Genomic DNA, 51,493 nt, shown 5'->3' with positions numbered 1-51,493 from the left:
AGCACCACAGCGCCTGAGCACCCCGGGTGCTGCCCGGCAGGTGCCTCCGTGGCACCTGCCGGGCAGCACCCTTTCTGCCGGGGCCGGAAGCCGGCGCCCGGGCGTCATGTCCGAGGTGGGCAGGGCGGAAGTCCCCGCGCCGGCTCGACCAGATCTCGTGCACGGCCCTCCCCGTCAGGCCCTGGTGCCGGGGAACCCCGTTCCGCCCGCTTCCGCTGGAGAAGGACACCATGACCACTGCTCTCACGCCTGTGACCGTCAACCGCCGCGCCACGACCGAAGCCGCTCAGGCCGCTGAGGCCGCCCAGGCCGCCCAGGAGACCACCCGCCGCCTCGAGCAGCTGCGCGAAAGGGCCCGCAGCGCCGGTGCCGCCGAGGACGCAACTCCCTGGCTGCGCCACCGCGCCGGGCGACTGGAGGCGGCCACCGCCACGGCCCAGCAACTGGCCCAGGCCGCCACGGCGGCCTCGACGGCCGCCCAGCACGCCGACGGCCGGCACCTGGCCGAGATCGTGGACACCGCCCAGCGCGCCCGCCGCGACATCTACGCCATGTACCTGGCCATCACCGCGTAGCCGTACCCGGCACGGGGGATACCGGTCCCATGGAACCGGTGACCCGGCCCGCCCGGGACCCGGGCAGGTCGAGGACCACCCTTCACCGCCGCATCCGGAGGCTGCCCGTAGCGCTGGGGTGCTCTCCCAGTACACCCCTCACCAGGGACTCCCTCAGATCCTCCCGCCCTGGTGAAGTGGTGGTGCTGCCCCACCGTCGGCCACCTGCCGGCGCGCTGTGGCGGCGGCGCCCCGGAGACCCATCGTGGGCGCTCCGGAAGATCTCGACGGAGGACGTGAAGTGACGACATCCACAGCTGGGGCCCGTGCAGCGCAGCGCGTCGTGGGCCGGCCCCTGGCGGTGCTGCTGGCGCTGCTGACGATCTTCGGACCCCTTTCCATGGACCTCTACCTTCCGCTGCTGCCGGCGCTGACCCTGGAGCTGGAGACGGCCACGTCGATGGCCCAGCTCACCATCACGGCCTGCCTGATCGGCCTGGCCCTGGGACAGGTCGTCGCAGGACCGGCGTCGGACCGCTTCGGGCGCCGCACCCCGTTGCTGATCGGGGTGGTGGCCTACGTGGTCACCTCCGTCCTGTGCGCGATCAGCCCGACGGTGGAGCTGCTGATCCTCGCCCGCTTCGTCCAGGGCCTGGCCGGTGGCGTCGGGATCGTCATCTCCCAGGCCGCCGGGGGGACGTCTACTCGGGTGCGGCGCTCATCCGCTACTACGGCCGCCTCACGGTGCTCGCCGGGCTGGCCGCGATCCTGGGCCCGCTCGCCGGCGGGCAGCTGGCCCGGGTGACCGACTGGCGGGGGCTGTTCCTGTTCCTGGCCGGTGCCGGGGCGGTCCTGCTGCTCGCCGCGCTGGTCGTCCTCCGCGAGACCCTGCCCGTGCACCGGCGCACCGGCGGCGGTGTGCGCCAGACCGGCCGGGACTACCGGCGGCTGGTCGCCGACCCGCTCTTCCTCGGCGCGGTGCTGATCACAGGGTTCCTCAACGCCGCCCTCTTCGCCTACCTCAGCGGGGCCACCTATGTCCTGCAGGGCCACTACGGGCTCTCCCCGCAGGGCTACGCCCTGGCCTTCGGGCTGAACTCGCTGGGGTTCATGGTCTTCGGCCACGTGGCCGGCCGTCTCGCGGAACGGTGGTCCCAGCGGGGGACGCTGGTGATCGGGATCGCCATGTGCGCGGCCGGTGCGGCCGGACTGCTGGCCACCGGACTGCTCGACCTGCCCCTGATCGCCATCGTGGTGTCCTTGCTGTCGCTGGTCAGCGGCGTGGCCGTCACCACCCCGCCGACCACCTCCCTGGCTCTGCAGGACTATCCGCAGCTGGCCGGCACCGCCTCCTCCCTGCTGGGGCTGGCCCGGTTCGCCCTCGGCGGGCTGGCCGCTCCACTGGTGGGCGTCGCCGGCGCCGACGCGATCCTGCCGCTGGGGGTGGTCACCGCTGTGTCCGTGGCCCTGGCCGTGATCACGCACCGCACCCTGCTTCGGGGCCCGGCCACCGCGCCGCTGCCCCAGCCCGCCCGTGACCAGGCCCTGTCCCCGGAGGGCACCGTCGAGTCCGGGGTCGAGCGCCTCGCAGACGTGAAGGCCGGGCCCGTCGCCGTCGAGGTCCTCGACCGGCCCGGTCCGGAGCCGTCCCTCATACCGTCCGTCCAACCGATTCCCCACCCCCATCACACCAGGAGAACCCTTTGCGCACCGTCAACGCCTATGCCGCTCCGTCCTCGACCGCACCGCTGGAGCCGGTGACCATCACCCGCCGCGACGTCGGCCCCCACGACGTGCTGATCGAGATCGCCTACGCCGGCATCTGCCACTCCGACATCCACACCGTCAACGGCGACTGGGGGCCCCAGCCCTACCCGCTGGTGCCCGGCCACGAGATCGTGGGCACCGTCGCCGAGGTCGGGCCCGAGGTCACCGGCCACCGCGTCGGGGACCGGGTCGGGGTCGGGTGCATGGTCAACTCCTGCGGGCAGTGCACCAACTGCCGCAGCAATGATGAGCAGTACTGCCTCGAGGGCATGGTGCCCACCTACGGGGGCGGCGACCGCGACGGCACCATCACCCAGGGCGGCTACTCCACCCATGTGGTGGTCGACGCCGGCTTCGTCCTGCGCGTGCCCGAGTCCCTCGACGTCGCCGCGGCCGCGCCGCTGCTGTGCGCGGGCATCACCACCTACTCCCCGCTGCGCCGCTGGGGCGCGGGTCCGGGCCGGAAGGTCGCCGTCGTGGGCCTGGGCGGGCTGGGGCACATGGCGGTGAAGATCGCCCACGCCCTGGGCGCGGAGGTGACGGTGCTCTCCCAGTCGCTGAAGAAGCAGGAGGACGGGCTGCGGCTGGGCGCTGACCACTACTTCGCCACCGGCGACCCGGCCACCTTCGAGCAGCTGGCCGGCACCTTCGACCTGATCCTCAACACGGTCAGCGCGAGCATCGACGTCGACGCCTACCTGTCCCTGCTGGCGGTGGACGGCACGCTCGTCAACGTCGGTGCCCCGGCGGAGTCGCTGAGCCTCAACGTCTTCTCGCTCATCGGCGCCCGGCGCTCCTACGCCGGGTCGATGATCGGCGGCATCGCCGAGACCCAGGAGATGCTCGACTTCTGCGCCGAGCACGGCATCGTCCCCGCGACCGAGCTGATCGGCGCCGACCAGATCAACGACGCCTACCGGCGCGTGCTGGCCTCCGACGTCCGGTACCGCTTCGTCATCGACGCCGCCACCCTGGCCTGACCCCGGGCCTCCCACCGGGCCGAGCGCGGCCGGGGGCACGGCAACGACCGCTAGAACCCGCACTGCTGGTGGGCCGTTGCCGTGCCTGCGCCCCCGCGGCAGGCCTCGGGCCGGGAGCGGTCAGCGCCGGTCGAACCACACGTCCCCGGTGAACGTCTGCTCCGGGCCCTTCACGCTGGGCGGCAGGGGAGGACCTCCATCGTTCGTCCTCCTGCGTCGTCAGGGGGCGAGCAGGACCTTGATGGCGCGGCGTTCGTCCATTGCCCGGTAGCCCTCGGCGGCCTGCTCGAGCGGCAGGGTGAGGTCGAAGACCCTGCCGGGGTCGATCGTCCGGTCCCAGATCAGCTCGATCAGCTCCGGCAGGAACCGGCGCACCGGGGCGGGGCCGCCGTGCAGGTGCACCCCGGAGAAGAACAGCTCCTCGCCGGGCAGCGCGACGTCGTGGGCCACGCCGACGTAGCCGACGTGGCCGCCGGGTCGGGTGGAGCGGATGGCCTGCATCATCGACTCCTGGGTGCCCACGGCCTCGATGACCGAGTGCGCGCCGAGGCCTCCGGTGAGCTCCTTGACCCTCGCCACGCCCTCGTCGCCGCGCTCGGTGACGATGTCGGTGGCGCCGAACTCGCGGGCCAGGGCCTGCCGGTCCGCGTGGCGGGACATGGTGATGATCCGCTCGGCGCCCAGCTGCTTCGCGGCCAGGACGCCGAGCAGGCCGACCGCGCCGTCGCCGACGACCGCGACCGTCTTGCCCGGGCCGGCCTCGGCGGCGACGGCGGCGAACCAGCCGGTGCCGAGGACGTCGGAGGCGGCCAGCAGGGACGGGATCAGGTCGTCGTCGGGCATGCCGGGGGTGGCCACCAGGGTGCCGTCGGCCAGCGGCACCCGCACGTACTGGGACTGGGCGCCGGTCGCGGCACCGGGCTGCCGGTGGACGCAGTGGGTCTGGTACCCGGCCCGGCAGATCTCGCAGGTGTTGTCGGAGGCGAAGAAGGAGCCGAGGACGAAGTCGCCGACCTCGATGTTCTCCACGTCCTCGCCGACCTGCTCCACGACGCCGACGTACTCGTGGCCCATCGGGGCGGGGCCGTCTACGGCCTCGATGCCGCGGTAGGGCCACAGGTCGGACTTGCAGACACAGGCGGCGGCGACGCGCAGGATCGCGTCGGTCGTCTCGACGAGGGTCGGGGTCTCGCGGTCCTCGACCCGGACGTCGCCGGGGGCGTGCATGATGACTCCACGCATGGGGTGCTCCTTGTGGTGGTGAGGGAGTGGTGGTGCTGCACCGTCTGGTCCGGCGGCCGGTTCAGGGCCGAGGCCCGGGGGGACCGGACGGCGGAGGTGACAGGCTCCCCAGCCAACCCTCCTCGTCGGCGGTGAGGGAGTCCCTGTCGAGGGGTGTACCGGCAGGGCATCCCTCACGCACCGGCGGCGACCTATTCTGGCGGGATGGACAACCGCACCGAGGTCCGCGATTTCCTCATGTCGCGCCGGGCCAAGCTCACCCCGGAGGAGGCCGGCCTCCCTGCCGTCGGGAACCGGCGGGTGCCGGGGCTGCGGCGCACCGAGGTCGCGGCCCTGGCGGGGGTGAGCGTGGAGTACTACGCCAAGCTCGAGCGCGGGGCGATCGCCGGGGCACCAGACCGGCGACGGCGCGGCCGAGCCTGCAGTGGGCGCTCGAGTCGATCACCGGCGGGGTCGCCTTCGTGCGGGACCAGCACCAGGACCTGCTGGCCACCAACGCGCTCGGGCGCGCCTTCTACTCCCCGCTGATCGGCGACGGCGGGCGCACCCCCAACCTCGCCCGCTTCCAGTTCCTCGATCCCGCCTCACGGGACTTCTACCCCGACTGGGAGGCCTTCGCGGCGATGTGCGTGGCCATCATGCGCGCCGAGGCCGGCCGCGACCCGCACGACCGGGCCCTGCAGGACCTCGTCGGAGAGCTGTCCACCCGCAGCGAGACCTTCCGTGCCCTGTGGGGCGCCCACGACGTGCGCACCCACGGCAGCGGCACCAAGCGCTTCCACCACCCGCTGGTCGGGGAGCTGACCCTGGCCTACGAGGAGCTGGCGGTCACCGCCGAACCCGGACAGGTCTTCATGATCTACACCGCCGAACCCGGCTCGCCCTCGGCCGAGCGGCTCCGGCTGCTGGTCTCCTGGAGCGCCGACCAGCACCCCGCCGTCCCCCAGCGCTGAACCAGGGCGTCTCCTCCGGCGCAGCCACTGGGGAGGAAGGCACGGCATGACGGATGGCACGATCCACGACGCCGTTCCGGGGCCTCTGCCGCTCTCCACGACCCCCAGCGGGCCGGCGCGTCACCGACCGCGCGTCACATGAGTCGGAGCTCCGGTGAGGAGACCTCCGTTTGCCATAGCATTTACATGTTATTGGGGCTATCGTCCTGTCGGGACACCCCGGTAACGGACTCGACGGATCCATCGGTCCGGGTCCCTTTCTTCCGCCCCCTGCGTCTCGTTCTCCCTGTTCCTGCTACGGCCTGCTTGTCAGCGGTCGGTTCCCCCGCCCTCCGCACACCTCTGAGGCGTCCCCCCGCGCCTCGAGGGCGCCCCCCGCGCCCGAGGATCCCCGACCCCAAGGATTCATCCCCCCATGGAACGACGTGCCCTTCTCGGACTGGGCGCCGCCCTGGCCACCGTCCCCCTCGTCCGCCCGGCCGGCGCAGCCCATGCCGGCACCGTGCTGACCCCCACCAACACCACCCAGCTCCAGCGCGATGCCTCCGCCCGGGCCCTGTGGAGCACGTGGAAGAAGCTGCTCCGGCAGAACGCGGCCCGGGGCTGGTGGGCGGTGCGAGCCGACGCGCAGGACGGCGCCAACGCCTACGTCGCCGAGGGACAGGGCTACGGGCTGATGCTCTGCGCCCAGATGGCGCCGGCCGACCCCATGGCCCGCACCTACTTCGACGGGATCACCCGCTACGTCCTGGACCACCCCTCCCGGCTCGACCCCGGTCTGCACGCCGCGGAGCAGGACGGGAACATGGTCTCCCACAACGGGTGCGACAGCGCCACCGACGGAGACCTCGACATCGCCATGGGCTGGCTCATGGGCCACCGGCGGTGGGGCTCGTCCGGGACGCACAACTACCTGGCCCTGGCCAAGAACCGGATCGCGGCGATCAAGCGCCGGCTCATCTCGCCCACCACCGGCCTGCTCCGCCTGGGCGACTGGTCCTCGGGCTCCTGGGACAACGTCTCCCGTCCCTCGGACTGGATGATCGGGCACCTGGGCGCCTTCTACCGGGCCACCGGCGACACCAGCTGGACGACGGTGTGGAACCGCCACGTCGCGGCGATCAAGAGGCTGCACACGGTCTACTCGCCGGCCACCGGCCTGCTGCCCGACTTCACCGTCGGGGCCCCGGCGACGATCAAGCCCGCCCCGGCCCACACCCTGGAGTCCGCCCACGACGGGCGCTACTACTACAACGCCTGCCGGACCCCGTGGCGGCTCGGAGCCGCCGCGCACCCCGACGCCCGGACCGCCGCCGGGCGCATCTCCACCTGGGCCCGGGGCAAGGCCGGTGGCAACCCGGCGAAGCTGCCCACCGGCTACACCCTGGCCGGGGCCACCATGACCGGCGGGGCCTACCAGGACCTGTGCTTCATCGCGCCCATGACCGTGGGGGCGCGCTGGGGCGGGGACCAGGCGTGGCTGAACTCCCTGTGGAGCTACCTGGCCGCCCGCACGACCAACTCCGAGTACTACTCGAGCTCGATCCAGCTGCTGTGCATGGTGCCGTTCACCCGGTACGCGCTCAACCCCTGACCGGCTCTGCCGCTGTGCAGGCGGTGTTCACCGTGGCAGTGTCATGCTGAGGACCGTCGGTGCTGCGATGACCGGTCGGAGCCGCTGCTGATCGGGCGGTGATCGCGGCTCCGGAGCAGGCCGAGCCGACTCGGCGTCACCATGAGAGGACTCCCGCCCATGCTGCAGAAGACACCGAGCGTGTGGGCCGTCGTCGTCCCCGGGGCCGCCGCGATGGCGCTGGCCATGGGGGTGGGCCGGTTCGGCTTCACCCCGATCCTGCCGCTGATGCAGGACCAGGCCGGCCTGGCCCCGGAGCAGGGGGCGCAGCTGGCCACCGCCAACTACCTGGGGTATCTGCTGGGGGCCGTGCTGGCGCTGGTGCGGCCGGCTGTGACCTCGTCGGTCCCGGCGTTCCGGGCCGGGCTGGTCGTCCAGGTCGCCAGCCTGGCCGCCATGGCCACGACTGCCTCCGTGCCGGCCTGGGCGGTGGCCCGGGTGTGCTCCGGTGTGGCCAGCGCCGTGGTGTTCATCGCCGTGGCCGGGGTCGTGGCCGCCCACGTGTCCCAGGGCGGAGCGCGCAGCGGGGGGTGGGTCTACGGCGGCATCGGCGGTGGGATCGTGCTGTCCGGGGTGCTCGTGCTGGCCCTGGAGGGCGCCGGGACCTGGAGCACGGCCTGGTGGGCCTGCGCGGGGACCGCCGCGGTGCTGTGCGCGGCGGCCTGGATCCTGCCGGTGGGCCGCTCACCGGCTCCCGTCCCGGCCGCGGCCCCGGCGCCGGGGGCCGGCGCCCCGGTCGGGTCGCGTCCGGGTGTCCGGCGCTCCTTCGTGGCGCTGGTGGTCAGCTACTTCCTGGAGGGCGCCGGCTACATCATCGCCGGGACCTTCCTGGTGGCCGCGATCCGCGCCACCTCCCCGGGGTGGATCGGCAGCAGCGCCTGGGTGGTCGTGGGCCTGGCGGCCCTGCCCTCCTCGGCGCTCTACGCCCGCCTAGCCTCCTCCTTCCCGCCGGCCACGGTGCTGCGCACCGCGCTGCTGGTCCAGGCCGCCGGCATGCTGCTACCCGCGGTGTTCTCGGGCAGCGGGGTGGCGCTGCTCGCCGGAGTCGTCTTCGGGGGGACCTTCCTGGGCATCGTCTCCCTGGGCATGGGCACCGGGGCCCGCATGGGCGTCCCGCGGTCGGCCGCGATCCTCACCATCGCCTTCAGCATCGGGCAGATCCTCGGCCCGCTGGCCGCCGCGCCCCTGCTGGGCCGCGGCTACGCCCCGGCCCTGGTGCTCGGGGCCGTCATCGTGACCGTGGCCGCCATCCCCACCCTGCTCATCCGCTCCGACAGGCACGCCGCCGGATGAGGTCCTCCCCGCGCCCGGCGGGTGTTCTCCGTGCTGATCGCGGCAGGAGGTCGCGGCGCCCGGGTGCCGAGGGGTTGCACGCCCGTGGCGGTGCATGTTCTCCTGCACCGCCACGGGGGTCGTTCCTGTCGGCGCGGATCCGGGGTGGGCTGCCGGGGCGGGGCCGCGCGGTGCGGCACGACCGCCCGGCAGGGCGGATCCACATCCTGCGCCTCAGCCGCCGAGGACCGGCGCGAGCGTCTTGACCAGCTGCTGCGCGCCCAGGACGGCGAACAGCAGGGCCGTGATGCCCAGGGCGATGTTGGTGTGCAGCTTGTTGGCCCACTTCTTCGGGATCCGCCTGCCGTTGAGCAGTCCCAGCAGGGTGAGGGCGAGGAAGGGCATGAACAGTGAGCCGAGCATGCCGTAGACCAGGATCAGGCCGATGGGCTGGCCCAGGGCGAAGAGGATCATGGGCGGGAACGTCAGCCACAGCACGTAGAAGCGGAAGTACTTCCCGCCCACGCGGGTGTCGGGGTGGCCGGACTCCTTGCCGCGGATGTTGCCCCAGAAGTCGGCGAACATGAGGGAGACGCCGTTCCAGACACCGATGATCGAGGAGAAGGACGCGGCCCAGAAGCCGATGAGGAACCCGGTGCCGACCACGTCGCCGTACTCCGCCCGGAGCACGGCGTAGAGGTCGAGCAGGCCCTCGTCGCCGGAGCTGAGCGCCAGGCCGGCGGAACGGACCACCTCGGCGCCGACGATCAGCATGGCGATGACGAAGACGCCCGTGACGACGTAGGCCATGGAGTTGTCGATCCGCATGACGCGCATCCACTTGGGGGTGTACCAGCCCTTCTCCCGCAGCCAGTAGCCGTAGGCGGCCAGGGTGATGGTGCCGCCCACGCCGCCGGCCAGGGCCAGGGTGTAGAGCACGCCGCCCTCCGGGATGATCGGCACGAGGCCCGTGAGCATCTCGGGGATGTTGGGGGTCGCGATGACGGCCAGTCCCACGACGGTGACGAACATCAGGCCGACCAGTGCGGCGGTGATCTTCTCGAAGGTGGCGTACTTCCCGAACCACACCATGACGAAGCCCAGGAGGCCCATGATGATGGCCCAGGCCCAGAGCGGGAGGACGGGGAAGACCGCCGCGAGGGGCAGGGCCGCGGAGGACATCGCCGTGGCTCCGTAGACGAAGCCCCAGATCATGATGTACGGACCGAAGTACCAGGTGGTCCACCGGCCCAGGGACCGCCAGCCCTCGAAGATGGTCCGCCCCGTGGCCAGGGTGAAGCGTCCGGCGCCCTCCACGAGGATGATCTTGAGGATCACCCCGAGCACCACCGCCCACAGCAGGCCGTACCCGTACCGGGAACCGGCCACCAGCGTGGCGACCATGTCGGCGGCGCCCACTCCGGTGGCCGCGACCACCAGGCCGGGTCCCACGATCTTCCACTTGGCGGGAGCACCGCCGTCGTCGTCCGCGCGGGCTTCGTGGGCCGCGAAATCTGTTTCGTTCTGGTGGCTCATCTATTTCCTTGTGAGATCGGTCGTGTGGATGCCACGGCTCCTGGCAGGGGTCGGCGCAGGACGGCTGATCCGGGAGGTCGCTGTTCGGGGCCGGGGAACCCAGGTCCCCGAGGGACCGGAGCCGGTCGAACGGGTCGAATGCGTCGAGCGGACAGCACTGATCCACACCGGAGTTGATCCACACCGGAGCCCTTGTGTCCCGAGTCACCCTACAGGGCGAACAGTCGCGGAGTTTCCCACCGGAAGGCTGAGGAGCACCGCGAGCCCTCAGCACGGCGGTCCCGGCCGCATGCTCGTGGGCCCTCAGCAGCAGTTCGCACGACCGGAGCGTGGGCCGTTGCCGGCTCGTCCGGGGACCGGCCGGTGGCCGTTCCTCACAGATGGATCAACCGGGGATCGGCGCGGATCCGACCGTTCAAGCACTCGGCCGCGTCCCTGAGCGCGGACGCCGATCGTGTGCCGGCGAGGGCGCCGAAGAACCCGCTGATGCTGAGCGCCCCCAGGGGCAGGCCGTCGGCCCGGCGGATGGCGGCGGCGACGGCGCAGGCTCCGGCGCCGGACTCCTGGTGGTCCCAGGCAGTGCCGTGGGCCCGGACGTCCTCGAGGTCGCGGTGCATGTCGGCGATGGAGGCGATGGTCTGCGGTCCCACTCGTTCCAGCGGGCGCTCGAGGTAGAGGGCCAGCCACTCGGCGGGGTAGTGGGCCAGCATCGCCTTGCCCGCCGCGGTGGCGTGGGCGGGAAGGCGCTCGCCGGTCTGCGGCGGCGCCGGGGGCGTCGTGCGCCCGGTCAGGGACTCGACGACCAGGACGTCACGTCCCTCCAGCACGCTCAGGTGGACGGCGCGACCGGTGGCGCGATGCAGGTCCACCATGGTGGTCAGGGCCGCCCGGCCCGTCCTGGCCGCCGCGGCGTTCGACTGCTCCTCCATCTGGACTCCTCGTCTGTGGGCTGGATCACCACCTCGGAACGATCCTCCTGGAGTAAACGTTGACTGTCAACAGTCAACTGAAGTACCGTGATGTGGCACACAGTCCGAAGCGGCGGACGGCCGTCCATGCCGACGGCGCCGCCCCGGCGGGCGGGAGGCGCCCTTCCGCGCAGCCCCACGACGGGGCCGTCCGGCCGTGTCGCAGCCTGTGACCCGTTCATTCCTGACCCATCCGAGGAGCATCATGTCGAGCATTCAACGCACCGCAGTCATCACCGGCGCCACCTCCGAGAGCGGCATCGGTGTCACCACCGCCTGCCGCTTCGCCCGGGAGGGCTGGGGGGTCGTGATCCTGGATCTCGACGGGGAGAAGTCCGCGCAGGTCGCCCGGCGCATCGGGGAGGAGTGCGGCGTGCCGGCCTTCGGCCATGCGATCGACGTGGCCGACGAGGCCTCGGTCGCTGCAGCCCACGAGGCCGTGGCCGCCGAAGTCGCCGCGGGCGACCTGCCGCCGGTGGGAGCGGTGGTCAACATCGCCGGGATCACCTCTCCGGTGAGCTTCCTGGACACCACCCTGGAGCTGTGGCACAGGGTCATGGACGTCAACGCCACCGGCACCTACCTGGTGACCAGGGCCTTCCTCCCGCAGCTGATCGAGAACGGCTGGGGCCGGATCGTGAACATGTCCTCCGTCTCCGCCCAGCGCGGCGGCGGGGTCTTCGGGAAGGTGCCCTACTCCGCGGCCAAGGCCGCGATCCTCGGCTTCACCAAGGCGCTCGCCAGGGAGCTGGGCGGCACGGGGGTGACCGTCAACGCGGTCACCCCCGGGGCGGTGGACACCAACATCCGGGTCGGCAGCACGCCGGAGCAGGAGGCGGCCATCGCCCGCGACATCCCCGTGGGGCGCACGGCCACGACCGAGGAGGTCGCGGCGGCGATCACCTTCCTGTCCTCCGAGGACTCCTCCTACCTCACCGGCGTGACGCTGGACATCAACGGCGGCAGCCACATGCACTGACGCCCGCCCCAGGCACGACGGCGCCCGGGCCCTCCGAGGGTCCGGGCGCCGTCGTGCACACGGGGGAGGCCCCACCGGCACGGCGCAGGGCTCCGGTCCGCGCTGCGGCGGGCCTCCACCGGCGTCCTCCACCGGCGGGCCTCCGTCCTCCACCGGCGTCCTCCACCGGCGGGGCAGCGACCGGACAGAGGTGCGGGCCGGACGGAGAGGTCTCCGTCCGGCCCGCACCCGTGCGGTGTGCCCGCCGTGCTCAGTCGGTGCGTTCGGTGTGGCGCGGGTGGAGCAGTGTCTTGATCCGCTCGACGATCTTGGCGGTGGACACCCCGTAGCGGTCGTTGAGGGTGGGCAGGGCGCCGGCGTCGAGGAACTCGTCGGGCAGCCCGATCGGGGTGATCTGCCGGAATATGCCGTCGCGCACGGCCGCGTGGGCCACGGCGTCGAAGAGACCGCCGATGACGGTGTGGTTCTCACAGGTGAGCACCAGCCGGTCCTTGCCGAGCTCGCGCAGGACGGTGGCCTCGTCCAGGGGCTTGAGTGTGGGCACGTGCAGTACCGCCACATCGACCTTGTCGGCCTCCAGGGCCCTGGCGGCCTCCAGGGCGCGTTCGGTCATCAGCCCGGTGGAGATCAGCAGCACCTCGGCCCCGTCTCGGATCAGCTTGGCCCTGCCGAGCTCGAAGGTGTAGTCGTACTCGTCGAGGACCCGCGGGACCTTCCCGCGCAGGATGCGCATGTAGGTGGGCCCGTCGTGGGCGGCCAGCTGGCCGACGGCCTGCTCGATGTCCACCGCGTCGCACGGGTCGACGATGGTCAGGTTCGGCATGCCCCGCAGGATCGCGATGTCCTCGGTGGCCTGGTGCGAGGGCCCGTAGCCGGTGGTCAGCCCCGGCAGGGCGCAGACCATGTTGACGTTGAGGTTGGCCTCGGCGATGTCCAGGCACAGGAAGTCGTAGGCCCGGCGGGTGGCGAAGACCGAGTAGGTGGAGGCGAAGGGGACGAAGCCCTCCATCGCCAGGCCGGCGGCCGCACCCAGCAGAGCCTGCTCGGCCATGCCGATCTGGTAGAACCGGTCCGGCATCGCGTCGCGCAGGATGTGCAGGTCGGTGTACTTGGCCAGGTCCGCGGACAGGCCCACGACCCGCTCGTCGCGCTGCGCCAGCTCCACCAGGGCGTGGCCCAGGGGAGCGGCGGTGGTGCGCTGGCCCTCCTTGGCGATGGAGGCGCTCATGGCGTCGGAGGTCAGCCGCTTCTTCTGGACGGTGCTCGTGCTCTGGGTGGTGTTCATGCCTGGGACGACTCCTTCAGTCGGTCGTGGGCCGTCTGCCACTCGTCGGCGGCGACGGTCATGAAGTGCAGCTTCTCCCGGTCCTCCAGGAAGTCGACGCCCTTGCCGAGCTTGGTGTTCACGACCAGGCAGCGCGGCTGGGCGGCCTCCAGGGCCCGCAGCTCCTCCAGCGCGGTGAGCACTGCGGCGACGTCGTTGCCGTCGACCCGGCGGGTGATCCAGCCGAAGGCCTCGAACTTCCCCTCGATCGGCTCCATGCCCAGCATCGCGGTCGACTTCCCGTCGGCCTGCTGGTCGTTGAAGTCCACGATCGCGATGAGGTTGTCGAGCTCGTGGTGGGCGGCCACGGAGGCGGCCTCCCAGGTGGAGCCCTCGTTGAGCTCCCCGTCGGAGAGGATGTTGTAGACGAAGGCGGGGTTGTGCTTGCGCTTGAGCCCCAGGGCGACCCCGTTGGCGATCACCAGGCCGTGGCCCAGGGAGCCGCCGGAGATCTCCACCCCCGGGGTGTAGGAGGCCATCGCCGACATCGGCAGGCGGGAGTCGTCGGTGGCGTAGGTCTCCAGCTCCTCCAGCGGGAGGAACTTCGCCTCGGCCAGGGCCGCGTACAGGGCCAGGGCGTAGTGGCCGATGGAGAGCAGGCAGCGGTCCCGGCCCTCCCACTCCGGCTCCTCCGGGCGCAGGTTGAGCTGGTCGGCGTAGAGCACCGCCAGCACGTCGGCGATGTCCAGGGCCTGGCCGATGTAGCCCTGCCCCTGCACCTCGGCCTGGATCAGGGCATTGGTGCGGATGCGGAAGGCCGCCTCCTTGATCCGCTGCAGGCGCTCGGTCTGGACGGGAGCCGGTTCGGTGGTTGTTGGCATGAGCTTCACCTCGAGTGATGTGGGTCGGGACGCGGGCCCCGAGGGGCAGGGGGGCCGTGCGGGGATTGCGCGGTCGTCGTGCCGGTCGAGACGCACGAGTGCCTTCCTGCCCGGCCGGCTCGCGCCGATCCGGGGGCGTGTCACGGGCGGGGCCCGCGGCGGGAGGAGGTCCGGCGAACCGGACTCCTCAAGGTTGACAGTCAACAGTGAAGCAGGTCACCTCGGCTGCTGGCAAGAGGGTGCCCCGGTGCCTGCGAGAAGAGGACGATGGGAGCAGTGGAACACCTGACTGCTGACTGTTGACAGTGCGTGTGGCGCGACTCACACTGGGGGTATTCGTTGTTAACAGTCAACATCCGAAGGGTTGATCATGAGCACTGAAGCTCTCCAGATGCGCGGCCACGTGCACGGAACCAAGGACGCCAAGCGCGTGGCCGTCGGCTCCGGTGTGGGCGCGGTCATCGAGACCTACGACTTCATCGGTTTCGGCACCGCCGCCGCCCTCTACTTCGGCCCGGCGTTCTTCCCGGGAGCCGATCCGGTGACCGCCACGCTGGCCTCCTTCGCCACTCTGGGCGTGGGCTTCGCCGCCCGCCCCCTGGGCGGGGTGATCGGCGGGCATCTCGGCGACAAGGTCGGGCGCAAGCCGGTCCTGGTGACCTCGCTGATCGTCATGGGCCTGGCCACCTTCCTCATCGGCCTGCTGCCCACCTACGCCCAGGTCGGCATCGTGGCCCCGATCCTGCTGGTCGTGGTGCGCGTGGTCCAGGGTCTGGCCTTCGGCGCCGAGTGGGGCGGGGCGATCCTGATGAGCTACGAGCACGCCCCCTGGAAGGCCAAGGGCAGGTTCACGGGCATCGTCCAGGCCGGCTTCCCCGTCGGGCTGCTGCTGGCCAACCTCGTCTTCCTGGCCAGCGCGAACCTGGAGGGGAGCCTGGCCTGGCGCATCCCGTTCCTGGCCTCCATCGTGCTGGTGGTCGTGGGCCTGATCATCCGCTCCAAGGTCCCGGAGTCCCCGGTCTTCGACGACGTCAAGGACCACGGCGACATCGTGAAGAACCCGATCGTGCAGGTGATCAGGGACGACTGGCGCAACATTGTGCGCGGCATCTGCCTGCGGGTGGCGGAGACGGCCGGCTACGCCGTGTCGGTGACCTACATGATCTCCTACCTGCACACCGCCGAGCTGGCCACCAAGACCGAGACGCTCACCGCGCTGTGCGTGGCCTCGGCGATCGGGATCTTCGCCACCATGGCCTGGGCGCGGCTGACCGACCGGATCGGCCGCCGACCGCTCTACATCGCCTCCTGCGCCTTCGCGGCCGCCTTCGGCATCCCGATGTTCCTGCTGGCCAACACCGGGGTGTTCCTGGCCGTGGTCGCCACCATCGTCATCGCCTACGCGGTGTGCCAGAACTCCCTGGCCGGGGCCCAGGGGGCCTGGTTCCCCGAGCTCTTCCAGGCGAACACCCGCTCCTCCGGGGCCTCGCTGGCCTACCAGATCTCGGCCATGGTCTCCGGGTTCACCCCCTTCATCACCACCCTGCTCTTCATCCAGCTGGGCTGGACGGGCCCGGCCCTGCTGTTCTCCGCCTACGCGGTGATCGGCCTGATCGCGGCCCTGCTCACCCGCGAGACCTGGGGGCCGAGGGAGCGACGCCTCGCGGACGAGGCCGCCGAGAAGGAGCCGATGCCCGTCGGTGCGTGAGCGGCGTGCGGTCGCCGGCTCCGACCCCGGGGCCGGCGACGGGCACGAGCGGGCGTGGCCCGGTCCCCGCACGGGACCGGGCCACGCCCGTGCCTGCTGCCCGGCGGGTGCGCCGCAGGAGCCGGGTGGCGGGGGTCGAGGAGCCGGATACGCTGACGGTCCTTCGTCGACGGTTAACCGGCGCGTATGATCGGGACACTGCCGCAGATGCCCATGCCTCCCACTTCGAAGGACGACGCCGATGACCACTCAGCCAGCAGCCCTGGCAGGCCTCGCCAAGGTGAACCTGCGCCAGCAGGCACTGTCGGCCCTGCGGCGTGCCATCACCACCGGCGAGCTGCCGCCCGGCACCCACCTGGTGGAGACGGAGCTGTCCGAGCAGCTGCAGATCAGCCGCGGGACCCTGCGCGAGGCCATGCGTCAGCTCCAGCAGGAGGGGCTCATCTCCGCGGGCGCCCGCGGCCGGCTGTCCGTGCGCAGCCTGGACGCCAAGGAGATCCTCGACATCTTCGCCGTGCGGGCCGCGCTGGAGTCCCTGGCGGTCCGGACCCTGAGCCAGGCGGAGGACCGTGACGCGGCCGTGGCCACCCTGCGGAAGGCGGTGCGGGCCATGGACGAGGCCGTCGACGACACGCTCGAGGAGCGCATCGAGGCCGACCTGAACTTCCACCGCACCCTGTGCCAGCTCACCGGCAACGCCATGCTCCTGCACTCGTGGAAGGCCCTCGAGGGGTCGATCCGCATGTCCTTCATGTGGGCCGGCATGGAGCGGGCCGTGGGGAACATGCGCGTGGACCGGCACACCGCCATCGTCGACGTCATCGCGGCCGGAGACGCCGCCGCGGCCGCGGACTACATGCTCTCCCACATGGACGAAGCCGCCACCAACCTCGTCTCCTGACCGCCCGGCGACGAACGCGCAGCCCCGTGGGCCCCGGCCGCCGTCGGGGCGGGACGGTCCCGACATCCTGGCTCGTCGGCGACCGGCCTCATCCGCGCGGAGGCCTCGCGGGGCGGAGGAGGGGGCGGTGGTGCTCGGGCAGGGCGTCGACGACGAGCTCGTAGGCGTTGAGCACCAGTTCCTCCACGAGCTGCCCGGTGATGCCGGGTCCGGCGGCGACGGAGATCCAGTGCTGCTTGTTCATGTGGTAGCCGGGGGTGATGGTGGGGAACTCCTGGCGCAGCGCCAGCCCGTGCGGGGGCTCGCACTTGAGCGTCACGATCTGCTCCCCGGGTGCTTCGGTGGCCATCAGGAAGATCTTGCCGGCCACCTTGAACACGTCGTGCTCGGGCCCGAAGGGGTAGCTGCGGGCCGCGGCCGGCAGACCGGCCGCGGTGCGCATGGCGATCTCCTGCAGCCTCGATCCGTCCACGGGCACCTGCTGTCCTCCCACCGTTCCAGGGTGGCACAGGGGCGGCAGGAACGCCGGCATCAGGCCGGCCGGTGCCTGGTGACGTCGCGCCGGACGGCTTCGAAGACCGCCGCGGACACCGCGTTGGGCACCCAGTAGGGCCAGGGCAGCGCCGGGCACAGGCCCAGCGCCCACGCCTGGGCCCAGCGCAGCGCCCCTGCCACCCTGCGGCCCCGCAGCAGGTGGTAGCCCACCACGGCCTCGAACGCGGCCGTCCCCAGCACGACGGCCGGAGCGATCCGCTCCAGCGCACCCAGCACGGGCCGGTAGGGCGGCAGCCACGCGCTGTCGCGGAACCAGGCCATGGTCCGGTGGGCGACGCGCACCGTGTGCACCGCGTTGAGGACCGCGGCGCCGGTGAAGTAGAGCCCCACCGCCCGGCCGGCCCACACCCCGGCCCGCCGGGATGCCGGTGGCGGCACCCCGGGGGAGGGGCGTGTGCGTCGACGTGCCGTGGACTTCATGACGGGCCCCTCGCCTCTTCCGGAGCGTCGGACGACGACGACGACCGCAAGGGCCTGCTCGTCGACGGCTGGTGGGTCCCATTCCAGCACGGGCCGCACGGCCCGCTCCACCGCGGCGGCCATCATGACGAGCAGGCCGGCACGGACGTCCGGGGCATCGGGTCGCGCCCGGTGGTGGCCGCCGTCCGGCTCAGCGGGCACCTGTTCCCGGCCTGTCCTTCGCCGGTGCTGCTAGCGTTCCTGCCATGACCGTCGAGGTTCATCCCGCCACCGCCGACCGCTTCGAGGACCTGGCCACGATCCTGGCCCCGAAGAACCCCGACACGGTGGCCTGCTGGTGCCTGACCTACCGGCTGAGCTCCCGGGAGAACCGGCAGCTCGGGGCCCACGAGCGGCCCGAGTACGTCAGGCGGCTGTGCGCCCAGCCGATCCCGCCGGGCGTCCTGGCCTACCGGGACGGGGAGGTCGCCGGCTGGGCGGGGGTGGCCCCGCGCTCACAGCTGCACGCCTTCGCCACCGGCGCGCGGATCCCCCTACTGGACGACCGCCCGGTGTGGAGCGTCTGGTGCTTCCGCGTCCGGGCGGGACATCGCAGGCAGGGCACCGCCCAGGCCCTGCTGCACGGGGCGGTGGACTTCGCCCGGGCCCACGGCGCACCGGCGATCGAGGGCTACCCGGTCGACAACCAGGGCCGGCGCATCGACGCGATCATGGCCTACGTCGGCACCCGCTCGATGTTCGAGAAGGCCGGCTTCACCAAGGCCGCCGACACCGCCGCGGTCTCCGCCGGCACGCCCCGGGTGCTGATGCGCCTGGAGCTCGGCTGAACGCGCAGCCCCAGGCCTCGAGACGGACCCGTCACCACCGCGGGCAGCAGGAGCACGCCCGGGTCAGATCCCCCGGGATCACGCGTCCGCCGCGCCCAGGAAGGCCAGGACGACGGGCAGGACCAGATCGGTGCGGGCGAGCCCGAAGAAGTGGGTGGTGCCGGGGAGCACCGCCAGCTGCGACTCGGGCACCCCGACGAAGTCGCCGTTCACGTCCCCGCCGCGCAGCTGGAGGAACCGCACGGCGTGGTCCAGGCGGACGGCGTCGCAGTCGCCCACGGTGATCAGGGTCGGAGCGGCGATCCCCCGGACCTGGTCCTCGGACCAGCCCGTGAAGCCGCGGTCGAAGGACCCGAGCTTGTCGAGCAGCTCCTGCAGCCGCTCCGGGTGCGGGGACTTGGCCCGATAGTCCTGCTCCATGGGGGTGCCGGCGATCATGTCGACGGTCATGTCTTCCACGGCCTCGGCGTTCTCCGTGCGGTCCCCGTCGGGGTGGAAGGAGGCGGAGGAGACGATCAGCTTCCGGACCAGACGGGGCTGGTGGATCGCCAGGTGCAGCGCGACGGCACCGCCGACGCTGAAGCCGAAGACGTCCACCTGTCCCACGCCCAGGTGGTGCAGCAGGCCCACGACGTCGGAGGCCAGGTGCGCGCTGGTCAGCGGCCGCTCGATGTCCTGGGTGCGCCCGTGGCCCTGGAAGTCCGCGGCGATGACCTGGCGGTCTGCGGCCAGGCCGGGGAGCAGGGCGACGAACTGCAGGTCGATGTTGAACAGCCCGCCGTGCAGCAGCAGCAGCGGCGTCCCGCCGGACCCGTGGATCTCGTAGTACATCCGCAGGCCGCTGACCGGGGCGTACCCGGTGCGGGGGAGGGGCGGTGTGGCGGTGTGCTGAGCGGTCACAGCAGTCTCTCCTGGCCTCGGCGCGGTCGGGATGTCCACGACGAGGATATGCCGGGTCCCACGGCAGGAGGCGGAACGTGCTGGACGATCACGCCGCCCCCGCAGGACTCCGGATCACGCCGGGGCGGTCAGGCCGGGCGCTTCGGGGCCACCACGGCCTCGGGGGGACGGTCCTGGTGCATGCGCGCGACCAGCTCCGCGAAGAACGTCCGCAGCCGGACCACGGCCGCGTCGCCCTCACCCGCTCGCAGGAGCCGCAGCGCGTCCTGCCAGGCGGCGACCCACAGAGGGATCAGGTGCGCGGAGGGGTAGAGCGTGATCCGCCGCAGGGAGCGCAGCATGACCTGCTCCGTCATGGTGCTCAGCTCCTCGTTGCCCGCGGCCTCCAGGAGCACCCGGATGGACCCGATCAGCCCGGCGCGCGCCTCGTCGAGGCGGTGCCTGCCCGCCTCCTGGGTGAACCGGGTGATCGCGGCCGAGAGCTCGTCCAGCCGTCCGCCGTCGAGGTGCGGGACGGCTCGTTCGAGCGCGGCCACGGTGACGATCCCGAGGACGTCCATGAGGTCGATCGCCTGGCGCTGTGTCAGGACGGCCACGTGCCGGCGCTTGTTCGCGGCGCCGGAGACCAGCCCCTCCCCGAGCAGCTCGGTGATGGCCTCGCGGACGGGGGTGATGCTGACCTGCAGCCGCGCCGCGATCTCCGCGTCCCGGATCGGCGCGCCCGGGGCGAGGGCGCCCGAGAGGATCTCCTCGCGCAGGTGCCGCGCCACGGCTTCCCGCCGGGTCATCGGGGCCTCGAACTCCACCACGCCACTCCTCTCCGCCCGGTCCCGGGCGCGAGCGGCGCCTCCGCCCGGCAGGGTCGTGCGCCCCGGTGGTCCCGGGACGCCTGCTCCAGCGTAGCGAGGGGGAGGAAGAAATGTTCCGCTCCCCTCTCGTAAAAATGCATTCTGCAGTTTACGGTCATGTGACCTGCATCACTCGACGGTGCAGGTGTGGAAGTCAGCACCTCGACGAGGAGACCCGACATGTCCCTGGACCAAGCCACCATCGCCTTCCTTGCCGCCTCCGCCGAGGCCGCAGGCCCCGACGCAAGACCCATGTGGGAGATGAGCCCGCCGGAGGCCCGTGCCACCGCCGCCGCCATGAAGGACCTGTTCGGCACGGGTCCCGAGATGGCCCGCACCGAGGACCACACGCTCACGGCCTTCGACGGCGGCAGCTTCGAGGTCCGGGTGCACGTGCCCCGGCAGTCCCCGGTGGGCGTCTTCGTCTACCTCCACGGCGGGGGCTGGGTGGTCCAGGACATCGACGGCTACGACACCCTCGGCCGCCAGCTCGCCGAGAAGTCCGGGTGCGCAGTGGTGCTGGTCAACTACCGCAAGGCCCCGGAGCACCCCTTCCCCGCCGCCGTGGAGGACTCCTGGACCGCCCTGACCTGGACGGCCGAGCACCTGGGGGAGATCGCCGGCGCGCAGGTGCCGCTGATCGTCGGCGGCGACAGCGCCGGCGGGAACCTCTCCGCCGTCATGGCCCTGCGGGCGCGGGAGAACGGTGGCCCGTCGATCGCCCGGCAGGTCCTCGTCTACCCCGTCACGGACGCGGACCTCACCCGCCCCTCCTACCTGGAGGCCGAGAACCAGACGCTGCTGACCACCGAGTTCATGGCCTGGTTCTGGGACCAGTACGTCCCCGACCCCGAGCAGCGCACCCACCCGGAGGCGTCCCCGCTGCACGCCGACGACCTCTCCGGGCTCCCGCCGGCCCTGATCATCACCGCCGCCCACGACGTCCTGCGCGACGAGGGCGAGGCCTACGCCGCCCAGCTCGAGGAGGCCGGGGTGGAGGTCCACCACCGCCGCTGGGACGGGCAGATGCACGGCTTCTTCTCCATGGTCAACGTCCTGCCCGCCAGCGCCGAGGCGCTGGACTTCGTGGTCGAGGCCATCAGCGCCGACCTGGAGCAGGTGACCCGGTGATGACGGCACAGGCACAGGCACGCGCGGAGATCGACGTCGACGTCGTCGTCGTCGGAGCCGGGTTCTCCGGGCTCTACCTGCTCCACAGGCTCCGCGGGCAGGGCATGTCCTGCGCCGTCTTCGAGCGCGGGGACGGAGTGGGCGGCACGTGGTACTGGAACCGCTACCCGGGCGCGCGCTGCGACGTGGAGAGCCCGTACTACTCCTACTCGTTCTCGCCCGAGCTCGAGCAGGAGTGGGAGTGGACCGAGCGCTATCCCGCCCAGCCCGAGATCCTGCGCTACCTCAACCACGTGGCGGACCGGTTCGACCTGCGGCGGGACATCGAGCTGGACACCGAGGTGGTCTCCGCCGCCTACGACGAGGCCCGCCACCGGTGGGACGTCATCGTGCGCTCGACCGCCGACGGGACGCAGCGCAGTGTGCGGGCCAAGTACTGCGTCATGGCCACCGGCTGCCTCTCCGCGGGCAGGGTCCCCGACTTCGAGGGCCTGGACGCCTTCGCGGGCGAGGTCTACCACACGGGCTCATGGCCCCACGAGGGCGTGGACTTCACCGGCAAGCGGGTCGCGGTGATCGGCACGGGGTCCTCGGGCATCCAGTCGATCCCCGTCATCGCCGGGCAGGCCGAGCACCTGACGGTCTTCCAGCGCACGCCCAACTTCAGCGTCCCGGCCCGCAACCAGCCCCTGGACCCGGAGGAGTGGCGGCGGATCAAGGCCGACTACCCACGGCTGCGGGAGCTGGCCCGGCGCACCCCGACCGGGCTGCCGTTCCCGCCGAGCACGGCCTCCGCGCTGGAGACCGCGCCGGAGGAGCAGCGGCAGGTGCTCGAGGAGCACTGGACGCTGGGAGGCTTCCGGCTCGGGCAGTGCTTCTCCGACCTGGCCGTGAGCAGGGAGGCCAACGACGTCGTGGCCCAGTACATCAGGGAGCGCATCGACGAGATCGTCGAGGATCCCGCGGTGGCGGAGCTGCTCAAGCCCTACGACCACCCGGTCGGGACGAAGCGGATCTGCGTGGACACCGACTACTACGCGACCTTCAACCGGGACAACGTCACCCTGGTCGACGTCCGCAGCGCGCCCATCGCCCGGCTCACCGAGGCCGGCCTCAGCACGACCGCCGCCGACTACGCGTTCGACGCCATCGTCTTCGCCACAGGCTTCGACGCGATGACCGGTGCGCTGCTGAAGATGCAGATCACCGGGACGGGCGGGACGACGCTGGCCGAGAAGTGGTCCGCCGGCCCCCGCACCTACCTGGGGGTGGCCACCGCGGGCTTCCCGAACCTGTTCATGGTCACCGGGCCCGGCAGCCCGTCGGTGCTGAGCAACATGGTCACCTCCATCGAGCAGCACGTCGACTGGATCACCGACCACATCCGCTACCTCGAGGAGCGCGGGCACTCGTGCAGCGAGGCCTCGCCCGAGGCGGAGGACGCCTGGGTCCAGCACGTCAACGACGCCGCGGACACGACGCTCTTCCCGCAGGCGAACTCCTGGTACCTGGGCGCCAACGTGCCCGGCAAGCCCCGGGTGTTCATGCCCTACGTCGGCGGGGTGGGCGCCTACCGGGACAAGTGCGACGAGGTCGCCGCACGGCAGTACGAGGGCTTCAGCGTGGCCTGACGGCCGCCCGCTGACCGACGGCGCCGCCGCCACCACCCCGCCCGGGGCGGCCGCGGTGGCGCCGTCGGGTCCGGGCCGTGCTTCAGCCTCCTCTCAAAGAGCCGTCCCTAGTCTCAGGGGGCGGACAACCAGGAGCACCGAGGTGGAGAACAGATGAAGCACGACGCCCAGCACGACCAGGTCCTGAGCTACGAGGGCCGTCCCCTGCCCCGTCCCCAGGAGGAGGTGGTCGACCAGGGGCTGGGGTTCGACATCGGGACCCTGATGAACCGGCGGCGGATGCTGGCGGTCTTCGGCCTCGGCGCCACGACGGTCGGTCTGGCCGCCTGCGGCGCCGGCGGTCCGGGCGCCTCCACCGGTGCGAGCGCCGGCGCGTCGTCGGCCTCCCCGTCCGCCTCGGCCTCCCCGACGGCGTCGGCCGTGGCGGCCGCGGTGGAGGAGATCCCCGACGAGACCGCCGGACCCTACCCGGGGGACGGGTCCAACGGGCCGGACGTGCTGGAGCAGAGCGGGATCGTGCGCGGCGACATCCGCTCCAGCTTCGGGGAGGCCACCGGGACCGCCGGGGGCGTGCCCATGACGCTGGAGCTCAACGTCTTCGACCTGGCCGGCGGCGGGGTGCCCTTCGAGGGGGTGGCCGTCTACGTCTGGCACTGCGACCGGGAGGGCGGCTACTCCATGTACTCGCAGGGGATCACCGACCAGAACTACCTGCGCGGGGTGCAGATCGCCGACAGCGACGGGAAGGTGCGCTTCACCAGCATCTTCCCGGCCTGCTACACCGGGCGGTGGCCGCACATCCACTTCGAGGTCTACCCGGACGAGGCCGCCATCACCGACTCCACCAGTGCGATCGCGACCTCACAGGTCGCCCTGCCCCGGCACGTCTGCGAGGCCGTCTACGCCACCAGCGGCTACGAGTCCTCGGTCGCCACCCTCGCCCAGGTCACCCTGGCCGGCGACAACGTCTTCGGCGAGGACAGCGGCGCCGGCCAGCTGGGCACCGTCACCGGCAGCGTCTCCGACGGCTACACCGTCACGCTGACCGCGGGGGTGGACACCACCACGGCGCCCACCGGCGGGGGCGCTCCGGCAGGGCCGCCCCCGGCCGGCTGACGCCCGGGCAGGTCACCCGGCGGCGGCCGGCGCGGGCACCGGCGCCGGCGGCGCGCCCTCGCCGCGGCGGCCCGACCTCCGGTCGTAGACGACCCCGACGACCAGGGCGGTGAGCACGGAGGCCACGAGGATCCCGGCCAGCGCGACGGCGCCGGTGCGCAGTCCGGCGTCGGGCCGGGCGTCGAAGTAGAGCACGGAGCGGACGGCCACGGCGACGTGGTGCAGCGGCTCGGCGGGGGCGATGGCGCGGAAGAAACCGGGCAGGGCCTCCAGGGGCACGACCGCTCCGGCCGACGGCAGGCCCATCAGGACCAGGTAGAGCATGGCCAGCAGCATGCCGGCGCTGCCGAAGACGGTGAGCAGGGCGAAGACCGCCGCCGAGACCGCGGCCATGGCCAGCCAGCTGGTCAGGAACAGCACCTGCCCGTGGGGCAGGGGCACGCCTGCGGCGTGGGCGACCCACATCACCACACCGGCCGCGGGGGCGGCGGCGGCGACGAACAGGCCCCACTTGAGCAGGAACGTCACCGGGCGCGACGGCGTGGTGGGGGCCTCCAGCCGGAAGCGCGCGCCGATCTCCAGCGGGGCGATGCCCAGGCGGCCGTCGACCAGCACGCTGACGCCGATGGACCCGGTCAGGCCGAGCACGAGCAGCAGGATCGCGTAGTAGAAGGCGCCCATGCCCAGGGCCGTGCCCTCCTCCAGCTCCTGGTGGGCCGTGGTGGTCACCTGGACCGGGTCGGCCAGCAGCACGGCGGAGGCCGCGCTGACCCGGGGCGCGAGCTGCTCGGCCAGCTGGGCGGGGGTGTCCTGCTTTCGGCCGGCCAGCTGCCGGGCGAAGGCGGCGGTGGCGGGCCCGGCCCGGTCGGCGGCCTGCTGCGTCCGGCGGGACTGCTCGGCCTGGTCGGCGGCCAGCTGCTGTTCGACCTGCGCGCGGGCCCGGTCCTCGGCGTCCCGGGCGGCAGCGGTGAGCTGCTCGCCGAGGGCGGCGCCGGCCCGGGCGAGCCCCGGCTCGACCGCCCCGGTGGCGAGGCGGGTGGCCAGGGCCCCGGCCTTCGGGTCGGTGTAGACGGTCACCGCCGGGCGCGCGGTGTCCTCCTGGGTCAGGGCTCCGGCCACCAGGCCGGCGGCGTCGGCGGAGAAGGTCTCCGGGACGACCACGGCGGCGTAGACCTGCCCGGTCTCGAGCTGCTGCCGGGCCTGCTCCCAGGAGAGCACCCGCAGGTCCAGCTCCTCGCCCTCGGCGGCCTCCTCGACGAAGCCGTCGACGATCTGCCCGCCCAGGTTCTGCACCTCGGCGCTCCCGTTCCTGTCCGGCACCCGGGCACCGGCGTCCTGGTTGACGACCGCGACGGGGAAGTCCTTCAGGTGCGCCGTCGGGTCGGCCAGGCCGCCCATGTACAGCCCGGTGCCGGCGGCGGCCAGCAGCAGCACCACGAGGGCGGGCAGCAGCCAGAACCCCACCGCCCGGTAGGGGGAGGGGCGCCCCGCATGGGCCGGGCGGTGAGGAGGCAGGGGAGCGGGTGCGGACACGGGGAAGCCTTCCGGGGAACCATGTGGATACACGCGTGTATCGACGTCTGGGGGTGACGATACACTGGTGCATGGAAGGTGACTGCACCGAGGCACGAGATGAGGCTCACCATGGACGTCCCCGCGGCCGACGCGCGGCGCACCAAGCGCTCGCGGGCCTCCACCCGGGCCAGGCTCCTGGACACCTCCGCGGCCGTCCTCGCCGAGAAGGGCATCGACGGCGCCAGCGTCGAGGAGCTGTGCGCCGCGGCCGGCTTCAGCCGGGGTGCCTTCTACAGCAACTTCGCGTCCAAGACGGAGCTGGCCCTGGCGATGTACGAGGACCACGTCCGGCAGCTGACCGCCCGGCTCGACGAGCAGCTCGAGAACTGGCTGGCGGCCGATGAGCCCGCCGCCACGGTGGTGGGGCGCGTCGTCGAGGGCATGGCGGACTTCACCTCCGACACCACCTGGCACTCCGTGCGCCTCGAGCTGCTGCTGGCCGCCCGTCGCGCGCCCCGCGTGCGGTCCGTGGTGCTCGAGCAGCGCGCCGCCCTGACCGCCGCGGTCACGGAGGCTCTCGAGCGGGTGGCCGGCCACCACGAGCTGGTCCTCACCGTAGAGGCCTCCGACCTGGCCCACCTGCTGCTGGCGGCCTACGACGGGCGGCTCAACGAGCAGGTCGCGGACCCGGGGCCCGCTCCCGCCGGCCCCGACCTGGTGCCCGCCGTCTGGCCGGCCTTCACCCGGCCCCGGGTCCGGGACTGAACGCGCCAGCGGGGGGTGTGCCCGCCGGTGACCGCAGACCAGCCACAGTATGTGTGAGCTGCATGCTCAGCATGCAAAGTATTCACTTGTCGTATGTGTGCTGGATCACCTTGAATGGGACCACCGGTGCCGTGACGGACTCGACGGCCGGCGGAGGGGATCCTCTCCGCCTGCTCGTGGCGGGCCCACGGCGCCCACCGGTCAAGGCGCGGGCCTCCCCGCCCTGGTGAATCCCGAGCTATGACATGAGGTGCCCGATGAGCGTGGACACGCTGGTCTCTTCCGATCTCGATCTCTTCTCCGACGAGGTCCTGCTGGACCCCTATCCCCACTTCGCCGAACTGCGCGAGAAGTCCTCGGTGGTGCGGATGGACGCGAACGGAATCTGGGCGCTCACGCGCTACGACACCATCCGCGACGCCATGGCGAACTGGGCAGTCTTCTCCTCCAACAAGATCGCCTTCAACGACCGGATGAACGAGGTGCTGGTCGGGACCACCCTGACGACCGACCCGCCGGACCATCAGAAGATGCGCGCCGTGCTCTCGGAGAACCTCTCGCCGCGGGCGCTGCGCAGGCTCAAGGGCGAGATCGACGCCAAGGCCGACGCCAAGGTGGCGGCCCTCGTGGAGAAGGGGTCCTTCGACGCGATGGACGACCTCGCCCGCGCGCTGCCCCTGCAGGTCGTCGCCGACCTCATCGGCGTGCAGGGCGAGCCCCGGGAGAACATCCTGCGCTGGGGCGAGGCGGCGTTCAACGTGCTGGGCCCGATGAACCCGCGCACGGCGGAGAACTTCCCGGTCGCCGGGGAGCTGTTCGGGTGGGCGCACGGGGTGCGGGCCGAGGACCTGACCGAGGGCAGCATGGGCCGGGCGATCTTCGACGCCGCCGACCGTGGCGAGATCCCGCACGAGACCTGCGGGATGATCATCCACCAGTACGTCGCAGCCGGCATGGACACCACGATCGCCTCGATCGGCAACGCCATCGCCCAGTTCGCGGCCCACCCCGAGCAGTTCGACCTCGTGCGCCAGGACCCGTCGCTGATCTCCGCGGCGTTCAACGAGGTGCTGCGCTACGAGCCCCCCGTGAACACCTGGGGCCGGCTCGTGAAGGAGGACGTCGAGGTGGACGGGACCCTGATCCCCGCCGGCTCCCGGGTCGCCGTGCTCCTGGGCTCCGGCAACCGGGACCCGCGCCACTACGAGAACCCCGACGCCTTCCAGGTGCGGCGGAACCCGGCCGACCACCTGTCGTTCGGCTACGGGGTGCACGGCTGCGCGGGCCAGGGCCTCGCCCGGCTGGAGGCGTTCGCCGTGATCGGCGCCCTGGCCCGCCGGGTGCGCCGGTACGAGGTCGGGCAGCCCGAGCGCGTGATCAACAACATGACCCGCAGCCTCGACAAGCTGCCCGTGGTGGAGGTCGACCCGGCCTGACCCCGCCGGCCGGTCCGGAAGCGCACGGCGTGCCAGGAGCCCGCCCCGAGTCCTCGGGGCGGGCTCCGTCGTGGTGCTGCCCGGCGCCGGGCCGACGCCTCCCCGCAGCGGGTGCGGGCCGTCATGCGGCCCCGGGACCCCGCCCTCCGGCGCCCGGCCGCCGCATCCAGCTCGCGTGCCCCAGTGCCGCCACGACGGTCAACGCAGTGCTGGCGAGGAGAGCCAGCGAGAAGATCAGCCCGTAGCGGCCCTGCTGGGCGAGGCCGGCGGTGAGAAAGGTGCTCAGCGAGCTGCCCAGGAACAGCGAGCACGCGAACAGGGACACGCTGGTGGCCCGCGCCCGGGGCGCCACCTCGGTGGCCCAGCCCTGCACGGACACGTTCAGGACGGCGCTGGAGACCCCGATCAGCAGCGCCGTCACCGCCAGTACCGGCGGTGTCAGGGTGAGAGCGGACACGGCGCAGGCGCAGGCGAGGACCGTCCCGCCGGTGGCGATGAGCCCGGTGCGGAAGAACCGGCGGACCAGCCGCCGCATCAGGTGGGCTCCGGAGATCACGCCCACCCCGTAGCCGGCCGCCAGCACCCCCGCGACCCCCACCCCGACACCGGTGTGCTGCAGGGCGGGAGCGATATAGGCCAGCACGCCCATCAGCACGGCTCCCATCAGCACCGCCAGGGCGTAGACCCCCAGGGCGGAGGCCGAAAGCGCCTGGCGGAGCACGGCGGTGGGCTGCTCGGCAGCATCGGCGGTGGCCCCGCGCAGGGCGCACAGCAGGGCGAGACAGCCCAGCGCGGTGAGCCCGAAGACCAGCCGCCAGTCCAGCAGGGCGGCGATGGTGCCGGCGCTCAGGGTGGCGGTGGTGGTGCCCAGGGAGGCGTAGATCTGCAGCGCGGACAGCGACCGGGCCCGATCGACCCCGGTGCGGGAGTCTCCCAGCAGGGTCAGCAGGGTGGGATAGAGCGCGCCGATCATCAGACCGGTGAACGACCGGGCCAGCAGCAGCGGCAGATAGGTGCTGAACAGGGTGCTGGCCACCCCGCCGACCATCCCGCCGGCCAGAGCCACGCGCAGCACCGTCAGGCGACCGAATCGGTCGCTGAGAAGGCCCCAGACGGGCTGTCCCAGGGCGTAGAGCAGCGCGTAGGCCGCAAATGAGCTCCACGGACTGGCTCAACGACAGGGGAGTGCGGTCGGCGAGCAGCAGCAGCATGGGCGCGGTGCCGAAGCGGTCGAAGAGCGACAGGAACCCCACCGCTCCCAGCACCGGCCCGGGAATCCGGCTTCTCGGATCGTTGATCCACCCGGAGGAGCCTGCAGTAACTGTCGCCATCTGTCCGGTGCTCGTCCTTCGTCGGAGATCGTCCTCTGTGCCGCGGTGCCGGCGGCGTGGACGTGGACCGGCCCGGGGAGCGCTGGAGGCGGTCCCCGGGCCGGTCCGGGAGGCACCCGGGGGTGCGGGAGGTCAGGCGGCCGCGGGGGCCGGGGTGCTCAGGCGCCGCAGCCGCGGCACGGGGATCCGGTGGTTGAGCGCCACCGCCGTGCCCGAGCCGTCCTCGGGGGCCCACCGCAGCAGCGCCGAGCCGTCGAGGGGATCGCCGTCGAGGACCTCGGGGGCCCCGTCCAGGGGCAGGTGCCCGCTGGCCTTGAGGGTCAGGCCGAACTGTTCGGTCCAGAAGTAGGGCACCAGCTCGAGCTCCGGGGCGTCGTCCCCCCGGAGGAGGGCGGCCGCGGCGACCTTGCTCTGCTCGATGGCGCTGGTCCACAGCGGGATCCGGCGGATGCCGCGGCTGGTCGGCAGTGCCGCGACGTCGCCTGCGGCGACGATGTCGGGCCGGAGCCGCCCGCGGTGGTCGACCTCGAGCCTGCCGTTGGTGAGCAGCCCGCTGCCGGCCAGCCACTCGACGTTCGGGACGTCGCCCACGGCGCTGATCACCAGTTCGGCGTCGAGGACGAACCCGTCGGCCAGGGCCACCTGTGAGTGCCCGCCGTCCTCCCATGCACCCACCGCCTGCGCGGGCACGATGGTCAGGCCGGCGCGCCGGGCGGCAGTGGTGAACACCTCGGAGAGGTGCGGGCCCAGCTGGTGGATCATCGGGGCCTCGGGGGCCACGAGGGTGACCTCGCACCCGGAGTCCAGGCATCCGGAGGCGATCTCCATCCCCAGCGCACCGCCGCCGACGACGATCACCGTCGGCCGGGTGGCGAGCCGGCGGCGCAGCTCCGCCGCGTCCTCCAGGGTGCGCAGCGTCAGCTCCGCGGGCTCGCCGGTGCTCAGGCGCCTGGGCCGGGAGCCGGTGGCGATGACGAGACCGTCGTAGGGCACCTCCGTGCCGTCGTCCAGCTGCACGAGCTTGCGTGCGGGGTCCAGTCCGGTGGCGCCCACGCCGAGGATCTCGGTCGCGGCGTGCTCGGGGGCGGGCAGCTGGTGGGCGGTCATGGTCCCGCCCTCGAGCAGCGCCGCCTTGGACAGGGCGGGGCGGCTGTAGGGCGCATGGTGCTCCTCGCCGACCACGGTCAGTTCCCCGTCGAACCCAGCGGCCCGCAGGGAGTCGCAGGCGGTCAGCCCGGCGATGCCGTTGCCGACGACGACGATGCGCTGCATCCGTCGTATCCTCACGCGATCCGCAGCGCGGCGACCGGGCACACGCGCACGGCGGCCTTCGCGGCGTCGAGCTCGTCGTCGACGACCTCGACGTCCAGGACCAGCTCGCCCTCGTCGTCCAGGTGCATCAGCTGCGGCGCGGCCTCCTCGCACAGGCCGTGGCCCTCGCAGCGCGGGCGGTCCAGGGTGATCTTCATGTCTTCCTCCGCTGACTTCCGGTGTGTTCGGGGCGGGGACGGCCTCGCCGACCCCTGTCCTCAGAAGTGTCACAGCTCACAGAGCGTATTTCCAATGAATAATTCACATCGAGGAAATGCACGCAGTGCATTCCGGCACGAGGGCGGGGGGCATGCATCTGTAGAATGCCGCCTGTGACATGGATTCACTCGACGCACGATCTGGTGGGCGGCACGGCGACCCCCGCGGCACCGGTGCGGCTCTCCCCGGCACGCGGCGGGAGAGCCCTGGGCTCCGGGCACGGCAGGAGCCCGTCCCGCCATGGCTGACGAGCACGACGGAACCGCGACGGACGGTGAACTGAACCAGCTGGCCTCGGTCAACCTCAACCTGCTTGTGCCGCTCCTGGCGCTCCTCGAGGAGCGGTCGGTGACGCGGGCCGCGGCCCGGGTCGGCCTGTCCCAGCCGGCCATGAGCCACGCGCTGCGCCGGATGCGGCGCCTGCTGGGGGACGAGCTCATCGTGCGCCAGGGCAGCGGCATGGCCCTCACCCCGCGGGCCGTGGAGCTCGTCGCCCCGCTGCGGGCCACACTGCAGCAGACCGCACGCCTCGTGCAGCCCACCGCCTTCGACCCTGCCGTCGACCGCCGGGTGATCACCGTGGCGATGACCACCAGCACCGCCTTCGTCATCGGCGGCGCGATCGCACGGCTGGTGGCCCGGCACGCGCCGAACGCGGTGCTGCGGCTGCGCACCACCGACATGACAGCGAGCATGGCCTCCAGCACGGTGTTCACCGAGGGGGGGATCGACGTGGTCCTGCTCCCCGAGGGCTTCCCCTCGGCCTTCCCGCGCGAGCGGCTCTACGAGGACCGGTGGGTCGTCATCACCGCCGCCGGTGCCCCTGCCGGTACCCCGGCCGAGGAGCTGCTGACCACGCTGCCGCACGTCGTCTTCGACGGCTCCCCGCGGCTGCTGCGCCCCTATGACGTTCTCGACGAGCGGGGCGTGCAGTACACGGTGCGCGACCGGGTGGACGACAACCTGCTGGTCCCGCACCTGGTGGCCGGATCGGGCGGGGTGGGGCTCCACCGGCACCGGGTCGCCACCGCCCTGAAGGACGTCCTCGGCCTGCGCCTCGAGGACTTCCCCTTCCCGATCCCGGGACTGGGCATCGACATGGTCTGGAACCCGTGGTTGGCCGACGACCGGTTCAGGACCTGGATGCGCGGGATCCTCCTCGACGCCGCCCGGTCGCTGTAGGGCGGCCGCTGCCCGGGCGGCTACCCGTCGGGCGGGAACTCCTCCGGGCGCAGGTCACGGCTGCAGGGGACTCCGCTGCCCGGCGCCAGCTGGTTGGCCGCCCGCGCGAGGCAGTCCCGGTGCCGGGGCGAGAGGTAGAGGGCATGGTGCAGGTAGGCGTCGAGCTCCAGCTCGCCGATCTCCCCGCCCAGGTGCGCGTACCTCAGCCACAGCTCGTGCGTTCCCAGACCCGCCTTGGACATCGCGGTGCGCATCAACCGGGCCTGTGTCCTGGCAATCGTCCGATCGTCCATCCGACACCTCCGCCTGCTCCTGCCAGCGTAGTCCGGGGCGGCCCGCACGGGCACGGAGGAACGATCTGCCTCCCACCGGCCAGGACACCCCCTGTATCGTGGACGGCGTGAGCCTCACACCCCCATCGCGCGTCACCCTCGACGGCCGCTTCGCCCGGGAGCTCGCCGAGATGGCCCTGCCGTGGCAGGCCGGGGAGGTCCCGGACCCGCGGCTGCTGGCGCTCAACGAGCCGCTGGCCGCCGAGCTGGGCCTGGACCCCGCGGCGCTGCGGAGCCCGGACGGCCTGCGCCTGCTGGTCGGCAACCTGGTCCCCGAGGGCGCCACCCCGGTGGCGCAGGCCTACGCCGGCCACCAGTTCGGCGCCTACAGCCCGCGCCTCGGCGACGGCCGCGCCCTCCTGCTGGGGGAGGTCGTCGACGCCGAGGGCCGGCTCCGGGACGTCCATCTCAAGGGCTCGGGGCGCACCCCGTTCGCACGCGGCGGCGACGGCCTGGCCGTGGTCGGGCCCATGCTGCGCGAGTACGTCGTGAGCGAGGCGATGCACGCCCTGGGCATCCCCTCGACGCGGTCCCTCGCCGTGGTGGCCACGGGGCGGAGCGTGCGCCGCGAGACCCTGCTGCCGGGAGCAGTGCTCACCCGGGTCGCGAGCAGCCACCTGCGCGTGGGCAGCTTCCAGTACGCCCGGGCCACGGGCGACGCCGACCTCCTGCGCCGACTCGCCGACCACGCGATCAGCCGCCACCACCCCCGCGCCGCCGACGCCGAGCACCCGCACCTCGCGCTGTTCGAGGCGGTGGTCGCCGCCCAGGCGGGCCTGGTGGCGCGGTGGATGCTCGTGGGCTTCGTCCACGGGGTGATGAACACCGACAACATGACGATCTCGGGCGAGACCATCGACTACGGGCCGTGCGCCTTCATGGACGCCTTCGACCCGGCCACGGTCTACAGCTCCATCGACCATGCCGGGCGCTACGCCTACGGCAACCAGCCGGTCGCGGCGCAGTGGAACCTCGCCCGGCTCGCCGAGGCCCTCCTGCCCCTCCTCCACGACGACCAGGACCGGGCGCTCGCGCTCGCGGAGGAGGCGCTCGACGCGTTCCCCGGGCAGTACAGCGCCGCCTGGTCGGCCGGCATGCGGGCCAAGCTCGGCCTGCCCGAGGACCTCGGCGACGACGTCACCGCGCCGCTGGTCGACGAGCTGCTCACCCTCCTGCGGGCGGACCGCGTCGACCACACCTCCTTCTTCCGCCGCCTCGGCGCGGCCGCCCACGGCGACGCCAGGGCCGTACGGTCCCTGGTCCTCGACCTGCCGGCGTTCGACGCCTGGACGGAGCGCTGGCGCGCCCTGGGCCCGGACCCCGAGGCGATGGACCGGGTCAACCCCGTGTACATCCCCCGCAACCACCTCGTCGAGGAAGCGCTCGCCGCCGCCGGCGAGGGGGACCTCGAACCGCTCGCACGGCTGCTGGGCGCGGTGACCGCCCCGTACGAGCAGCGCCCGGGCCTGGAGCGCTACGCCGCCCCCGCCCCCGAGGGCTTCGGCGCCTACCGGACCTACTGCGGGACCTGAGGCGCCGCTCCGCCGCACGCTCGGCCCGGCAGCGGCACCGCCCCGGGCGCGGCCGGGGCCGGGCGCGGCGACCCGCCCGACCGGTGCCCGGGGACGAACGGGTCAGGCCACCTCGTGCGGTGCCTCGGATGCGCCCGTGCGCGCGCTGCGCCGGGCCGCGTCCAGCACGGCCGCGGTGGCCACGGCGTCCCAGGGGTCCACCGGAACGTCCCCGCCCTCGCGGAGCCACCGGGCGACCGCCCGGTAGAAGTCGGCGTGCTCGCCGGGCGCGGTCGCCACGGGAGCGGCCTCGGAGCCGCGGACCAGCCACCCCGCCATGCCCTCTCCGGGGGCCAGGGCGTCGAAGGGGCCGGGGGCGTCGTCGTGGCCGGTGACCAGGAAGGCCCCGGCGGAGCCGAGGACCCGGGTGCGCGGGCCCGGTGCGCCGACCAGGCTGCCCGCCCACAGGTGGCTGATGGTGCCCGAGGAGTGCTCCAGCGCCAGGAAGACGTCGTCCTCGGCGGGCGTCGTCAGCGCGCGCAGCTCGGCGCGCACCGCGGCCACGGGCCCGAAGAGCTGCATCGCGGCGTCCACGAGGTGCGAACCGAGGTCGAGCAGCAGCCCGCCGCCCTCCCCGACGGCGTTCTCCCGCCACCGGGCCTTCGGCACCGGGCGCCAGCGCTCCCACCGGCGCTCGAACCGGTGCACCGTGCCGAGCCGCTCCTCGGCGAGCAGACGGCGCAGCGTCAGCTGCTCGCTGTCCCACCGCCTGTTCTGGAAGACGGTCAGCGGCGTCCCGGTCTCCTGGGCGCGTCGCGCCACGGTCGCCGCGCCGTCGTGGTCGAGCGCGAGCGGCTTGTCCACGACCACGGGCACCCCCGCCTCCAGGGCGGCCAGCGCGTGCTCGACGTGGCGGCCCGTGGGCGAGGCGACGACCAGCACGTCGGGCCGGTCGCCGCTGAGCAGCCCGGCCAGGTCGCGGTGGATCCGGGCGTCGGGCCAGTCGGCCGCCGCCCCGGCGACCCGGGCGGGACGGGTGGTGACGACGTCGGTGACCCGGCACCCGGCCTGCCGCAGCAGGGGCGCGTGGAAGTCGCGTCCGGCCATGCCGTATCCGACCAGGCCGGCGGTGAGCCCCCGGGCCGGTTCCTGTTCGACCATGCGGTCACGATAGCCGACCGGCGGACCGGCGGAACTCCGAGGGCGAGACGTCGAACTCGGCCTTGAAGGCCTTGGCGAGCCACTGCGCGTCGTGGAGGCACCATCTGGCCGCCACCTCCGCGATCGTGAGATGCGCGAGCCGGGGTTCGGCCAGGTCCCGGCGCACCGCCTCGAGACGGCGCTGCCTGATGAGGCCGCTGAGGCCCTTGCCCGTCCCGGCGAACAGCCGCTGGATCGTGCGGACGGACACGTGGTGCGCGGCGGCGACCTCCGCGGGACCGAGCTCCGGCTGCTGCAGGGAACGGCCGACGTACGCCTCGACCTGCCGGCGGAAGAGGTCCTCCGCGTCGTCGGCCACGGGTCCGACGTCGTTCAGGACCGCCCCCGCGAGCAGCGACGCGGCTGCGGAGGCCAGGTGGTCCCGGACCGCGGCGCCGGGCTGCGGCATGGACAGGCACGTGCCCATGAACTGGAGCAGCATGGCGCCGGCCCCCGTGGCGGTGGGCCACGCTCTCGCCCCTGCCTCGCTGAGCGCCGCCGGAGCCACGCCGAGCGCCGACGGGGGCGCCGTCATCACGTCGCACTCCCAGGCGCCCTGCCACGAGAGCCGGTACGGCACCGAGGTGTCGTACACGGCGAACTGGCCGGGCCTGACCACGACCTCGCGTCCCGCCTGCTCGATGACGCACTGCCCGCGGTGCACCGCGCAGACCTTGACCGACTCCGTCGCGGAGCGGCGCACCGCACCGGCCGACAGGGTGAGGTGCTGCGGCGTCCCCGAGATGCCGAAGACCCGGACGCCGCCGAGGTCGGTGGCGGTGAACGCTCCCGTGGCCCGCCCGGTGGACGCGGCCGAGGGCGTGACCCGGAGCCCGCCGAAGGTCGACTCCATGCCGTGGTACCAGGCGTCGGTGATGGGACCCACCGTCATGGGCGGCACCTCCTCGTGTCCGGCAGGGATGGCGTCCACGGACAACTCCGATGTCGCGGTCCGACAACCCCGCCCTGCGTGCTGCGGATCACAGTATAGGAAGTGCCCCGGCAGGGGCCGGGCCCGCGTCACGGCGGCCCGCCCCGCCCGGCATGTCCGCCCACCACTCCCACGATCCGAGGAGCCACCCATCATGAAGGTCGCCGCAGCCATCGCCACCGCCCCGAAGGCCCCCTTCGAGCTCGTGGAGCTGGAGCTGGACGAGCCGCGTCCCGGTGAGGTCCAGGTCCGCCTGACCGCCTGCGGGGTGTGCCACACGGACGCCATCGTGCGCGACCAGTGGTATCCCACGCCCCTGCCGGCCGTCCTCGGCCACGAGGGAGCCGGCGTCGTGGAGTCCGTGGGGGCCGGGGTCACCGATCTGGCCCCCGGCGACAAGGTCGTGCTGAGCTTCAACAGCTGCGGGGCCTGCCGGCCCTGCCTCTCCGGCCACCCCGCGTACTGCGAGAACTTCTACGCGCACAACTTCGCCGGCCGCCGCCCGGACGGCGGCACCGCCTTCACGCAGGACGGCGGCGAGCCCGTCTCCTCGCACTTCTTCGGCCAGTCGGCGTTCGCCGCCGTGTCGAACGTGGCGCGGCGCAGCGTCGTGAAGGTCGACGACGACGCCCCGCTCGAGCTGCTGGGCCCGCTGGGCTGCGGCATCCAGACCGGGGCCGGCGCTGTGCTCAACGTCCTGGACCCGGAGGCGGGGTCGAACATCGTGGTGTTCGGCGCGGGCGCCGTGGGACTCTCCGCCGTGATGGCCGCCGTCGTCGCCCACGCCACGACCATCGTCGCCGTCGACGTCGTCCCCTCCCGCCTCGAGCTGGCGCGGGAGCTCGGGGCCACGCACACCGTCGACGGGCGGGCCGCCGACCAGGTGGAGCAGATCAGGAGGATCACCGGAGGCGGCGCCCAGTACGCCCTGGACACCACCGGGGTCGCTCCCGTGTTCCGCACCATGACCGACTGCATGGGCATCCGGGGCCGCGCCGCCCTGGTGGGGGCCAGCGCGCTGGGCACGGAGTCGACCATCGACATCGGCACCCAGCTCCTGTCCGGGCAGACCATCAGCATGGTCATCGAGGGCGATTCGAACCCGCAGCTGTTCATCCCCCGGCTGATCCACCTCTACCGGGCCGGCCTCTTCCCCTTCGACAAGCTCGTGAGGACCTACCCGCTCGCCGACATCAACCAGGCCCTCGAGGACAGCGAGAACGGCGACACCCTGAAGCCGGTCGTCCTCTTCTGACCCGCGGACCAGCAGGCGCGGCACCCGCTGCGGCGTCCACCGCGACACCCACCACGGCGTCCGCACGCCGTGCGACCACCCGACCCAGGAGCTCACCCATGACACCCACCACCACCACCGCCACCGCTGCTGACACCACTTCCGCCACCACGCCGGAGATCGGCCACCTGATCGCAGGACGGACGACCACCGGCGGCACGTTCCGGGACCACCGCGACCCGGGGCGGCTGTCCGAGGTCGTGGCCCGGATCGCCGTGGGCACGCCCGCCGACGTGGACCGCGCCGTGCAGGCCGCGCACGAGGCCTATCTGTCCTGGCGTGCCGTGGCGCCGGCGGAGCGGGCGAGCCGGCTGCTCGAGGCCGCCGAGGTGCTGGCGGGCAGCGCGGAGGAGCTGGCCCCGCTGCTGGCGCGCGAGCACGGCGGGGTGCTGTGGGAGGCCCGGACCGACTTCGCGCTGGGCGCCGGGGTCCTCCAGCACACCGCGAGCCTGACCGAGCAGTTCTTCACCCCGGTCGAGCACGACGACGAGCAGAGCTTCATCCGGGTCGAGAAGGTGCCCCGCGGGGTGGTGGCGGCGATCGTGCCGTGGAACATGCCGATCGTGCTGACCATGATGAAGCTCGCCCCGGCGCTGGCCACCGGCAACACGCTGGTGCTGAAGCCCTCCCCGTTCGCCTCCGCCGCGCTCACCACCGCCCTGCGGCGGATGGCCGAGGTCCTGCCCGCCGGGGTGATCAACGTCGTCCACGGCGAGGGCGACGTCGGCGAGGCGCTGACCACCCACCCGCTGGTGCGCAAGATCGGCTTCACCGGCGGCACCGGGACCGCCCGCCACGTGATGGCCGCGGCCGCCGGGTCGATCAAGAACATCACGCTGGAGCTGGGCGGCAACGACCCGGCGATCGTGCTCGACGACGCCGACATCGAGGCGACCCTGGACCGGATGCTCGCCGGGGTCTTCACCCGCTCCGGCCAGATCTGCTTCGCCGTCAAGCGGATCTACGTGCCCCGGTCGATGCACGACGCGTTCGTCGACGCCCTGTGCGCCAGGGTCGGGGAGTACGTCGTCGGGCACGGACTCTCCGAGGGCGTGAGCTTCGGGCCGCTGGCCACGCAGGACCAGTACGAGAAGGTGCGCCGGCTCATCGGGACCACCAGGGCCTCCGGGGCGGACGTGGTCGAGCTCGGGCGCCTGGCCGAGGGCCTCGACGCGGGGGACGGCTACTACGTGCTCCCGCACGTGGTGCGCGACGCCCAGCACGGCGCGGAGATCTGCTCCTGCGAGCAGTTCGGCCCGATCATCCCGGTGATCGCATACGACGACGAGGAGCAGGTGATCGGCTGGGCCAACGACAGCGAGTACGGGCTCGGCTCCTCGGTGTGGACCGCGGACCCCGCGCGCGGGCTGGCGGTGGCGAGCCGCATCGAGGCCGGCAGCACGTTCGTCAACACCCACTCCTTCGAGTCGCTGGACCTGCGCATGCCCTTCGGCGGCATCAAGCAGTCCGGCATCGGCCGCGAGTTCGGCGAGGCGGGCATGGCGGAGTACGTCGAGGAGCACGCCGTCCGCCTGCTCAAGTAGGGCCCCGGCCCCCTCGCCGGCACGGTCGTTGAGGGGGCCCGGGACCGGCGGCCGCACGGATCATCTGCCGGTCATCATCCTGCGGTGGTGCGCCGCGACGCGCTCGGCCGGCAGCTCCTTGTCGTAGATCGCGACCTTGCCGACGGCCCCCTCGAAGAAGGAGCTGAGATCCCGGGTGCCCACACGGAACGGTGCGCCGCCCCGCGTGGGCGTGATGGCCGTGCCGCGGTAGTTCAGATCGTTCTGGGCCTTCAGGACGCCGTCCCGGTAGATCTTCGTGTAGCCGTTCGGATACTTCTCGCTCTTCGCCCTGGTGTTGATCACCAGCACGTAGTGGATCCACTCGCCCTTCTGGACGCCGCCCTGGAAGTAGGACCCCGCGCCCTTTCCGCCCGAGGCGTCGAAGAGATAGCCGGAGATGCGGTTGGGGCGGTTCTCGTCGTTGCGGAGGGAGTACATCCTCGCCACGTACTCGTGCTCTCCCGTCTGCCCCTTGCCCATCCAGTGCACGTATCCGCTGCCCTCCGCGTGCCGGAACTGGAGCGTGTCCGGACGCATCCAGGCCTCGACGGTGAGGACGCCGCGCGTGGCGGGGCTGAGCCCCGCGGCGTCGGGCGCCTGCAGGTACTGCGTGGCGCCGTCGAAGTCCGCGGCGATGTCGCCGTTGGGCAGCCTCGTCCGGGCGGGCGCCCCGACGTAGCGGCCCTCGTTCCCCTTGTTCGCGAGGTCCTTCTCGGTGCCGGCACCGGGGGTGCTCATGCCCCAGTAGGCAGCGGGCCTGTCGGCCCTCACGACGGTGTCGTAGGAGACGTGCCGTGCCGCTGACGTGCGGAGGTCCGCGGGCCCCGCCTCCGCGGACGGCAGGCCGACGAGCCCGAGCGCGAGGACGGACAGCACCGCCACGACGTGCCGGGCCGCCGAACCGCGCCGCCCTCCCAGATGAAGAGGTCTCATGCCACGTCCCCCGTCCTTCTCCCGCATCCCCCGTGCCTCCAGCGTGCCTCGGAGGGGATCAGGAGGTCAACGACACCGGCCGTGCAGCTGTGCAGGACGGCGCCGGGGCGTCCCGCACGGCTTCGGGGGAGCGCCCCGGCGGCCGGGGAGGGTGGGCGGTTCCGGGGCTCAGCCGGCCGCGGCCGCCAGGAGCGGGACGAGCAGGGAGGTCACGAACAGCACCAGGGCCCCGCCGAGGCGGTTGGTCAGGCCGGCGAAGGGCATCAGGTGCATGCGGTTGGCCGCGCTGAGCACGGAGACGTCCCCGCTGCCGCCGGTGTCGGCCATGACCAGGCCCGGGGTGATGGCGGCCTCCACGAAGTGGAACTTCACCAGCCAGCCCAGGAAGCCGGAGCTCACGGTCGCGATGATCACGGTGGCCACGGTGAGGACGATGAACATCGGGTTGCTCAGGGAGGCGAGGACCTCCTGGATGTCGATGTAGGTCATGCTCACCCCGACGAGCAGGGCCGGGACCAGGATGGCGCCGATCATGTCGCCCCACTCGGAGCTGGCGTCCTCGAGGTCCTTGGGGAGCAGGCCGAAGATCTTGACGGCCGCGGCGAAGAGGATGGTCCAGGCGTAGGGGTGCAGCACCGGCAGCCAGGCGGCGACCAGGTTGCCGGCCACGAACAGGACCGCGGCGATGAGCAGGCCCTTGCCCAGGGAGATGAAGGAGGAGATCTCCTTCTTCTCCGGCACGGCCATCTCGTCGGCCCGGCCCTCGACGCGCAGCAGCTGGCCGTGGCCGTTGAAGCCGACGAAGAGCTGCTTGTTGCGCTTGCCCAGCCCGTTGAAGATCCCGGCGATGAGGATGCACACGATGTTGGCCATCACCACGGCCGACATCAGGTCGCCCATGAACGTGGCGGCCTCCCCGCCGGTGCGTGCGGCGTACATCTCCGACATCGGCACCGCGCCCAGGCCCAGGCCGCCGGCCATGATCGGGGCGGCGATGAAGAGGACGCCCTCGATGAAGCCGAAGCCGGTGACCGCCCCGAGCGCCCCGATCAGGACGAAGGTGGCGATGAGGCAGCCGATCAGGGGGACGGCGAAGCGGGGTCCGGCCTTGAGCAGCAGGGCGCGGGGCATGCCCAGGATGGACCCGGCGATCAGGGCCATCACGAAGAAGTCCAGGAAGCCGTAGGTGTCGACGAAGCCCTGCACGACCGTCACGGCGTTCTCGGGCATCACGCCGGCGAAGATCAGGAGGGCCGGGACGAAGGTGCACAGGATGGTCGGCAGCCCGTAGTCGCGGACGACCGGGAACAGGTTGCCGATCCAGATGAGCAGCCCGCCCAGGAGGATGGTGACGGCGAAGCCCGAGAGCATGGACTCGGGCAGGTTGCCGGTGACCGCGGCGGTCAGGACCACGGCGGCGAGCACGAGGTACACGGGTGCGGGCATGCTCGCGATGCGGAACCCCTGGCGGCCGGGGTAGTGCGTGCCGCGGCGCGGGCCCGCGGTGGGGGCGACCCGGCGGTGCATCCCCGTGCCCGGGTCTGCGGGCGGCCGGTCCGGCGTCTCGTCCACGGGCTCGGTGGTCAGGGTGGTGGGTGGCGTCGTCGACATCGGTGTCCCCCAGGTGATGTGGGTGCGGCGGCCCCGGCGGGGCCGCTCGTGGAATGAAGATGGTCGGTGGGGCTAGCGGGTGGCGGGCTCCGCGGCCGGAACCGCGGGGGAGCGGGTGACGACCTCGCGGGCCAGGCGGACCGCCTCGGCCAGGCGGTCCTCGTCGATCCCGGTGTCGTGGCCGGTGGCGTGCAGGTGGGCCACGAGCTGCTCGGTGGCGATGTTGCCGTGGGCACCGGGGGCGAACGGGCAGCCGCCGTAGCCGCCCAGTGCGCTGTCGAAGCGGATGATCCCGGCCGCCACCGCGGCGCCGACGGTGTCCAGGGCCTGGCCGTGGGCGTTGTGCAGGTGCAGGGAGAAGGTCAGCTCCGGCTCGGCCGCGCGCACGTGGTCCAGCGAGGCCATGACCTGGGCGGTGGGCGAGGTACCGAGGGTGTCGGCCAGGCCGATGTCGGTGATCCCCGTGCTCTTGAAGGCCCGGACCACCCGCAGCAGGTGGTCCGGGTCGATCTCGCCCTCGAAGGGGCAGGTGAAGGCGGTGGAGATCCCGGCGAAGAAGTGGACCGTCGGGTAGTGGGCGAGCTCCCCGGCGAGGTCCGCCAGGGCGTCCTCGATGGCCTGCCCGGCGTTGGCGCGGCTGTGGGCCTGGCTGGCGGAGGTGACGACCTGGACGTCGGTGGCTCCGGCGTCGGCGGCCCGGGCGATGCCGCGGCCGTTGAGCGCCAGCGACGTCCAGGTCACCCCCGGCGCGGCGGGGACCCCGGCCAGCACCTCGGCGGCGTCGCCCATCTGCGGGACCTTCCTCGGGTTGACGAAGGAGGCCACCTCCAGGCGGGTGAGCCCGGCGGCCACCAGGGCCTCGGCGACGGCGATCTTGTCGGCGGTGGCGACGACGACGTCCTCGTCCTGGAGGCCGTCGCGCAGGAACACGTCGGTGATCTGCACCCGCATCTCAGCGCACCCCCTGCAGCGTGAGGTCGGCGATCTCCTCCGCGGTGAGGCCGGCGAGGTCGCGCAGGACCTCCTCGGTGTGCTGGCCCAGCTCGGGCCCCACCCACTGGACCCGGCCCAGGTGGCCGGGGATCTTGGGGACGACGCCGGGGAAGCGGATGAGCTCGGGCTCGTCCTCGACCACGACCTCGTGGGTCTGGATCATGTCGCGGGCCAGGTAGTGCTCGTCGGCGGCGATGGACGGGGCGTCGTAGACCGGGCCGGCGGGCACCCCGGCCGCGTCGAGCAGCTCGAGCACCTCGGCCAGGGGGTGGCTGGAGGTCCAGGCGGCGATGGCGCCGTTGAGCTCCGCCTCCCGGGCGCCGCGGGCCTCGGTGGTCAGCAGGGACTCGTCGGCGGCCAGGTCGTCGCGGCCGATGGCCGTCATCAGCCGGCGGAAGACGGAGTTGGAGTTGCCGCCGATGACGACCTCGAGGTCGTCGGCGCAGGGGTAGGAGCCGGTGGGCACGACCCCGGGCAGGGCGCCGCCGGTGCGCCTGCGCACCATCCCGTACGCGTCGTAGTCGGGGACCAGGGACTCCAGCAGGCTGAACACGCCCTCGTAGAGGGCGACGTCGACGACCTGGGGGCCCTCGGAGCGGGCGCCGCGGGCCTTCTGCAGCATGAGCATCAGGGCGCCGATGACCCCGTAGAGCCCGGCGACGGTGTCGCCCATGGACGCCGCCGCCCGGCCGGCCGGGCGGTCGGGCTCGCCGGTGATGTAGCGCAGGCCGGCGAAGGACTCGGCCGAGCTGCCGAAGCCGGCGCGGTTGCGGTAGGGCCCGGTCTGGCCGTAGCCGGAGATCCGGACCATCACCACGTCCGGGTTGAGCTCGGTGAGCACCTCCGGGCCCAGGCCCCACTTCTCGAGGGTGCCGGGGCGGAAGTTCTCGATCACGACGTCGCACTGGGCGGCGATCTTCTTCACGGCCTCCCGGCCCGTCTCCGAGCGCAGGTCCAGGGCCACGGACTTCTTGTTCCGGCCCAGGGTGCGGAAGAGCATGGACGTGGCACCGCGGGTCTTGCGCCAGTCGCGCAGCTCGTCGCCGCCGTCGGGGCGTTCGACCTTGACGACCTCGGCGCCGAAGTCGCCGAAGAGCCGGGCGGCGAAGGGGGCGGCGATGAAGCTGCCCAGCTCCAGCACGCGGATCCCCTCCAGCGGGAGGGTGTTGCCCTCGACGTGCAGATTCTCGGTCATGGTGCCTGCTTCCCTGGGTACGTGCTCCGTGATCTCTCCTGTTTCCCACTCTGTGGGAGATCACTGTCGTTTGGCGGGAAGACGGTAGCAAGTGATCCAGGACACACACAACCCCCTCGGCGAGAATTCCGAGGGGGTGGGCGTTCAGGGCGATGCGGGGGCTAGGGTGCGGAGCGCTCGAGGTCCTGGCCGATGCGCCGGGCGGCGGCCACGACGTCGTCGCCGAAGTCCGCGCCGGGCGAGACGGCCACGCGGGCCAGGGGCATGGCCAGGCACACGGCCGCGATGGTCTGCTCGCGCAGCCGCACGGGTGCGCTGACCGAGCCCAGCCCGGGGGTGCGCATGCCGACGGACTCCACCCAGCCGTGCTCCGCCAGCTCCTCCAGGGCGGCCGGCTCGCCGGCCAGGAGCCGGCCGCTCGACCCCGCGGGCAGCGGCAATCGGGAGCCCGGCGGCAGGGTGGCCCGCAGCTCCTGGTGGCTGTCCACGCTCATGAGGCAGACGCGCTCGTCCGCGCGCCGGGTCCACAGCTGCGCCGACTCCCCGGTGCTGTCCCGCAGCCCGGTCAGCGCGGGCAGCGAGACCTTCTCGAGGGCGGACTGGACGAAGCGCTGGCCCAGCCGGAAGTCCCCGCCCTCGCCGCGGCGCAGGAACCCGTGCTCGGCCATCGAGAGGGCCAGGCGGTGGGCGGTGGAGACCGACAGCCCCGTCCGGCGGGCCAGCTCGCTGGCCGAGGCCGAGGACTGGCCCACGGCGTCGAGGATCGCGGCGATCCGCTCCAGGGTGCGGTTGCCGCCGGACGGCTCGGGGGAGGGCATGGCACCAGCTTAGGGTCCGCCGGGCCGCGGGGGCGGAGGCCCGCGGTGCCCGCCCCGTCCGGGGCCGGAGGGATCCGGCGTCAGAGGAAGGGGCGCAGCGGGACCAGGACGGTCTCGGCGAACCAGGCGGCGGGGTGCCGCTCGTGCCACTCCTCGGCGGTGAGCTGACGGCAGTTGGCGCTGTCCGCGGCGAAGATCCGCTCCATGTCCGCGGCGAAGTCCTCGTCGTGGATCTCCAGAGTCGTCTCGTAGTTGAAGCCCAGGCTCAGCCGGTCGATGTTGGCGGTGCCCACGATCGACCACTGCCCGTCGATGGTCGCGGTCTTCGCGTGGATCATGGCGTTGCGGTACAGCAGCACGGTGATGCCCTCGGCCAGCAGCGAGGAGTAGAAGCCGTGGGAGAGCCAGTCGGCCAGCACGTGGTTGGAGTTCTCCGGCAGGATCACCCGCACGTCCACCCCCCGCCGGGCGGCCTCGACCAGCGCGTCGAGGATCTGCTGGTCGGGGATGAAGTAGGCGGTGGTGAGGTTGATGTGGTGCCTGGCCCGGTGGATCGCGTCCAGGTAGACGCTGCGGATCGGGTAGACCAGGCTGGCGGGGATGTTGTTGATCGCCCGCACCCGGGAGTCCCACGCCCCCGGGTTCAGGTGCGGCAGCCGGCGGGGCCGGGCGGTGGAGGGGTGGTTCCACACGGCCGCGAACGAGTGGCTGAGCTCGAACGCGGCGGGGCCGACGAGCCGCACGTGGGTGTCGCGCCACTCCGTGGCGTAGAGCGACCCGATGTTGTAGCCGCCCACGAACCCGATCTCGTCGTCGACGACCAGGATCTTGCGGTGCGTCAGCCCGGTGGCCTGCAGGGGGCTGAGCAGCAGGCGGGGGCGCAGGACGGGGAAGCGGAAGACGTGCACGTCCGGGTGGAACCGGAAGAACGAGGCGGGCACGACCAGGTTGCCGAAGCCGTCGTACATGACGTACACCTCGACCCCGCGCGCGGCGGCGTCGTTGAGGGCGTCGCGGAACTCCCGGCCGACCTCGTCGCCCTTCCAGATGTAGGTCTCCAGCAGGACGCGGTGCCGGGCGCCGCGGATCGCGGCGAGCATGTCCCGGTAGAGGTCCTCCCCGTAGGTGTACGCCGTGGTGCGGGTGTCGGCCACGGTGCCCTCGTAGGTGCCGGGGCGGGGGAACCCGGAGCGTCGCTTCCGGCTCCTGCGCTGGATGGCGTCCGTGGCCACCAGGGTGGCCACCACGGCGGCCTGCACCCCGGCGAGGCCCGCGAGCGAGCGGACGGCCAGCGTGCGGAGGGGACGCGCTCTCGGCGCGGGAGAAGAGTGCACCGTCCGAGCTTATCCGCCCGCCGCCCCCGGCCCGCGACCCGTTCAGGCCACCCGGACCGCCGGATCGGCCACCAGCTTCGTGTAGAGGGCCAGGTGGTCCTCGACCATGCGCTCGGCGCTGAAGCGTCTCTCCGCCGAGGCCCGGACGGCACGCCGGTCCAGTGCGGCGGCGCGGCCCAGCACGGCCGCGAGCTGGGCGGGGGTCTCGGCGAGGTATCCGGTGACGCCGGGCTCGACGATCTCCGGGGCCGCCCCCAGGGGCGTGGCGACCACCGGTGTGCCGGTGGCCAGGGCCTCGATCATGACCAGCCCGAACGGCTCCGGCCACTGGATGGGATTGAGCAGGGCCACCGCGTTCCCCAGCAGCTCGTACTTCTGCCTGCCGCCGACCTCGCCGAGGAACTCCTCGTCGGGGCCCAGGATCGGCTCGATGACGTCGTGGAAGTAGCGCAGCTCGGCGGGCTCGCGCATCTTCGCGGCGATCCGCAGCGGCACGCCTGCGGCGCGCGCGATGACGATGGCCTCGGCGATCCCCTTGTCCGGCGTCATCCGGCCCAGGAAGAGGGCGTAGCCGCCCCGTCCCCGGCCGACGGGGACCGCGGAGAGGTCCACGCCGTGCGGGATGACGGCGGCCACGGGCAGGCCCGGCGATCGGCTGATCTGGTCGTGGGAGATGGCGACGACCGCCGTGTCCCGCCCCGCGGCGCGGTAGATCTCCTCGAGGTGGGAGGTCAGCGGCCCGTGGATGGTCGTCACGACGGGCACGGCGGGTGGGCGGTGCCGGTAGAGCGGCCCGGCGAGGGTGTGGTCGTGGATCACGTCCATCCCGGCCAGCCCCGCGTAGGCCCGGGCGACGTGGCTGAGCTCGGACCAGCTGGCGCCCAGCGCCACGGGGTCCGACGGGTCCGTGCCGGGAAGGCGGGCGACCGGACACGTGCTGTCCGCGGCGGCGGCCAGCACCACCTCGTGGCCGGCCGCCGTGAGCCCCCGTGCCAGGGCGTCCACCACCAGCTCGATCCCGCCGTACGCGACCGGGGGGATCGGGAACCACGGCGCGACGATCAGTCCGATGTGCATCCTCGTACCCCTCTCCAGCGGTCCACCGGGGTCGGGACGAAGGGCCTCGGAGGAGCGTCGTGCATGATCCCTGGCGTCCTAGGGGGCCGTCCGGTCGCCGTGGTGCTCTCCGGTGCTGAGCGTCTCCTCGAGGGGTGGCCGGGGCGCCCGTCGCAGCTTGATCTCCGGGGGGAGGCCCTCGACGGTGGCGGAGGCCCCGTCGACGTGGATCGAGATCCGGGAGGTGTCGAGGCGGAGGTTGTCCGCGTGGAAGGCGCCGAAGTCCGGCGGGAGGATCGGGGCCAGGCGGACCTCGCCCTGGGGCAGGAGCGGGTCGAAGCGCAGGAGCATGCGCATGAGCTGCACGGGGGAGGCCGCCGCCCACGCCTGCGGGGAGCAGGAGGTGGGATAGGGCACGGGATCGGGGTACTCGTCCCGGGAGAAGCCGCAGAAGAGCTCGGGCAGCCGCCCGTCGAAGCGCTCGGCCGCGGTGAAGAGCCCGTCGGCGACCCGTCGGGCCTCCTCGGCGAAGCCGTACCGCATCAGCCCCGTCGCGGTCAGGGTCGTGTCGTGGGGCCAGACGGAGCCGTTGTGGTAGCTCACCGGGTTGTAGGCCCCCATGTCCGAGGCCAGGGTCCGGATGCCCCAGCCGGTGAACATCTCCGGCGACATGAGCCGTTCGACGACCAGCGGCGCCTTGTCGGCGTCGACGATGCCCAGCCACAGGCAGTGGCCCATGTTGGAGGCGCACGCGTCGACCGGGCGCTTGTCCTTGTCCAGGGCCACGGCGAAGTAGCCCCTGTCCGGGAGCCAGAACCTCTCGTTGAACTCCGCCTTCAGGTCCGCGGCGCGGCGGGCCCACGCGGTCACTCCCGCCTCGTCGCCCAGCTGTCCCGCCAGCAGCGCCCGGCCGAGGTAGGCGCTGTAGACGTACGCCTGCACCTCGCACAGGGCGATGGGGGCCTCCGCCAGGCGGCCGTCGGCGAAGTTGATGCCGTCCCAGGAGTCCTTCCAGCCCTGGTTCAGCAGCCCGTGCTCGCTGGCCCGGTGGTACTCCACGAAGCCGTCGCCGTCGCGGTCCCCGTACTTCTGCACCCACTCCAGGGCGCGATCCGCGTGCGGCAGGAGCGCGTCCAGCACATCACCGGCCAGCCCCCACCGGCTCAGCTCGGCCAGCAGGGTCACGAACAGCGGGGTGGCGTCGGCGGTCCCGTAGTAGGCCTTGCCGCCGCCCATGGCCAGGCCCGCGGTGGCCCCCAGCCGGACCTCGTGCAGGATCCTGCCCGGTTCCTCCTCGGTGCCCGGGTCCACCTTCTGCCCCTGGAGCGAGGCCAGGGTCTGCAGGGTGCCCGTGGCCAGGCTGGGGTCCACGGGAAGGGCCATGTAGGAGGACAGGAGCGAGTCCCGGCCGAACAGGGCCATGAACCAGGGGGCGCCGGCCGCCACGGCCACCCGCTCGGGGTGCTCGGCGTCGAAGATCCTCAGGGAGCCCAGGTCCGACTGGCTGCGGGTCAGCACCGCCTCGACGGCGCGGTCGGCGACGGACAGGCGCGGCACGTCCTCCTCCCAGGCGGCGTACCGGCGCGCCGCCTCGTGGTGCAGGGTGGTGGACGTCTCGGTGAACGGGTTCTCCGGGGCCGCTCCTTCGACCAGGGGGGTGACGATGACGCAGGTGGACCAGGTGTCCCGCGGGGGGACCTCGACCTCGAAGACCAGGGAGTTCTCGGTCGCCGCCGCCCCGCGGGCGCTGATCACCACGCCGCGGCGGTACCCGTCGCGCACGGCCTCGAGGCGCAGCTCCTCCTGGTGGACGTGCCGGTTCCGGTCCGTGAAGGAGACGGTCCTGCCGCCCTTCACGTCGAAGAGGTCGGCCAGGTCCGCGTCCACGCCGATCTCGATCCGGCACGCCGAGGGCTGCTGGGAGTAGTTGTGCACCGTGATGTCCTCGCGCAGGCCGGGGCCGACGTGGCGCTCCTGCCGCACCACCAGGGGGCTGTCCGCGACGCCGTCGGGCCTCCTCGGCCGGCCCACGAACACGGCCCGGTACGGTTCCAGGGTGCGGCCCGTGAGGGGCTCCAGCGGCATGTCGTTCACGGTGAGCAGCCAGCGGGAGAGGATCCGCGTGTCCTGGTAGAAGGCGCCCTGGGCCTGGCCGGGCACCACGTCCCCGCTCTGCGTCGAGATGCAGAAGGAGGAGCCCTCCACGACGGTGACCGCGTCCAGGACCATCGACCCCGCTGCGGTGTCCTCGTTCCATGCACTCATAGCCCCCACCCCGACCGTGTCCGAAACCCCTGCCGACCTGCTGCAGGACCCACTGCTGGATCCGCTGCCGTACCCGTGCGACGTCCCCGTCGTATTGTCCCGTGACGGGGATCACCCCGCAACGGGTTGCGGGGACGTTGCGGCGGTGTCCGGGTTCGTGTCGGGCCGGGCGGCGGCTCCGTGCCCGATCAGGCGGGGCGGCGGGTGCGGGGGCAGGCGCTGCCGTCGAGGGCTCGGGCCTGCTCCAGCCGTCTCTCCGCCGCGGCCACCCGCTCGAGCCGTGACCAGTCCTTCTCGCGGGAGGCGGCGGTGTGCAGGCCCTGGCGGAACTCGGCGCTGCGGGCCGCCCGGTCGGCGGCCAGCAGCCGGGACAGGTCCTCGCGGTGGCCGCACGGCCAGTCGGCGATGACCGCCGGTGAGGCGGACTCGACCTCGGCCAGCGCTGCCTCCGCACGGGTGGTCCGGCGTCCTCCACGGCGGCGGAGGAGCACCAGCACGAGCACGGGGACGGCCGCGAGAGGAACGGCGAGAGGGATGACGAGAGAAATGAGCGGTTCCATGGGGGGATGGACCTTCCGGGGACGTGGGGGCGTCGCACGACGAAGCCTATCCGCGCCGGGCTCCTGGACCGTTCATGACGCGGTGCCGGCGGTCCCGCTCGGCGATCCTCCGGGCCCGGGGCTCAGAGCTGCGGCACGCACTCGCCGGTGCCGAGCCGGGCGAGGCCCGCCAGGTCCCCGGCGGCGAATCCGGTGAGGCCGCTGTTCTCGGCGTGCATCAGCTGCCCGGGGTCGTCGACGTGGTCCAGCCCGACCACGTGACCCAGCTCGTGCATGATGACGGCGCGGACCTGCGCCCGGCCGTGGGGCCGCTCCAGCACCGCCGTGAGGTCGGGGGCGTCCAGCGTCACCGAGCCCGCGACGTAGACGAGGGGCCTGCCGGGGCTCTGCGCGTAGGAGCTGCCGCCCAGCCCGACGACGCGTCCGGCCAGGCCCGGGGTCTCGCCGGGATCGGACCAGGTGATGAGGAGGGGGGCCCAGCGCTTGCCGTACCGCTCGGGCTGGTAGTTGTCACGGCTGCCGCTGGGGGCCTCGGTGGTGGTCCCGTCGTGGACGAACTGCAGTCCTGTCGCGACGGACACCTCCGCCAGGGCCTGCTCCACGAGTTGCTGCGCGCCCGGCGGGGCGTTGTCGGGGCGCACCACCCAGTGCACCGGCCGGCACGGGTCGTACGCGACCATCTCCTGCCCGGGGTCCGGGGACTCGTTGAGCCGGTAGCTGGTCGACGAGGGGGCCGTCGGGGGAGTGCCGATCGGCTTCTCGGCGGCCCCCACCCCGCGCGGGGGCGTCGAGGCGTGGGGGAGGTAGGGCCCGGCGACCGGCAGGACGAGGCGGTCGACGACCGTGGGGGTGAAGGACAGGGCGAGCACGAGCACGACGGCGAAGGCCGGCGAGGCGCGCCACGTCAGGCTCCGCGACCGGGGGCCGCGCCAGTGGCGGACGTCCGCGCGGGTCGTCCGCGCCCTGTGCCGGGCCCGCGCCGGCGTCGGTCCGGGCGGCCAGGCGGCCCCGCCGCCCCTCCGGCCCCCGGAGCCCGCGGCAGGCCTTCCCCCAGGTGAACTCCGCATGCGCGCCCGCTTCTGCTCGTCGTGGGCCGGCCCCCAGGACCGGCCCCAGTGTATGAAAGCAAACGCTACGCGGTGCGGTTCCGGATGTCATGTCGTGTCGGGGCGGCCGGGACGGCCTCGTCCCGGCCGTGCCCGCAGGACCCGGGGGCTCCTCCCGGCCGGCGGCGATACACTCACCTGCGGGACGGGCCCGGTCCGGGACCTCCCGCCCCCGTCCCCGCCCCGACCGAGGAGCTCGTGCAGATGCCCCAGGTGGTCCTCCCGCACACCGTGACCCCGGTGCAGATGCTGCGCGCGCTGCGCGCCGAGCCCGGGCTGGTGGCCCTGGTCGGCGACTGGCACCACGGGGACGCCCTCATCGGGTTCGACCCCCTCCGCCGGCTCGGCCCGGACGAGGATCCCTTCACCGCCCTGGGCTCACGGGGGCGCCCCGCCCCGCAGGGGCCCGGTGAGGAGCCGGGCGAGGAGCCCGGCGGCGCGTTCGGCGGTGGCTGGATCGGATACCTGGGCTACCAGCTGGCCCGGGGCCTGGAGGTCCTGCCCCCGGCCCCGCCGCGGCCGGCCCGCCTGCCGGACCACCACCTGGCCTACTACGACCACGTGCTGCGCCGCCGTGCCGCGGCGGGCGACTGGGTGCTCGAGTGGCTGCCCGGCACGGATCCGGCCCGGGTGGCGGCCGCGGAGGAGGTCGTCCGGGAGGCGCTCGCCGCTCCGCACGACCCCGTGCCCTACCGGTGCGGGCCCTTCACGGCCGACGCCTCCCGGGACGAGCACGCCGCCGCCGTCGCCAGGACCCTGGGCCACATCCGCGACGGCGACGTCTTCCAGGCCAACATCTGCCGCAGCCTCGGGGCCGGCTTCGAGGGCGACCCGCTGGACCTGTTCTGCGCCGGGGTCCAGGCGCTGGCCCCGCGCTTCGCCGCGTTCCTGCGGGTACCCGGCGGGGCGGTGGCCAGCCTCTCCCCGGAGCTGTTCCTGCGCCGGACGGGGGAGTCGGTGCTCA

At 73.0% G+C, this 51,493-nt stretch carries 46 protein-coding genes and 1 pseudogene; 21 read left to right on the top strand and 26 right to left on the bottom strand.

From position 1 onward, the window contains the following. Nucleotides 1–230 precede the first annotated feature (230 nt). The 4 genes from IEW07_RS16940 (at nt 231) to IEW07_RS16930 (ending at nt 3,301) form a co-directional block, all read left to right on the top strand. The gene (locus IEW07_RS16940) at nt 231–575 is read left to right on the top strand and encodes a hypothetical protein (protein WP_188539397.1); all 345 of its coding nucleotides are present in this window, start codon (nt 231–233) and stop codon (nt 573–575) included. Nucleotides 576–855: 280 nt separating this feature from the next. Next, entirely contained in the window at nt 856–1,359 is a 504-nt protein-coding gene (locus IEW07_RS21660) for an MFS transporter (protein ID WP_308738239.1), read from the top strand. Continuing rightward, a complete protein-coding gene (locus tag IEW07_RS21655; protein WP_308738238.1) occupies nt 1,299–2,315 on the top strand; it encodes an MFS transporter in 1,017 nt (338 codons plus the stop codon). The genes IEW07_RS21660 and IEW07_RS21655 overlap by 61 nt, the downstream gene beginning before the upstream one ends. Continuing rightward, complete coding sequence (locus tag IEW07_RS16930; RefSeq protein WP_188539395.1) at nt 2,258–3,301, top strand: NAD(P)-dependent alcohol dehydrogenase; 1,044 nt, start codon at nt 2,258–2,260, stop codon at nt 3,299–3,301. Before IEW07_RS21655 ends, IEW07_RS16930 begins: the two co-directional genes overlap by 58 nt. Nucleotides 3,302–3,520: 219 nt before the next feature. Here the strand turns inward: IEW07_RS16930 and IEW07_RS16925 are convergent, their stop codons facing one another. After that, nucleotides 3,521–4,543 (bottom strand): zinc-dependent alcohol dehydrogenase family protein, encoded by a 1,023-nt coding sequence (locus IEW07_RS16925; RefSeq protein WP_188539393.1) that lies wholly within the window; start codon nt 4,541–4,543, stop codon nt 3,521–3,523. Nucleotides 4,544–4,747: 204 nt separating this feature from the next. On the opposite strand from IEW07_RS16925, the pseudogene IEW07_RS16920 reads away from it, so the two are divergent. The 3 genes and pseudogenes from IEW07_RS16920 to IEW07_RS16910 all read left to right on the top strand — a co-directional run bounded on the left by IEW07_RS16920 (nt 4,748) and on the right by IEW07_RS16910 (nt 8,422). Further along, nucleotides 4,748–5,496, top strand: a pseudogene (locus IEW07_RS16920) (MmyB family transcriptional regulator). A gap of 415 nt (nt 5,497–5,911) precedes the next feature. Continuing rightward, nucleotides 5,912–7,090, top strand: coding sequence for a glycosyl hydrolase family 8 (locus tag IEW07_RS16915; RefSeq protein WP_188539391.1), 1,179 nt, complete (start codon nt 5,912–5,914; stop codon nt 7,088–7,090). Nucleotides 7,091–7,249: 159 nt separating this feature from the next. Continuing rightward, on the top strand, nt 7,250–8,422 hold the full coding sequence (locus IEW07_RS16910) for a YbfB/YjiJ family MFS transporter (RefSeq protein ID WP_188539389.1): 1,173 nt from the start codon (nt 7,250–7,252) through the stop codon (nt 8,420–8,422). 213 nt (nt 8,423–8,635) lie between these two features. On the opposite strand, the gene IEW07_RS16905 is transcribed toward IEW07_RS16910, so the two are convergent. Next, nucleotides 8,636–9,937, bottom strand: a complete 1,302-nt coding sequence (locus IEW07_RS16905) for an Nramp family divalent metal transporter (RefSeq protein ID WP_188539387.1) — start codon at nt 9,935–9,937, stop codon at nt 8,636–8,638. 374 nt (nt 9,938–10,311) lie between these two features. Further along, a complete protein-coding gene (locus IEW07_RS16900) occupies nt 10,312–10,866 on the bottom strand; it encodes an IclR family transcriptional regulator (protein WP_188539384.1) in 555 nt (184 codons plus the stop codon). A gap of 244 nt (nt 10,867–11,110) precedes the next feature. Between IEW07_RS16900 and IEW07_RS16895 the strand changes: the two genes are divergently transcribed. Continuing rightward, nucleotides 11,111–11,884, top strand: coding sequence for an SDR family NAD(P)-dependent oxidoreductase (locus IEW07_RS16895; protein ID WP_188539382.1), 774 nt, complete (start codon nt 11,111–11,113; stop codon nt 11,882–11,884). 250 nt (nt 11,885–12,134) lie between these two features. Here IEW07_RS16895 and IEW07_RS16890 read toward each other — a convergent pair whose 3' ends face one another. Then, a complete protein-coding gene (locus tag IEW07_RS16890; RefSeq protein WP_188539381.1) occupies nt 12,135–13,169 on the bottom strand; it encodes a transketolase family protein in 1,035 nt (344 codons plus the stop codon). Further along, nucleotides 13,166–14,029: a transketolase gene (locus IEW07_RS16885; RefSeq protein WP_188539379.1), complete on the bottom strand. Its 864-nt coding sequence runs from the start codon at nt 14,027–14,029 to the stop codon at nt 13,166–13,168. The genes IEW07_RS16890 and IEW07_RS16885 overlap by 4 nt, the downstream gene beginning before the upstream one ends. Nucleotides 14,030–14,399: 370 nt before the next feature. On the opposite strand from IEW07_RS16885, the gene IEW07_RS16880 reads away from it, so the two are divergent. Together IEW07_RS16880 and IEW07_RS16875 are read left to right on the top strand one after the other, a co-directional pair. Continuing rightward, on the top strand, nt 14,400–15,737 hold the full coding sequence (locus tag IEW07_RS16880; protein WP_188539377.1) for an MFS transporter: 1,338 nt from the start codon (nt 14,400–14,402) through the stop codon (nt 15,735–15,737). A 241-nt stretch (nt 15,738–15,978) separates the two neighbouring features. Further along, entirely contained in the window at nt 15,979–16,638 is a 660-nt protein-coding gene (locus IEW07_RS16875) for a GntR family transcriptional regulator (protein WP_188539375.1), read from the top strand. Between the two features lie 88 nt (nt 16,639–16,726). Here the strand turns inward: IEW07_RS16875 and IEW07_RS16870 are convergent, their stop codons facing one another. Together IEW07_RS16870 and IEW07_RS16865 are read right to left on the bottom strand one after the other, a co-directional pair. Then, nucleotides 16,727–17,110, bottom strand: coding sequence for an MmcQ/YjbR family DNA-binding protein (locus IEW07_RS16870; protein WP_229741927.1), 384 nt, complete (start codon nt 17,108–17,110; stop codon nt 16,727–16,729). A 59-nt stretch (nt 17,111–17,169) separates the two neighbouring features. After that, on the bottom strand, nt 17,170–17,814 hold the full coding sequence (locus IEW07_RS16865) for a hypothetical protein (RefSeq protein WP_188539373.1): 645 nt from the start codon (nt 17,812–17,814) through the stop codon (nt 17,170–17,172). A 44-nt stretch (nt 17,815–17,858) separates the two neighbouring features. Here IEW07_RS16865 and IEW07_RS16860 point away from each other — a divergent pair, with 44 nt between their 5' ends. Then, a complete protein-coding gene (locus IEW07_RS16860) occupies nt 17,859–18,440 on the top strand; it encodes a GNAT family N-acetyltransferase (protein WP_188539370.1) in 582 nt (193 codons plus the stop codon). Between the two features lie 78 nt (nt 18,441–18,518). Here IEW07_RS16860 and IEW07_RS16855 read toward each other — a convergent pair whose 3' ends face one another. Both IEW07_RS16855 and IEW07_RS16850 read right to left on the bottom strand, forming a co-directional pair. After that, nucleotides 18,519–19,340 carry an alpha/beta fold hydrolase gene (locus IEW07_RS16855; RefSeq protein WP_229741926.1) on the bottom strand — a complete coding sequence of 274 codons (822 nt, stop codon included), beginning with the start codon at nt 19,338–19,340 and terminating at the stop codon, nt 18,519–18,521. A gap of 128 nt (nt 19,341–19,468) precedes the next feature. Continuing rightward, a complete protein-coding gene (locus tag IEW07_RS16850; protein WP_188539368.1) occupies nt 19,469–20,149 on the bottom strand; it encodes a GntR family transcriptional regulator in 681 nt (226 codons plus the stop codon). A gap of 219 nt (nt 20,150–20,368) precedes the next feature. Between IEW07_RS16850 and IEW07_RS16845 the strand changes: the two genes are divergently transcribed. The 3 genes from IEW07_RS16845 to IEW07_RS16835 all read left to right on the top strand — a co-directional run bounded on the left by IEW07_RS16845 (nt 20,369) and on the right by IEW07_RS16835 (nt 24,066). Then, nucleotides 20,369–21,319, top strand: a complete 951-nt coding sequence (locus tag IEW07_RS16845; protein ID WP_188539366.1) for an alpha/beta hydrolase — start codon at nt 20,369–20,371, stop codon at nt 21,317–21,319. Then, nucleotides 21,319–22,950: a flavin-containing monooxygenase gene (locus tag IEW07_RS16840; RefSeq protein ID WP_188539364.1), complete on the top strand. Its 1,632-nt coding sequence runs from the start codon at nt 21,319–21,321 to the stop codon at nt 22,948–22,950. Before IEW07_RS16845 ends, IEW07_RS16840 begins: the two co-directional genes overlap by 1 nt. 153 nt (nt 22,951–23,103) lie before the next feature. Then, nucleotides 23,104–24,066 (top strand): intradiol ring-cleavage dioxygenase, encoded by a 963-nt coding sequence (locus IEW07_RS16835; protein ID WP_188539363.1) that lies wholly within the window; start codon nt 23,104–23,106, stop codon nt 24,064–24,066. A 12-nt stretch (nt 24,067–24,078) separates the two neighbouring features. On the opposite strand, the gene IEW07_RS16830 is transcribed toward IEW07_RS16835, so the two are convergent. Next, nucleotides 24,079–25,599: a YhgE/Pip domain-containing protein gene (locus IEW07_RS16830; RefSeq protein ID WP_188539361.1), complete on the bottom strand. Its 1,521-nt coding sequence runs from the start codon at nt 25,597–25,599 to the stop codon at nt 24,079–24,081. Between the two features lie 111 nt (nt 25,600–25,710). Here IEW07_RS16830 and IEW07_RS16825 point away from each other — a divergent pair, with 111 nt between their 5' ends. Continuing rightward, entirely contained in the window at nt 25,711–26,346 is a 636-nt protein-coding gene (locus IEW07_RS16825) for a TetR/AcrR family transcriptional regulator (RefSeq protein WP_188539359.1), read from the top strand. Between the two features lie 257 nt (nt 26,347–26,603). Beyond that, nucleotides 26,604–27,782, top strand: a complete 1,179-nt coding sequence (locus IEW07_RS16820) for a cytochrome P450 (protein WP_188539357.1) — start codon at nt 26,604–26,606, stop codon at nt 27,780–27,782. A gap of 121 nt (nt 27,783–27,903) precedes the next feature. Here IEW07_RS16820 and IEW07_RS16815 read toward each other — a convergent pair whose 3' ends face one another. The 3 genes from IEW07_RS16815 to IEW07_RS16805 form a co-directional block, all read right to left on the bottom strand. Next, nucleotides 27,904–28,908, bottom strand: a complete 1,005-nt coding sequence (locus tag IEW07_RS16815) for an MFS transporter (RefSeq protein ID WP_229741929.1) — start codon at nt 28,906–28,908, stop codon at nt 27,904–27,906. Nucleotides 28,909–29,245: 337 nt separating this feature from the next. Beyond that, nucleotides 29,246–30,385, bottom strand: coding sequence for an NAD(P)/FAD-dependent oxidoreductase (locus IEW07_RS16810; RefSeq protein ID WP_188539355.1), 1,140 nt, complete (start codon nt 30,383–30,385; stop codon nt 29,246–29,248). Nucleotides 30,386–30,396: 11 nt separating this feature from the next. Continuing rightward, nucleotides 30,397–30,582: a ferredoxin gene (locus IEW07_RS16805; RefSeq protein ID WP_188539353.1), complete on the bottom strand. Its 186-nt coding sequence runs from the start codon at nt 30,580–30,582 to the stop codon at nt 30,397–30,399. Between the two features lie 301 nt (nt 30,583–30,883). Between IEW07_RS16805 and IEW07_RS16800 the strand changes: the two genes are divergently transcribed. Next, nucleotides 30,884–31,825 (top strand): LysR family transcriptional regulator, encoded by a 942-nt coding sequence (locus IEW07_RS16800; protein WP_188539351.1) that lies wholly within the window; start codon nt 30,884–30,886, stop codon nt 31,823–31,825. A 20-nt stretch (nt 31,826–31,845) separates the two neighbouring features. On the opposite strand, the gene IEW07_RS16795 is transcribed toward IEW07_RS16800, so the two are convergent. Further along, nucleotides 31,846–32,118 (bottom strand): hypothetical protein, encoded by a 273-nt coding sequence (locus tag IEW07_RS16795; protein ID WP_188539349.1) that lies wholly within the window; start codon nt 32,116–32,118, stop codon nt 31,846–31,848. 107 nt (nt 32,119–32,225) lie between these two features. On the opposite strand from IEW07_RS16795, the gene IEW07_RS16790 reads away from it, so the two are divergent. Continuing rightward, nucleotides 32,226–33,689: a protein adenylyltransferase SelO gene (locus tag IEW07_RS16790; RefSeq protein WP_188539347.1), complete on the top strand. Its 1,464-nt coding sequence runs from the start codon at nt 32,226–32,228 to the stop codon at nt 33,687–33,689. A 102-nt stretch (nt 33,690–33,791) separates the two neighbouring features. Here IEW07_RS16790 and IEW07_RS16785 read toward each other — a convergent pair whose 3' ends face one another. Together IEW07_RS16785 and IEW07_RS16780 are read right to left on the bottom strand one after the other, a co-directional pair. Then, nucleotides 33,792–34,829, bottom strand: coding sequence for a Gfo/Idh/MocA family protein (locus IEW07_RS16785; protein WP_188539345.1), 1,038 nt, complete (start codon nt 34,827–34,829; stop codon nt 33,792–33,794). Between the two features lie 4 nt (nt 34,830–34,833). Then, on the bottom strand, nt 34,834–35,760 hold the full coding sequence (locus tag IEW07_RS16780; RefSeq protein ID WP_188539343.1) for an AraC-like ligand-binding domain-containing protein: 927 nt from the start codon (nt 35,758–35,760) through the stop codon (nt 34,834–34,836). 193 nt (nt 35,761–35,953) lie between these two features. Between IEW07_RS16780 and IEW07_RS16775 the strand changes: the two genes are divergently transcribed. Then, nucleotides 35,954–37,054, top strand: a complete 1,101-nt coding sequence (locus tag IEW07_RS16775) for an NAD(P)-dependent alcohol dehydrogenase (RefSeq protein ID WP_188539341.1) — start codon at nt 35,954–35,956, stop codon at nt 37,052–37,054. A 98-nt stretch (nt 37,055–37,152) separates the two neighbouring features. After that, nucleotides 37,153–38,637: an aldehyde dehydrogenase family protein gene (locus IEW07_RS16770; protein WP_188539339.1), complete on the top strand. Its 1,485-nt coding sequence runs from the start codon at nt 37,153–37,155 to the stop codon at nt 38,635–38,637. Between the two features lie 60 nt (nt 38,638–38,697). Here the strand turns inward: IEW07_RS16770 and IEW07_RS16765 are convergent, their stop codons facing one another. The 10 genes from IEW07_RS16765 to IEW07_RS16720 all read right to left on the bottom strand — a co-directional run bounded on the left by IEW07_RS16765 (nt 38,698) and on the right by IEW07_RS16720 (nt 50,490). After that, complete coding sequence (locus IEW07_RS16765) at nt 38,698–39,591, bottom strand: LamG domain-containing protein (RefSeq protein WP_188539337.1); 894 nt, start codon at nt 39,589–39,591, stop codon at nt 38,698–38,700. 168 nt (nt 39,592–39,759) lie between these two features. After that, a complete protein-coding gene (locus IEW07_RS16760; RefSeq protein WP_188539335.1) occupies nt 39,760–41,202 on the bottom strand; it encodes a 2-hydroxycarboxylate transporter family protein in 1,443 nt (480 codons plus the stop codon). A gap of 72 nt (nt 41,203–41,274) precedes the next feature. Next, nucleotides 41,275–42,153, bottom strand: a complete 879-nt coding sequence (locus IEW07_RS16755) for a hydroxymethylglutaryl-CoA lyase (protein WP_188539333.1) — start codon at nt 42,151–42,153, stop codon at nt 41,275–41,277. Nucleotide 42,154: 1 nt separating this feature from the next. Further along, the gene (locus tag IEW07_RS16750; RefSeq protein ID WP_188539331.1) at nt 42,155–43,390 is read right to left on the bottom strand and encodes a CaiB/BaiF CoA transferase family protein; all 1,236 of its coding nucleotides are present in this window, start codon (nt 43,388–43,390) and stop codon (nt 42,155–42,157) included. 161 nt (nt 43,391–43,551) lie between these two features. Then, a complete protein-coding gene (locus IEW07_RS21480; protein WP_188539329.1) occupies nt 43,552–44,208 on the bottom strand; it encodes an IclR family transcriptional regulator in 657 nt (218 codons plus the stop codon). 80 nt (nt 44,209–44,288) lie between these two features. Continuing rightward, nucleotides 44,289–45,542, bottom strand: coding sequence for a phospholipase D-like domain-containing protein (locus tag IEW07_RS16740; RefSeq protein WP_229741925.1), 1,254 nt, complete (start codon nt 45,540–45,542; stop codon nt 44,289–44,291). A 42-nt stretch (nt 45,543–45,584) separates the two neighbouring features. Beyond that, a complete protein-coding gene (locus IEW07_RS16735) occupies nt 45,585–46,619 on the bottom strand; it encodes a glycosyltransferase family 4 protein (protein ID WP_188539327.1) in 1,035 nt (344 codons plus the stop codon). A 78-nt stretch (nt 46,620–46,697) separates the two neighbouring features. Then, entirely contained in the window at nt 46,698–48,863 is a 2,166-nt protein-coding gene (locus tag IEW07_RS16730; RefSeq protein ID WP_188539326.1) for an amylo-alpha-1,6-glucosidase, read from the bottom strand. Between the two features lie 188 nt (nt 48,864–49,051). After that, nucleotides 49,052–49,423, bottom strand: coding sequence for a hypothetical protein (locus tag IEW07_RS16725; RefSeq protein WP_188539323.1), 372 nt, complete (start codon nt 49,421–49,423; stop codon nt 49,052–49,054). 122 nt (nt 49,424–49,545) lie between these two features. After that, the gene (locus IEW07_RS16720; protein ID WP_188539321.1) at nt 49,546–50,490 is read right to left on the bottom strand and encodes a matrixin family metalloprotease; all 945 of its coding nucleotides are present in this window, start codon (nt 50,488–50,490) and stop codon (nt 49,546–49,548) included. A gap of 243 nt (nt 50,491–50,733) precedes the next feature. Here IEW07_RS16720 and IEW07_RS16715 point away from each other — a divergent pair. Continuing rightward, nucleotides 50,734–51,493: chorismate-binding protein (locus IEW07_RS16715; RefSeq protein ID WP_188539399.1), on the top strand; the 760-nt coding region annotated here is incomplete at its 3' end.

Source organism: Kocuria dechangensis, assembly GCF_014636775.1.
GTDB lineage: Bacteria > Actinomycetota > Actinomycetes > Actinomycetales > Micrococcaceae > Kocuria > Kocuria dechangensis.
Note: the sequence above shows the minus strand (reverse complement) of the source record. Positions and strands in the feature narration are given on the sequence as shown.

Coding starts and splice junctions, on each gene's coding strand:
- IEW07_RS16760 (WP_188539335.1), bottom strand. CDS start 41,202: ATGTCGACGACGCCACCCACCACCCTGACCACCGAGCCCGTGGACGAG.
- IEW07_RS16730 (WP_188539326.1), bottom strand. CDS start 48,863: ATGAGTGCATGGAACGAGGACACCGCAGCGGGGTCGATGGTCCTGGAC.
- IEW07_RS16780 (WP_188539343.1), bottom strand. CDS start 35,760: ATGACGGTGGGTCCCATCACCGACGCCTGGTACCACGGCATGGAGTCG.
- IEW07_RS16755 (WP_188539333.1), bottom strand. CDS start 42,153: ATGCGGGTGCAGATCACCGACGTGTTCCTGCGCGACGGCCTCCAGGAC.
- IEW07_RS16835 (WP_188539363.1), top strand. CDS start 23,104: ATGAAGCACGACGCCCAGCACGACCAGGTCCTGAGCTACGAGGGCCGT.
- IEW07_RS16895 (WP_188539382.1), top strand. CDS start 11,111: ATGTCGAGCATTCAACGCACCGCAGTCATCACCGGCGCCACCTCCGAG.
- IEW07_RS16795 (WP_188539349.1), bottom strand. CDS start 32,118: ATGGACGATCGGACGATTGCCAGGACACAGGCCCGGTTGATGCGCACC.
- IEW07_RS16880 (WP_188539377.1), top strand. CDS start 14,400: ATGAGCACTGAAGCTCTCCAGATGCGCGGCCACGTGCACGGAACCAAG.
- IEW07_RS16915 (WP_188539391.1), top strand. CDS start 5,912: ATGGAACGACGTGCCCTTCTCGGACTGGGCGCCGCCCTGGCCACCGTC.
- IEW07_RS16875 (WP_188539375.1), top strand. CDS start 15,979: ATGACCACTCAGCCAGCAGCCCTGGCAGGCCTCGCCAAGGTGAACCTG.
- IEW07_RS16820 (WP_188539357.1), top strand. CDS start 26,604: ATGAGCGTGGACACGCTGGTCTCTTCCGATCTCGATCTCTTCTCCGAC.
- IEW07_RS16910 (WP_188539389.1), top strand. CDS start 7,250: ATGCTGCAGAAGACACCGAGCGTGTGGGCCGTCGTCGTCCCCGGGGCC.
- IEW07_RS21480 (WP_188539329.1), bottom strand. CDS start 44,208: ATGCCCTCCCCCGAGCCGTCCGGCGGCAACCGCACCCTGGAGCGGATC.
- IEW07_RS16810 (WP_188539355.1), bottom strand. CDS start 30,385: ATGCAGCGCATCGTCGTCGTCGGCAACGGCATCGCCGGGCTGACCGCC.
- IEW07_RS16735 (WP_188539327.1), bottom strand. CDS start 46,619: ATGCACATCGGACTGATCGTCGCGCCGTGGTTCCCGATCCCCCCGGTC.
- IEW07_RS16775 (WP_188539341.1), top strand. CDS start 35,954: ATGAAGGTCGCCGCAGCCATCGCCACCGCCCCGAAGGCCCCCTTCGAG.
- IEW07_RS16925 (WP_188539393.1), bottom strand. CDS start 4,543: ATGCGTGGAGTCATCATGCACGCCCCCGGCGACGTCCGGGTCGAGGAC.
- IEW07_RS16890 (WP_188539381.1), bottom strand. CDS start 13,169: ATGAACACCACCCAGAGCACGAGCACCGTCCAGAAGAAGCGGCTGACC.
- IEW07_RS16840 (WP_188539364.1), top strand. CDS start 21,319: ATGACGGCACAGGCACAGGCACGCGCGGAGATCGACGTCGACGTCGTC.
- IEW07_RS16725 (WP_188539323.1), bottom strand. CDS start 49,423: ATGGAACCGCTCATTTCTCTCGTCATCCCTCTCGCCGTTCCTCTCGCG.
- IEW07_RS16860 (WP_188539370.1), top strand. CDS start 17,859: ATGACCGTCGAGGTTCATCCCGCCACCGCCGACCGCTTCGAGGACCTG.
- IEW07_RS16720 (WP_188539321.1), bottom strand. CDS start 50,490: ATGCGGAGTTCACCTGGGGGAAGGCCTGCCGCGGGCTCCGGGGGCCGG.
- IEW07_RS16785 (WP_188539345.1), bottom strand. CDS start 34,829: ATGGTCGAACAGGAACCGGCCCGGGGGCTCACCGCCGGCCTGGTCGGA.
- IEW07_RS16765 (WP_188539337.1), bottom strand. CDS start 39,591: ATGAGACCTCTTCATCTGGGAGGGCGGCGCGGTTCGGCGGCCCGGCAC.
- IEW07_RS16845 (WP_188539366.1), top strand. CDS start 20,369: ATGTCCCTGGACCAAGCCACCATCGCCTTCCTTGCCGCCTCCGCCGAG.
- IEW07_RS16770 (WP_188539339.1), top strand. CDS start 37,153: ATGACACCCACCACCACCACCGCCACCGCTGCTGACACCACTTCCGCC.
- IEW07_RS16800 (WP_188539351.1), top strand. CDS start 30,884: ATGGCTGACGAGCACGACGGAACCGCGACGGACGGTGAACTGAACCAG.
- IEW07_RS16885 (WP_188539379.1), bottom strand. CDS start 14,029: ATGCCAACAACCACCGAACCGGCTCCCGTCCAGACCGAGCGCCTGCAG.
- IEW07_RS16940 (WP_188539397.1), top strand. CDS start 231: ATGACCACTGCTCTCACGCCTGTGACCGTCAACCGCCGCGCCACGACC.
- IEW07_RS16900 (WP_188539384.1), bottom strand. CDS start 10,866: ATGGAGGAGCAGTCGAACGCCGCGGCGGCCAGGACGGGCCGGGCGGCC.
- IEW07_RS16905 (WP_188539387.1), bottom strand. CDS start 9,937: ATGAGCCACCAGAACGAAACAGATTTCGCGGCCCACGAAGCCCGCGCG.
- IEW07_RS16805 (WP_188539353.1), bottom strand. CDS start 30,582: ATGAAGATCACCCTGGACCGCCCGCGCTGCGAGGGCCACGGCCTGTGC.
- IEW07_RS16750 (WP_188539331.1), bottom strand. CDS start 43,390: ATGACCGAGAATCTGCACGTCGAGGGCAACACCCTCCCGCTGGAGGGG.
- IEW07_RS16825 (WP_188539359.1), top strand. CDS start 25,711: ATGGACGTCCCCGCGGCCGACGCGCGGCGCACCAAGCGCTCGCGGGCC.